This window comes from Hoylesella nanceiensis DSM 19126 = JCM 15639 (assembly GCF_000379965.1).
In the GTDB taxonomy this organism is placed as follows: domain Bacteria; phylum Bacteroidota; class Bacteroidia; order Bacteroidales; family Bacteroidaceae; genus Prevotella; species Prevotella nanceiensis.
The window spans coordinates 346,029-391,522 of sequence record NZ_KB904331.1 but is presented as its reverse complement, the minus strand read 5'-3'; the positions used below and the strand labels follow the sequence as shown (position 1 = coordinate 391,522).

Below are 45,494 nucleotides of genomic sequence, written 5' to 3'. Positions count from 1 at the left end.
ATAGGGTGTAGGTGTAAAGACAGTGATGTCAAAGCCGAGCACTACTAATTGCCCAAAGCTTTCAGACACAGATTATTTTCATCCGTTGTGATTTATTTAATCATACATTTTGCTTGTAGATATGTTATTGATATTATAAAGGTATATCAGGCGGTTATAGCGGTGGTGTTCCACCTCTTCCCATTCCGAACAGAGAAGTTAAGCCCACTTGCGCCGATGGTACTGCAATGCAATGCGGGAGAGTAGGTAGCTGCCTTTTTTATTAGAGAGAGTTTAATTGAGTAATCAGTTAAGCTCTTTTTTTTGTTTATGGGGGGTTATTGAACACTAAATATCTACGTTCCCATATTTTACTTGTATCAAAAGAAGACCTTGAAAGTATTAAGGAAGGACATAAAAGGTACTTTCAAAACAAAGGAAAGGCGATCTTAGTAAAATATGTAAAAGTTCTTTAGAAGAACAAAAGAAGGCCTTTCTGTGCATTTTATAGAAATCACTTGAGACCAAAGAACCAATAGATGACTTATACAGAGAACCTGCTATGATCCCCAATGACTACTTATAAGGCTATAAGGCGCTTATCTAAAAACAGTGTAGGAAATACTCATTCTAAAGAAAAGAATGCCTTAGAAGCTAAATAAATAGCTAAAGAAAGAAACAAATGACTATTAAAACAAATATAAAGGAGCACCAGTTCATTTATACTAATGACTTCAAGGTTGCAAATAAATGAAGAACGCAACCTAAATCATTTGCAGAAACCCAACAAACAGCTATTTAGAAAGCCACAAGACATTTACTAAATAGAAGAAGGGAAACATGCATTAAAGCAATATAAGTTGTTTACAGCGTAAATAAATGTCTTTTGAAAGGAATTAAAGTGCACAGAGTAAAATATAAAAGCCTGTCAGACGTAAATTGCTTTATACCCAATGCCTACAAAAAAACTAAGAGTTTGTCCTAAGGTGTATGTTTATACAGCTTCTAATATGGTAATATTGACTTTCAAGTGATGCAATATTTATTTACAATATATCTCCAAACCGTAAACAGACTAAATGCTGATTATCAAAAAACTCTCTATCAAGAATCCCAAAAACAAAGTACTAAGCAATATCTTCATGATTTCTTTGATAGAATAAGTTCAATCAACATCTTTTTATTAGCAGTCTAAAAATAGGCTTAAGGCTTATAAAAGCTTACTTGCAAGTTTGTAAGTGAATAGAATTCGAGGATTAGATAAGTCCCATTTTAGCACTTCTTGTCCTACCAAATCAGCATGTTTCTTACTAATATCCTTCAAAGCATTTCCTACAGATTTACGAAGATACTCGCTTTTGTTCCCTTTGTGTTTGCTAATTAGCGCAATTGCCATTGTAGGATGCTCTTTAAAGAAAGGGCGACTCGTCCAAATTCTCAGTCCTTCAGTTACTGCACGAGCAACATTAGGATTGTTGTCGTTTATCCATTCCTCGATAAGTGGCATCGACTTCTCATATCCTCTGCGTTTGCAAATCTCATCAAAAGCCTTTGCCAGCATCTCTTGTACACGCCAATTGCTATCCTTACTCACTTGTTCTTTGAGAAAATAGAGAGCGTTATTGTTCTCATTTGCTAATCTTCCCAACATGGTTGTTGCTAACATGCGGACTTGATAATCTTTACTTTTAAACCATTCAAAAGCAAAGTTCAAACATTGTTCTTTCGAATAAGCAGAAAATATTTGGTCAGCTCCATCAATAATGTGTTGAAAACCATGTTCTATTTGTAGAATTCTGCAAAGGATGTCGTTTATTTCCACCATGTATTCTAAGGATCTTAGTTTGTAAATGCAGTGTGTTCCATTTGCATCTTCTTTCTAGTGTCGTATTTATTCACAAACGAATGTATGTAGATGTTATAGAACAAACATAAAAGCAGCAAAATATAAGTTCTCTAAACTAATTGTGCCAGCTCATTCCTAACAAGAGTATAAAAGTGAAGAACGCAACAAGTGCCTCGATAATCATACATAATATGAAGATAGACACACCTTTGCCCTTTCCTTTTTCTAAGCTAAACTCATAAGAAAAAATGGCAATTACCACAACTGATATGCAAAAGAGGAATGTAATAAATTCCTCATCTAAGTGTGTCATGCGGAAATAGACAGGAAAAAACTGAAACGCATACCAGCCTATTATGTAAGCAATCCATCTATAAGGCATAAATTTCTTCATCATAAACACTCACTTTTTAAGATTTAATATAATCCTTCTTTGAGGATAATTGATAGGTAAACCAATTCCATCGAAATAGATTTTATTAGAAACTCTTCGTTCAAAAGGATGCAGAAGGGATAAAATATTGTCAATGTAAGTCTAAAGACCTAATGCATCATACTTGCTCCCAATGCCACTGCATATATAAAAAATGCAATGAGTATGCAAATCACTAAGCCTATGATAAAAATAAGCACGCCAGCAATCTTCCCTTTTTCTTTTCCAAACCTGTAGGAGCAAATAGAATTGACCAATAATGATATTAAAACAAAGACTGTAAAGGACTCCTGAGTTAGGTCGTATCTCTTGGAATAACCAATAAACGACTCAAAAATAAACCAGCCTACCAGGTAAGCTAACCATTTATATGGCGTGTTTTTAAGCATCATAAACATTCGTATTTTAAGATAACACAACTCCAATTGTGGATAAACTCCCCAAGAAAGAGTTCTTTAAATGTAGCTAATTATAATAATACGTTGCGTTCTTATCATTGATAGTCAAAAAGATACAACAGCATTTAGATTACGATTACCACGAACAAAGTTATATAAATGTTTTATATTATCAATGATTTTGTAAGTATTTTGATGAGAAAAACATCGATAGCTTTTCTAAGTAGTAATGATGACTTTTTTTATTTCTTTAAAAAGCACTGTAATTGGGTGTTAAAAGCATTGATATTGGTAGGTAAAAACATAGCTATTGCAAGGTAAAAGCATTGAGCTTATTTTGTAGGTAGAATGAAGATGAGAAAGAAAGTCAACAGAGAAAGACTAGAAATGCAAAACAAGATAAGAATAAAAATGCCTCTTTTTTAGGCGTTTTACTCAAAACAAGACATTCGTCAAGTGTCAATTCTTTCTGTTAAAATATTAAAACAAAAATCGATTTGTATTTATTAAATTCCTACCTTTACAAATAAAGCAGATTGTTTTGCGCCTTATCGAAACAGAAAAATCTCTTTATCAAAAAGAAATGGCGCCCAATTTATTTTGAAAAGCTGACGAGCATGATGCAATGAAAGCTTTGTTAGAAATGAAAACGAACGTCTAAAAGTTTATCTACTGAGTGTTTTGAGTCCCCAAAAGAAATAAAGAAGAAAGTTGGTATTTATGAAATTAAAGTATAAATTCAAAATAGATTCCATGTTAAAGTATTGGGATATTCCTGCCAGAATATATTGTATGGCTGCAACTCTTTTTTTCTTATTACCTTTTTATGTAATAGGATTCCTCTCAGTTAGAGATGACTTGCCACGTAAAACAGGCATTGTTCATGGAATACGCATACTTGAAACGTCTCATAGTGGTTGGGAAGTAAATTTTAGTTTAGAAGGAGATACAAACCATATCTATTGGCAAGGATATGAAAATTCTTATCCTTTCTTTTTATTTCCTCCAAAATATAAACTCGACGACTATGTAATTAACAAAGGTGATACCATCACTTTCTTTATTGATAAAACCAAAAAAGGGAATTATATAAAGTTTCATAGTCTGTTTTTTGAAGGTACTTCAGCGAAATCAGATGATGTTGTTTATACAGAAGGCTTGACAGTAAATGGAAAAGAAATTGCATCTCCGCTTGTTGCAGCATTTATACGCACTCCTTTAGCATGGTTAGGAGGCTTAGGGGTTATTTGTTTTTGCATTTGGTTGTGCCTGTTTACCGTTGATTTTTGTATGTGGTATAAGCAAAAAAAGAGTATCAATAAAAAATAAAGAACATACTTTTATGATCAGAATATATTCATCTGTTCATTTAAAGATAAAGATAAAATGGCCCACTTTATAAAAGATCACAGTTCTAAACGAACCAGTTTATAGGGTTATCTTCGATTTCGAACATGATGGCAAGATTATAAACCAGCCATAAAGAAGAAATAGAATATGAATGAAAGAAGTAAAGATATATGAAAACAAAAAGCACTTTATTATTCTTTGGCCTGTTGTTAGGCTCCGTAAATAGTTATGCCCAAACCTCAACAATAAAAGGAATGGTGGTAGATTCGCTTACAAGTCAAGGCGAACCTTATGTAACTATTAGGGTTTATAAAGAACGTAAGAGCGATAAACCCCTTGCCATGTGGGTTACAAATATGGACGGAACATTTGCTCATACAGTGAATGGACAGGGCCATTTCTTGATTTCTTTTAGCTCAATGGGTCGCAAAGAAATTATACGCAACGTGCAGTTGGGTACCAGAGGGGGCGAGATAGACTTAGGTAAGTTGCTTATTCAAGATAATACCAAACAGCTTAAAGGTGTTGAAGTGGTGGCGCAAAAGCCACTTGTGAAGATGGAAACCGACAAAATGGCCTATGATGTGCAAGCCGACAACGACTCAAAAGCCAGTACTGTGCTCGATATGTTGCGCAAAGTTCCTATGGTTACCGTCGATGGACAAGACAATATCATGGTGAATGGTCAAAGCTCTTTCAAAGTGTATGTTGACGGAAAGCCAAGCGTAATGTTCTCTTCTAATCCTTCGCAGGTATTTAAAGCCATGCCAGCGTCAATGGTAAAGAGCATCGAGGTGATAACCAATCCAGGTGCAAAGTATGATGCCGAGGGTGTAGGAGGCGTGCTCAACATCGTTATGAATGCGTCTTCCAACTCTAAAATGAAGCAAAATGGCTATAATGGAAATGTCAGTTTAACTGCAGCTGCAATAGGTTTGCGACTTTCGAGCTTTATCGGTGGACAGCAAGGCAAGCTTAGTTATAGTGCTAACATAATGAACAACAGAGGTAGGGTGAAAGGTGTTGAAACCGAGATGGAACGTATTGCGAGTGATGGTTCACGTATGATTTATAATCAAACGGGTTCAACAAGAATGCCTTTCACTATGGCTAATGTTAGTTTGGGGTATGAAATAGACTCTGTTAGTAATGTGAATGCAACGTTAGGAATAACTCAATTCGAGATGAATAACGATGGACATCCAACAACAACCTTCACGGGTGGTAGCTATGGAACAGGCTTTTCGTATAGCAATGATATGACAATGAAAAATGTCAACAACTCATATAATGGTAGTTTAGATTATCAGCGTTTCTTAAATAGAAGCAGAACAAGTAGCATTACGTTGAGTTATCTTTTTACAACCAGTCCTGCTCGTAGCGAAAATCGTCGAAACTACGATCCACTTTCTGCATTGGTCACTATTCCACTCGCTGATCTTTATTCAGAAGCAAAGACACGTGGAACCGAACATACATTGCAAGTGGATTATATCACACCATTAAGTAAGACCCAACAGTTGAATGCTGGTGCTAAATATATCAGTAGGAGAAACTCTTCCGACTCTCGTTTTTACGATATAGTGGGTAGCGTTGAGCAGTATGATCCAGCCAAAAGCGTTAATTATAAGAATCTTCAAAGCATTTTAGCAGAGTATGCAGAGTATAAGGTTACATTGAAAAATGTGAGTGCTAAGGCAGGACTTAGATACGAGCATACATGGGAAAGTGTAGATTTTGTTTTGGGTGCAGGTTCTAATTTTAAAAAGAATTATGGTAATCTTGTGCCTTCTGCCAGTGTCACCTACAATCTTTCTCGAACAAAGAATATAGGTATTAACTATGGTATGCGCATCACTCGTCCTGGTATTACCTATTTAAATCCTTATGTAGATCGCTCTAATCCAACGATAATAAGCTATGGAAATAGCGATTTAGAGGTGGAAAAGACTCACAACATTAATTTGGTTTATAACACCTTCTCACGCAAGTTTATGGCCAATTTCACGCTTGGTACAACTTTTGCTAATAATAAAATAGAAGAATACTCATTCATGCAAAGTGGCATTTTAAATAGAACTTATGGCAATATTGTGCAAAGTAAGTCATTTAATTTCAACACTTTTATGAACTATTCTCTATCTAAAAAGACCCGAATAATGCTCAATCTCACTCTTGAGTATGCCGACTTAAAGTCTGCACAGCTCAACCAACACAACTCAGGTTGGATGGCAACGGCATTCTTAGGAGTGCAACAAACATTGCCATGGGATTTGAAATGGAATGTGAATGTCACTGGTTCTACCAACAAATACACTCTTCAGGGCTATCAAACAGGTCATAATATGTTGATTTCGACACTTACAAAGAGTCTATTCAACGATAAACTAAGCTTGAGTTTGCTCTATCTTGAACCACTAACAGGCAAGTTAGAGATCAAACAATATAGCAAAGGACACGATTTCGAGAATAAGATGAATATCAAAATTCCTCTTAGAAATCTTATGTTTACAGTGGCTTGGAATTTCGGAAATACAAAGAAAACATTCCAACAACGCTCAAGTAAAATTACAAACGATTTCCAAGAGCGAGAAGATAGCAATTCGCAAGTACCTGGTTTGGGTGCTGGTTCGGGTAAAGGAATGTAGTAATATGCCCCACAAAGAGCGGGATAACAATAAAGAGAACACGTTTGTAGAAACGTAAAAAATAAAGATAAAAACCCCAGAAGCGAGCAACAGGATAACAACATTGCTGTTGATGGGAGATGTATAATTTAAATAAATGAGAGTTATGGAAAGAATAATGAAATCAGCAATTGAGCTAATAGGAAATACTCCTTTAGTTGAGTTAGGACGATTAGAAAAAGACATAGATGCAAAGGCACGTGTTGTGGCTAAGATAGAAGCATTTAATCCGGGCGGAAGTGTAAAAGATCGTGTTGCACTTGCCATGATTGAGCAAGCAGAACGTGATGGACTTTTGCATGAAGGCAGCGTTATTGTAGAGCCAACAAGTGGTAATACGGGTATTGGCTTGGCTTTGGTTAGTGCTTTGAAAGGTTATAGATTGATATTAACCATGCCCGAAACGATGTCTATTGAACGTCGAAGATTGGTTGCAGTTTATGGTGCAGAGGTGGTACTTACACCTGGATCAGAAGGAATGAAGGGTGCCATTGCCAAAGCAAAGCTTATTCAAAGCGAATTGAAAGATGCCGTGATACTTGGTCAATTCGAAAATAAAGCCAACCCCAATAAGCACTATGCCACCACAGCTGAAGAGATTTGGAAAGACACCGATGGACATGTTGACGTGTTTGTTGCAGGTGTTGGAACAGGAGGAACAGTGAGTGGGGTAGGCAAAAAGCTAAAAGAGTATAATCCAAATGTAAAGGTTATTGCAGTTGAACCCGTTGCATCTCCAATGTTATCACAAGGAAAAGCAGGCCCACATAAGATTCAAGGAATTGGTGCAGGCTTTGTTCCCGACAATTATAATGCGGCAGTTGTAGACGAAGTTATTACCGTGGCAGACGATGAAGCCATTGCAACCGCTCGTTTATTGGCCTCGAAAGAAGGTCTATTGGTTGGAGTTTCATCAGGTGCAGCCGCTTTTGTTGCCTTGCAATTGGCTAAGCGTGACGACCTAAAAGGAAAGACTATAGCAGTGTTATTGCCCGATACTGGAGAGCGTTATCTTTCAACCGTTCTCTATGCACACGACGAACATCCAACAGATGTAAAGCTATGATAAATGCTATTCAACAAGTTTTATCTCAACTTGAGCAACCCGATCAACATATTCCCAAAGTAAATATTGTTGGAATAGATGCCAGCGAGTTAGAAGAAACCATCAGTTTGTTTCGTTCTATCGTGTTTTCAGGTTATTTCGATTGTCGTCCTGTGGGTGAAACGCTCACTCGTTTTGTGGCGGTTATTGCAGGACAAGCAGCCCGAACCTATCGAATGTTGCCCAGTTGTGATGCAGTTTCTGCCGAAGAATTTGGTAGTAGGGTAGCCGAAAAGGTGTTAGAACGTATTCCTGAGTTACGAAGAAAGCTTGGAACAGACGTGCAAGCGGTGTTCGATAACGACCCTGCTGCGCAAGATATCGAAGAAGTTATTTTGTGTTATCCAGCTTTGAAGGCTATGCTTCACTATCGATTGGCTCACGAACTCTTATTACTTGGAGTGCCTGTGTTGCCCAGAATGATTACAGAGGCTGTGCATTCGCAAACGGGAATAGACATTCATCCAGGCGCAGAGATAGGCGATTATTTTAGTATCGACCACGGAACGGGCGTTGTTATTGGCGAAACGTGTATCATTGGCAATAATGTTCGTCTTTATCAAGGCGTAACTCTTGGTGCACGTAGCTTTAAGTTCGATCCCGAAGGACATCTCCTTCGAGAACCACGTCACCCTATATTAGAAGATCGTGTGGTGGTTTATTCTAACTCTTCGGTGTTAGGTAGAATTCGAATTGGGCATGATAGCATCATAGGAGGAAATGTTTGTCAAACCACCGACTTGCCTCCTGGATCACGAGTAGTGCAAAGTCGTGCTACCGTTTCTACATTCGAGCATGGCGCAGGCATTTAGAATAGGAGGAAAGCCCCCTTTTATTTGAGAGTTTTCGAAAATATATTTCGATTGAAATAATAAGAAAGAGACAGAAGTAAAACAATCAACTTCTGTCTCTTTTTTGTGTTCTTATCTTCTTGTTCTTATCAAATAAACGATGTGCTCTCATTCTCTTTTATACTGTTATACTTGAAAAAGTGGTAAAAATAAATCATATATGTTAATAATGGAATTCGATTTTTTATTATATTTGTACATCGAATTAGTAACAGAATGATCGTTTATACTCGTCTAAATGAAAACACTTGTATTAGTAAAAACTACAGGCTAGAGCTGAAAAGGGTGTTGAGGAGATTGAAGCTACAATAGAAAGCTTAAGCAACATACGTTTTAATACGCAGCTTATGGCAATGAAAATGCGAAATAGAGAATGATAAAAAAGACATTATATTTCGGTAATCCTGCTTATTTGTCGCTTCGTAATGAGCAGATGGTGATAAGATTGCCCGAGATTGAGCACTCAACGCTATCCGAAGAAATGAAGAAAGAGGCGGTGAGGACAATTCCTATTGAAGACCTTGGCGTTGTGGTGCTTGACAATAAGCAGATTACGATAACGCAAGGATTGATGTCGGCACTGCTCGATAACGTTGTGGCGGTGGTTACTTGCGATGCGAAACGCATGCCAATAGGCTTGCTTTTGCCTCTTTCGGGTAACACACTTCATCAAGAGCGGTTCCGCAATCAACTCGAATCGAGTGTCCCTTTGCGTAAGCAATTATGGCAACAAACGGTGAAAGCAAAGATCGAAAATCAGGCTTTTTGTTTGCAAAAGCACACCACACGTTCGTTTGCTCCATTGCATGTGTTGGCAAGAAACGTGAAGAGTGACGACTCGGATAATAACGAAGCGCAAGCAGCTGCTTATTATTGGAAGAACATCTTTGTGTCGATTCCTGATTTTACACGTGACAAAGAGGGAACTCCGCCTAATAATCTACTGAACTATGGCTATGCCATTTTGCGTGCAATTGTGGCTCGATCCTTAGTGAGTAGCGGATTATTGCCTGTCTTTGGTATTCATCATCACAACCGATACAATGCCTATTGCTTAGCGGATGACATCATGGAGCCTTATCGTCCCTTTGTAGACGACATCGTTTTGGAGACCATAAAAACACAAGAAATTCCCGAAGACTTAACCACTGAACTGAAACAAAAGATGTTGATGCTGTCGAGTTGCGATGTGATGATCAACGGAAAGAATAGTCCTCTGATGGTTGCTGTGTCGCAAACCGCTGCCAGTCTCGCCAAATGTTTTGCTGGAGAAAGCAAGAAAATTGCCTATCCTGAGTTTGGATAAGGGGTGTTTGCAATTTTATTGGTTGTATTTCTTTGTTTTTCTTATAGCATTTCTTGTGTTAATTTATTGGTTGTTTTGCATACAATTTACTCACTTTGTATAGGTTGTATGAAGAAGTTTATATGAAAAGAACATTCATAAACTACTCTTTTCCCTCTTTTTGATAGATTTTATTTACCCATATATTGTGATAATCAGACTTGCTCAATGCTATTGAATTGAGCAAAAAAAACTTGGACAGCTTGTTAAGTTGTCCAAGGTTGCATATAGATAATTCTGTTTTTGTATAATCGAATTACTTCCCTTCCTCAAATATATCTAACACTGATTATCAGCAATTTACGTTCTCATGGTACAAAAATGTTTCCTCAATTTGAGTAGTATTGATTAGAAATCATCTTGGATGTTATCACTATAGCACCTTTATTTCATATATACAATATAGTTGTAATCGTATTTCCAACTCTAAATTTAAGCCTCTATTTATTTTTAGGCCTTGTTTTGTTACCTCTAGCTTTCTTACTACCAATTTTATCATTACCGTGTGATATTCCCGTTTCAATACCGCTACTACATCTACAATCTGTTAATAGCACCAAAGTATTATTAAGATTTCTATATTCCGCTTTTAAGTATTCAAAATCTTCAATACTCCCACCTTTATGAACATCAAATACCCAAAATACAGATAAGCAAGCATTAGTCGCATTAGTGTATTGAACAAATTTATTTTTATACTCCTGACGTTTTTTCTCGTTTTTAATCTCTGGATTATTAAGTAATTTAAGTTCGATCATAATAGGATTACATAGGCCGTATCTAATGAGAAAGTCTGTGCGTTTATTATCTTGAAGAGCCACTTCTCTATCAACTTGAATGGTTTCCAATCCCATCTGGCAACACTTATTTATAATGGTATTCTTCAATTCTCTCTGAATATAATCCTCGCTCAAACTTTGTTGACGCACTAAAGCATATATACCTTGATCTTGAATCTCTTTCTGAACTTCGTACTGAATCTTTGAAAAGTATCGCCTTAAATCACCATTATTTCGAATTTGCAAATAAAACTCGTCAATACATCTATTATACAGCTTAATAGCCTTGCTAATAGTTGTTCTTTCATTTTTTAAGAAAATACTTTCGGCATTATTCATAATGTTATAAGCAAGATAACTCATGTTTGTTGCGTTAAATGCCTCCACTCTCTTTCGTAATTCTGAAATATAAGTGATTTTATTTGTATTCACAAAGAATAAATATATCTGTTTAAGAAGATAACTTGAGTATTCCTGAGTATCTGGCTTTACGGATAAAGATAACCCAAAATCAAACAAATCAAACATTTGATTAATGAGCCCATCATTATCTTTTATATTCATAAAACATCTAAACATATATGGGTTGGAACTAATCATTTCAGATTCTTCCCTAGAGATACAACGAACATGTCCCGTTTCGTTATGAACGGATTTGGTAACATTAGCTCTAAGATATTCTATTCTCCAGTTTATAGCTTCTGATTCTTGAAATTTTTCTATCATGATAGCATTGCACTGCATTTTAACGCTTTCAATACTTTCATCTTCAAGGCTACCAAACAGCTTTTTATACTTATTTATATCCCACTTACAATAATCTTCTGAGATAAGCTCCAAGGCACGAGCAGCTGCTATTCTGTTTCCAAGACTCGCATCCTCTTTATATTTTTCGATATACTCCTCCAGCTTATAAGATAAAGCATCAATGCCATAGTCGGTAATGCAAGTAAAAATATCATCAGAGCTAATATTCAAGAAATCATCTTTCCGTGCTTTCCACCACTCCACAATCCTTGATACCTCTTCTTTATTTATATTTCCTATAACAGACTTATATATGTTTTTTATTTCACGAGAATCAAAGTCCGCTGTACGACATACTATTGGTAGGGTCTTTATTAATATATCCTTATATTCTTCCAAAAGAGCATTGCAACCTAAATGATGCATTACTCTCACATAGGAAGGTATTTTTACCAATGCCAATGATAAACGATAGGAATTTTCTCCATTTTTTTTCAATATCAGTTTATCCAAATCAATCCCGTTAAAGAAATCAGTAATAACATCCACAATAGGCTTATGATCTTGCTTGCTTAAAAAATCAATGCTTTTAGAAAGTTCAAAAGCTAATTCATATTTATCGTATTCAGATGTTTCTTGTTTTGAAAGTCTCTGATATGCTTTTGATAGCGATGGGGCATAGTCTCTCTCTTGCTTCATCTCGTTTGAGTTCTTATCCCACTGTTCAAAGGTATTTTTGTAACGTTTTATATAATCAGATATGGTACATTTCTTAGATTCGTCCTTTCGTATTTTGTTTATAAGATAAATTAGAATATTGTCTTTGTTCCACTTTTCTGCATCTATATCATTCAATAACTTTTCTAATTTAGATAATAAATCCGCATCGATCAGATCTGCGTCAAACGTCCTAAATAGAACTTCTAGTTTCCATATATCTTTCTCAAAGCAATTAAAAAATATCATCCCTGTTTCTTCTTCCAGTAAAATTTGTTTAACTACAGTATTGATTTCTTTTAGAGAAGAATAGTTCCTATTTTTTACAAAATATGCAATGACTTTTGTCATAAGGTCTCTTCTATCTTGATTGAATTTCCAAACAACATCAAACTGCTTTTTCAAATAAAAATCGTAAAGAACAAGTAAAGATCCCTTGGGATTAAAGAAATCACGAATTTTTTTCGAAAGAATCTTATTATATGCATAGATTATTGATTCAGGATCATCAATGTACAGAACTGCATTTATTGCTTCAGGATTACTTTTGTCGCAATAAGTCAACCAACAGTCAATTACTAACTTGTCTGTAATTTTTCGATATCCAGTTACTTCTATATACTTTTGTTTTACATCCTCAGTAAAGCTATTAAAAGTACTTGCTAACTCTCTAAGTTCCTCATCATCCTTAAGTGCGTAGTAAAAATTTAAAGCAATCTGTTGCATTTCACTATCCTTAGTTCCCATAAGTGCTCTTGCAGCATCTTCCCAATGTTTTATTACACTTTCATCGAGTTTGTTATTTTCAACAAGTCCTTCAAGTATAGCATAAATATTGGTTAATTGTATCTTGTTAAGCTGGTCAGAAGAAATCTTTAATATAGTATTACAACTAGAAGTATAGCATTCTTGTATTAAATTCTGAATAGGACCTCTCCATTTAATGTATGCCGGTACACGCTGATAATGTTCAAATAGATTTGAAAACAACTCTTTTCGTTGCTGAACTCCAAGAGTAGATGGATTAACATATTTTAGAAGCGATTCGAAAGTTTCGTTCTCAAGATGTGACTCATAGGATGTAATGAGCTTAAAAACATTAACGAATGAATCACTTCTGCCCTCCGAATATGAAAGATGAGGAATCACATCATACCAATTAGGATAAATATGCTTTAGTTCCTTTTGCACAGCGACATCGTAAAGCACACTTTCTATATTTTCTTGTCTACCAAGCTCCTTAGCTGCAAGATATTCTTGTATCTCTGAATTTCCAAATTGTAATATTCCATTTGTTTCTTTCAATATACGACTTTCAAAGAAAAGAAGGTCAAAATTGGCTACAAGCATATGTGCCATATTTCCCTTTAACTCGTCTATAATCGTGTACAAGTCGTCTTTTGAAATTTTGTCTTTACGACTTATTTCCATAATGAAAGCAATTTTTTCTATGACCCTTTTAATAAGAGCCTTAAAGTTGTCTTTCCTAACAGGTTTGTCATATGTTGTTAGAGCTTCATCTACTGATTTGTCAATAATAAACTCAAATAGTTCTCCAATATTTGAGATACCCTCTCTTTGATTCTCACTTTCCAGTAGAAACATCAAATACCTAGGTATTGATAGAAGCTTCCTTAATTTTGGACTTTTATTTATATTTTCTTTCGTGACATCAGCACATGTATCAATAATATTTGTTACTTCTTGATCGTCTAATCTATTTACTTCTACAAAAACTAATTTAGTACAAGAAGAGAAAAAACTTGCATAAGATACAACATAGTGTTTTCTACAGGAGAACATTACTTTCACATCCTGATGTTCCTCCTTATATTGCTTTATAAGTTGTAGTGTATAAGAGAAACCGCTTCCATCAACTTCATCCAAGGCATCCACAATGCAGTATTCAATATCTGATGGAATTACTTTCGGTTTAAACTCGGACGCATTACAAAAAGAAAATGACTTTTCTGTAAGTTTTGTCTTTACTTCAGAAATAAGCCTACTTTTACCCACACCTGGTTCGCCTACGATACAGACAAAGTTTTCGCTCAATAAATCATCAATTGACAAAAAATTGTCTCTGTCAAATAAAGACGGAGTTTTACTTTCGTTCTTTAGCAGCTCATCGATATTTGAGTATTTAGTTATTTGAGGTACGATATATTCCATCATTACATTCTTTTTAATGTCATATGGTATTTTTGCTTCTAACTAGGGAAACCGATAGGAATCCATATTGTATAATGTATTATTTCAATTCTTAAATTGTTACTTTTTCAGATGTCTATACTTAATAATACAGATAGAAAAACATTGTTAATCATTTTTTTTATAATAATAGGAATAGTTAATACCCTTCATAAACATTTCTCGGTCATCAATCTTTGTGGTGAGTGCTGGTAGCACTAAAGCCTTGATGTGTGTACTATCAGAAACACTCTCACCCATTGCCAATAAATATTTACTGAAGTTACGGACTTGACCCTCTTGACTTATATATAATGATTACGGATATAATAAAACATTGTATTATAATCAATGTTTTGGTTAGTCGTACTTTGTCCTTTCTATTCCGTAGGTTAATAATTTATTAATGCAAAGATAATAATAAGTTGTTAATTAAGAAAGTGTTTATTGTGATATTTTTAGGAATGTCTAATGTATTTTTATTTTTCTATTTTATGTAAGAATTAAATTTATATGCCTCTTTCTCTTTAAAACATTGAATTTCCAATCTCATTACAATTGCAATCCAATCTCAATGTTATTAGAATGTAATTTTAATGCTATTAGAATGCAAAAGCAGTGAGATTGTCGGAGAGAAGAATGTTTATAAGAGGAAGTAAGGTTGTGGGGCGGTTGCAGTAAGTGGGGTAAAGAGATTAATGGAGATGTGAAATTAGAAAGGTAAAGAGTTGTAAGGTCGAGGAGTGGTCGTTAGATTGGAATAAGTGAGAGGACAGATTATGTTATTTTAATTGCCATAGGAGCGTAAAACAAGCATCTCAACTTTTATCGGAATGAAATACTTTCAGTATTTTCCTATTGACTTATGATTCTAAAAGCAATGAAATTAGCATTATAAACGTTTTTATTTGTGATAAATAAATGTGACGATTCCTTCTAAAATAACGAAAGAGGGCAAAAGAAAACAGGGAACAACTTGTTAAGTTGTTCCCTGTTGCATATCAATAATTCTGTTCTTGTATAATCGAATTACTTCACTTCCTCAAAATCAGCATCTTGAATATCGTCTGCAGAGTTGCTGTTTGCTTGTTGTTGAGCGCCTGCATTAGGATCAGCTTGTGCGCCTGCACCTTGATACATTTGTGCGCTTGCAGCTTGCATAACGTTATTTAGGTTACTAATTGCAGCGTCGATAGCAGCAACATCGGCAGCTTTGTGAGCATCCTTCAATTGTTGTAGAGCTGCTTCGATTGCAGGTTTTTGATCTGCTGGCAATTTATCACCATTGTCTTTCAAGAAGTTTTCAGTGCTGAAAATCATAGAGTCAGCTTGGTTCATCTTGTCAACACGTTCACGTTCTTTCTTGTCGTTCTCTGCATTTTGTTCAGCTTCAGCCTTCATTCTCTTGATTTCTTCGTCGCTTAATCCGCTAGAAGCCTCAATACGAATAGCTTGTTCTTTACCTGTTGCCTTATCTTTTGCAGATACGTTAAGGATACCGTTAGCGTCAATGTCGAATGTAACCTCGATCTGTGGCACACCTCTTCTTGCAGGAGCGATACCTTCTAGGTTGAATTGACCAATGCTCTTGTTTTGTGAAGCCATTGGACGTTCACCTTGTAATACGTGGATTGTCACCGCAGTTTGGTTGTCTACAGCTGTAGAGAAGGTTTCACTCTTCTTCACAGGGATAGTGCTGTTAGCTTCAATTAGCTTAGTCATTACTCCACCCATAGTCTCAATTCCAAGTGTAAGAGGTGTTACGTCGAGTAAAACGATGTCGCCTACACCACCTTCTTTGTTCAAGATAGCACCTTGAATAGAAGCACCAAGAGCAACAACCTCATCAGGGTTAACACCCTTAGATGGTTCTTTACCGAAGTAGTTCTTTACAAGTGCTTGTACAGCAGGGATACGGCTAGAACCTCCAACAAGGATAACTTCGTCGATATCTGATGTAGATAGTTTTGCATCACGTATAGCATTTTGACATGGAACCAAACAAGCTTGGATCAAGTCGTGTGCCAATTGTTCGAATTGTGAGCGTGTTAAAGACTTCACAAGGTGTTTAGGTACACCACCATCTGCAGTGATATAAGGTAGATTTATTTCTGTTGTGCTAGAGCTTGACAATTCAATCTTAGCCTTTTCTGCAGCTTCTTTCAAGCGTTGCATAGCCATTGGATCCTTTGTAAGGTCGATACCTTCTTCAGACTTGAATTCGTTTACCAACCAATCAATGATCACTTGGTCGAAGTCATCACCACCAAGATGAGTGTCACCGTTTGTAGAAAGCACTTCGAAAACGCCACCACCGAACTCTAATATAGATATATCGAATGTACCACCACCAAGGTCGAACACTGCGATCTTCATGTCTTTGTTAGACTTATCCACACCGTATGCAAGAGCAGCAGCTGTTGGTTCGTTCACAATACGTTGAACATTAAGACCTGCAATCTGTCCTGCTTCCTTTGTTGCTTGACGTTGTGAGTCAGAGAAGTATGCTGGAACAGTGATAACAGCATCAGTAACTTCTTGTCCAAGATAATCTTCTGCGGTCTTTTTCATCTTTTGAAGAATCATTGCAGATATTTCTTGTGGAGTATATTTACGTCCTTCAATGTCTACTCTTGGATATCCTCCTTCGTCAATAACATTGTAAGGCATGCGTTCAGCCTCTTTACTACTTTGTGCATAGGTCTCTCCCATGAAACGTTTAATACTGTAAACTGTGTTCACTGGGTTGGTAATAGCCTGACGTTTTGCAGGGTCTCCAACTTTAATTTCACCATCTTTAGTGAAACCTACCACAGAAGGTGTAGTTCTTTTACCTTCGCTATTAGCAATAACCACTGGTTCGTTACCTTCAAAAACAGCAACACAAGAGTTAGTTGTTCCTAAGTCTATTCCAATAATTTTTCCCATATTCTTATTTATTTTATTATTATTCTTAATTTGTTTAATTCACTAATTCTCATATCTCATTGTCTACTCTTCGATTGAAAGCTATTCAATAACTTGCAGAGAGCAATTGTTATGAGGTGCATTTCAAATCGATTGAGTGTTAAGCTGTATCGTTTTTATCAACGCACACCACACTATTAACAAAGTGCGTGCCAATAATATTTTTATTTCTTGCGATAATTTTGAAATGTGACATTCTGTCATTTTTGCCCCAATTTTGGTCAGTTTTTGTGTCATTTTGGTAGTTTTGTGCCATTAAACGCACCCTATAATAATATAAATAGGTGAACACTAAAAGACCTCTAAATGCCTTTCTCTCCCCATTTAGCCCTACTTTGTTTACCGTTTAAAGTAACATTTCGTTTAAAGGCGATGCAAATAGAAAGCCTTTTAATATTTTAAAATATGTATATTTTGCCCTTTTGCACCCTCTTTTCGATAGAAAAAGGTTATATTTGCACATTATTTAATTACAAATCGATTATGTTAATTCACAGATATCTCACCTCTTTAGGTGAATATATAATGCTAATGGGACGTTCTTTTTCACGTCCTGAGCGCATGAGAATGTTCTTTAAGCGTTATATAAAAGAAATGTCATCCCTTGGAGTGGATTCTATTGGAATCGTATTACTTATTTCTTTCTTCATCGGAGCCGTTATTTGTATTCAGATGAAGTTGAATATTCAGAGTCCATGGATGCCTCGTTGGGTTTCAGGATACACCACACGAGAAATTCTTATACTTGAGTTTTCGAGCAGTATTATGTGTTTAATCCTATCGGGAAAGGTGGGTTCCAACATTGCTTCAGAGCTTGGTACGATGCGAGTAACACAACAAATAGATGCATTAGACATCATGGGAGTCAACTCAGCATCTTATCTCATCATGCCAAAGATATTGGGTTTGGTTACAATTATGCCATTCTTGGTGATCTTTAGCTCTGTAACTGGTATCTTAGGAGCCTATGCAACCGCTTATATTGGTCACATACTTTCACCCGAAGACCTTACACTTGGCTTGCAACATGCATTTAATCCTTGGTTCGTTTGGATGAGTATTATTAAGAGTTTGTTCTTTGCTTTCATCATCGCCAGCGTGTCTTCTTACTATGGTTACACCGTTCAAGGAGGCTCAGTAGAGGTTGGAAAGTCAAGTACAGATGCCGTTGTAAGTAGCAGTATCTTAATTCTTTTCTCAGACGTGTTCCTCACTCAAATCCTTTCTTAAATATGATTGAAGTTAAACATCTATATAAGTCGTTCGAAGATAAAGAAGTGTTGAAAGACATCAACATTGTTTTCGAAGACGGCAAGACAAATCTTATTATCGGACAGAGTGGTTCTGGTAAAACAGTTCTTATGAAAAACCTTGTAGGATTGTTTGCTCCTACATCAGGACAGGTGCTTTACGACGGTAGAGATTTTGTGAAAATGAGCAAAAAAGAAAAGGTTGCTATGCGTAGAGAGATGGGAATGATCTTTCAAAATGCAGCGCTTTTCGACTCGCTTTCTGTACTCGAGAACGTGATGTTTCCTTTAGATATGTTCTCAAACATGACCTATCGTGATAGAGTTAAACGTGCTCAAGAGTGCTTAGATCGTGTAAATCTAATCGAAGCACAGCAAAAGTTCCCTGGAGAAATATCGGGAGGTATGCAAAAGCGTGTGGCTATTGCCCGTGCAATTGTGCTCAATCCTAAATATCTTTTCTGCGATGAGCCTAACTCAGGACTTGATCCTCGCACCTCATTGGTGATCGATGAGCTGCTATCAAGTATCACAAAAGAGTTCGATATCACCACCATCATCAACACACACGATATGAACTCGGTGATGGGAATTGGCGATAATATTGCCTTTATCTATAAAGGTCATAAAGAATGGCAGGGAAATAAAGAAGAAGTGATGCACTCAACCAACGAGCATCTCAACGACCTTGTGTTTGCTTCCGACCTATTTAGAAAGGTGAAAGCAACCGAAGAACAGCAAACCAGCAGTAAATAAATGGTTCGATAAACGAGTAACTATCCCTAAACGATAGCCTTTTTAGATGCTCCGAACTATACAATTAAATTGCGAAACGAAAGAATGAAGAAACTATTATATATCGCATTCATTGCGCTTGCCATTGCTTGTACAAAAGAAATCAATCAAGGTGAGGTAGCAGCTCGTGTGGCAAAACACTATTACGACACCCTTGTTGCAGGACATTATGATGCTTTTTTAGAGGGAACATATCAACAAGATAGTATTCCAAAGCGTTATCGTGACTTGCTACTCGACAATGCAAAGATGTTTATTGCACAGCAACAAACCGAACATCAAGGCATAAAAGAAGTGCGAGTGATACGCCATCGTGCCGATACAGCAAAGCACACAGCCGATGTTTTCTTGTTACTTACCTTTGGAGATAGCACAAGTGAGCAAATAGTAGTGCCCATGATTCAGCACAAAGGCACATGGCTTATGCGATAAACTCATTCTTTTTTCAACAAATAAAACAATAACAATCCATCAACAATCAGCATTTTAAGTTATGAAAGCATATTTAGACCTACTCCAACACATTATTAATAACGGAGCAACAAAAGGAGATAGAACAGGAACAGGCACTAAAAGCGTGTTCGGTTATCAAATGCGTTTCAACTTAGAAGATGGATTTCCGTTATTAACAACCAAGAAGCTGCATCTCAAATCAATTATTCACGAGTTGTTGTGGTTCTTAAAAGGCGACACCAATGTGCGCTATTTGCAAGAGAATGGTGTGCGTATTTGGAACGAATGGGCAGACGAAAATGGCGAACTTGGTCCTGTTTATGGTCACCAATGGCGTTCATGGCCTAATTATAAAGGTGGAACCATCGACCAAATAACACAAGTTGTGGATATGATTAAGAATAATCCCGACTCAAGAAGAATGATTGTTACAGCGTGGAACCCAGCAGAAGTAGACGAAATGGCATTGCCACCATGTCACTGTTTGTTTCAGTTTTATGTAGCAAACAATAAACTTTCGTTGCAATTATACCAACGAAGTGCCGACACTTTCTTAGGAGTTCCTTTCAACATTGCATCTTATTCGTTGCTATTGATGATGGTTGCTCAGGTAACAGGCTACGAACCTGGAGAGTTTGTTTATACAACTGGCGACACACACCTTTATCTTAACCACCTCGAACAGGCACAATTGCAGTTACAACGCACCCCACGTGCGCTCCCAAAGATGCGCATCAATCCCGAAGTGAAAGACATCTTTGGCTTTAAATACGAAGATTTCACACTCGAAGACTATAATCCATACGACCATATTAAAGCCCAAGTTTCAGTATAATGAAAGTATATGTTATTGCGGCAGTTGCCCAAAATCGTGCCATAGGCTATCAAAACCAATTGTTATATTGGCTTCCAAACGATTTAAAAAACTTCAAATCGCTCACCTCAGGGCATACCATTATTATGGGAAGAAACACCTTCGAGTCGCTTCCTAAAGGCGCATTGCCCAACAGAAAGAACGTTGTTCTAACACAACAGAACATCACTCTCGAAGGATGCGAAGTGTATCACTCACTCGAAGAGGCTCTTTCTGCTTGTCAAAACGATGAAAAGGTATTTATTCTTGGTGGCGGAAAAGTGTATGAGCAATGCTTAGATTTTGCCGAGGAGTTGATACTTACCGAGGTAAACGATGTGCCCGAACATGCCGATACCTTCTTTCCTGATTATCAAGAGTGGAAAGAAAAGAGTAGAGAACATCACGAAAAAGACGAGAAACACGCCTTCGATTTCGACTTTGTGCATTATGTAAAAGCCTAAAAGGTTGTGCCCCTCTCACGCAACTTCTTACGCATTCTCTTTTAAAAGTCACCTTCTTTTTCTCGTATATATATAGGTAGGAAATATTATCCTTCCTTTTGGTTGAAAAAAGAAGAGCATCAAAGAAGAAAGATGCACCTTGTTTCGATGTCATGGAAAAGAGGTTGAAAACGAGTTGCAACATAAGTACTTTTCAAGCATATAGCGGTGGCCAATAAAAAGCAATGCTTTTGCCCCACAAACTCAATGCTATTGCAATGTAAATCCAATGCTTTTACATTGCAATAGCATTCCTTTTATTCGCCCACCTCATTCCACTTGTGTTTCAAAGGAAAGGTAGTAGCCATAAAAAAAAGTAACAACCTCGTTGAAACCAGATTGTTACTTTATCCATATTCCATTTAAATAGGAACGTTGTTATCTCGAATACCCTTCTTTTTAAAAGAACTATTATCCTTTTATTGTATAGAGTTCTATCCCTTCAACTTTAAAAGTACACTTCTCATTGTATGAGGATACCTTCCTGTTGTTTGGGATTTTCTTTTTAAATCAAAAGAAAATCGCCCTCTTTTATGTGGGAGTTTCTTCTTTAGTCAAAAGAAAAACCGCCCCCCATCGTATGGGGTTTCTTCTTAAACTAAAAGAAAACCGCCCCCCATCGTATGGGGTTAGGGGAGGTTCTCCAATTCCTTTTCAGGCAAAGGCAACCATTTAGTTTTGCGTTGTTGCCACTTTGTAGCCGCAGAACCTTGTTCCAAGCCACGTCTAATGTCCGCAGTTCGCTCGCCACGCAATGCCAAATAGATGCGACGAAGCGTAGCAATACGTTCCAAAGAAGGAGTAGCAGTTTCCGCATCACTCGCATTATACTTTGCAATCACCTTGTTCACCTCCACTAAAGCGTCACCACTTAGCACGCCACGAACAATCAATTCAGCCTTAATAAAATGAATGTCAGCAGCGTCAGCAATAACAAGTGCGCCCTTTCTTGATAGCGCAGAGGCATAGATGTTGTAGCGATTAGGATTCTTCTTGTCTACACTTGCGTGCTTCAAAGGCAGTGCATTTTGCTCAGCAGTAGTAGAACGAGCAGCCTCCAAGTCAGCAGTTACCTGCACATCACGAGCATTTGGACCGATAGCAGCATACAAAGGATTGTCAGAACCATCGTTATTATAAATCACCTCCACCTGTTCCGAGTCGTTAATAGCAAGTGCAACCAAAGTAGCCGCATCGCTATAACGTTGCTGGTGCATAGCCAAACGCAACTTGTAAGTGTTGATTTGGCGGACAGCTGCATTGTAGTTGAAGCCCGAAGCGTCCTTAATAGCCTGCATTTGCACAAATTCCAAAGCCTTGTTAAAATGGTTTTGCGCCATAGTGAATAGTGATTCGTGCGAAACCAAAGCATTATTAAGTCGTATAGAGCCCCCTTCAGCAGCAGGAGTAGTAGAAAAACACTCAGCCAAAAGCTGTAAAGCGTATCCCGCATGCAAGTTACCTATGTAGCCACCATAAGCCTTCGACAAGTTAGTTGCCTTCGTATTGTTGTCGGGAAGCTCGTTGGCAACATTCAATACCTCAATACTTCTTGCATAATAGTTCTGTAAACGGTTCCAAAGATCGTTTTGAGTGCCCGACGAAGGAGTGATGTTATCGCTCGAAATGTGACGATAAAGCAAAGCATTAGGAATCGTTCCCTCAGTCAATTCGTCAACCGTTGTGCCCAAAGCCAAAAACGATTGTGCTGCAGCTTCGCCCTGAAGCGTTTTAACAAACGCCACCATTGGACCGTCACTGATGTTGTTCGATTGAAGAGTTGCAATCATACTTGGACGCTTTAACTCATCATAAGTAAGCGTGTTACTTGGAGTTTCAGCCTTGTCGACCCACGAATCGCAACCAGAAAGTAGGGCAGAGATGGCAAAAGCCATTATAATTAGTTTTTTCATTGCTGTTTATTGTGTTATAAAGTGAAACTAAGAGTGGCAGTGTAAGTGCGTGGATGAGGCGCATTGGTGATGTCTCTCGACAAACTTCCGATACCTCTTTGCTTGCGATTACCGCCATTTCCCTCCACTTGAGGGTCGGCTCCAGAATAGTTAGTGATAACAAATACATTCTGAACAGAGAACGATAGTTTCATACTTGTTATCGTGTTGTTAGTGAGCTTGCGTGCTAATGAAGTGAAATCATATCCCACATTGAGGTTAGAAAGGCGCAAGAAGTCAGCCTTCTCGATATAGTTTGCTCTGAAACGAGCAGTGTATGCCAAGTCGTTAGCAATCTTTTCGTATTCAGGAGTGCCCACAGTTGCATTAGCAAGAGCCGTTAACTGGTCGTTGCGTTTCTTGAGATTGTCGCCCAATCCCGCAGTATTATAAAAGCTTTGGTTGTAAACTGAGGCTCCAAGAGCATAGTTCCACTTTGTTCCAAAGGTGATATTAGAGAACAGTTTCAAATTAAATCCGAACGAACCATTCACTGCAGGGAAAGGTTTACCTAAGTATTTATAGTCAGAACTCTCCACAGCTCCCATCTTAGCGTTATAAGTTCCGTCGGCATTAAGAGCTGTTTTTTCTACAGTGTGATAGTAGAATGAATAAACAGGATAGCCCTTTTTAATCACGTTAGGATAGTTGGTGATGTCGCTTCCGCCTGTGTCAGTCACCTTATTTGCTTGATAATTCACGTTAGCATATACGTCTAACGAGTGTTTGTTGGCATCTTTCCACACCAAACCATTATATCCGAACTCGATACCATGACCCTTTATGCGACCCACATTGCGTGGAATACTACCAATCCATCCATCACTTGACAAGAGATTTTCGTAGATAATAGCATCAGAAGTGTATTGAGCATAAAGAGTAAGAGATAGATTGTGGCGTTTAGCTAATGTCCAATCCGTACCGAATTCAATTTCCCTCATCCTCTCAGGTCTTATATTTGGGTTGCCTTTAAACTGCGGTTTGACAGTGGGTCCGTATGCAGATATGCCGTCCATAACGTAAGATGTGCGTGCATCTGTGGGATAAGGAAGACGTCCACTCTCACCATATGCAAGGCGGAACTTTTGATTTTCCAAATTATAAGCAACGCTCAAAGAAGGATAATAGATGCTTGCCACGTTGCTACCGATAAGGTTTGAGGCGTCTCTTCGTAAGCCTGCGTTGATAAATAAGCGGTTATCATAGTTTACAAAAGCCTCTCCATAGAGTCCCCAAGTGCGTTGTTCAAACGTATTCTCACTCACATTGCGCTCCGTTGCCGCTGCAATATTGTCTACATCTCCTTTAAAACGAGAAGCATTAACAGTGTTCACGGTTTCGTATTGACGTGCTATTTGCGATAAAAGTGTTGCTGTTAGGTTCCATTTGTCGGCTAATTTAAACTTACGAGAAGCCTTTATGTCCCAATTAAAGCTCGAGTTGCGTCGGTTACTCACGTTCTTTGCACCCTCATTGTTATTTCCTAGGAGATAACCATAAGGCAATCGGTAGATACCTTTAGTGCTATTAACATCTACTCCGATAACTGTTTCGAGCTTAACTGCGCCTGGAAGCAAATAACCTAAGCGTATATTACCCAAGAAACGATCGTTGTTATAGGTCCAACTTTGCGCTCTCCAGGTGCTTTCTTCAACGTAAGGCCAAGGTGTTTGGTTAATCATTAGGTTCCAAATAGCATCGTATCGGCCCATAGCAGTTTGTGGAAGACTAATGTTTCCGTGTACATACGAAGCCGTTGCGCTAACACTTAGCGGTCCACTTTTAATGTCGTAAGCCAGTTTAGTGGTGTGTCTTTGGTCTCTATTTCCAGGTACAATGCCCTCAACATCGTTCATATTATATGAAAAGAACATGTTTTGATTGCCTCGGAAGCTTTTAGATACGGTTCCATAAAGATTCTTTTGCCAACCTGTTTCGAAGAAGTTATTGAGCGAATTGTTATTTACAAACTGATCATATTTGCGTGCTAACGATGCTGCACCCAATGACATTTTAACCTGAATAGCTGCCTTATTGTTTTCCTTTGCATTGAAACTGCCACGCTTAGTGGTAATAACAATAACGCCATTAGCCGCCTCTGCACCATAACTTGCAGCGGCAGAAGGACCTTTTATCACGTCAATTGAGGCGATATCTTCTATCGGAAGGTCGTTTAAAGCACTTAAAGCGTCTTGCGAACTATTGATATCTGAAATGTGAGAGGTGTTATATTTGATTCCATCTACATAAATAATGGGATCTCTGTCCATACTTATTGTCGCTCCACTGCGCATATTAAAGCGAATAGGCATGCCCACTTTGCCGTTACTTTGGTACATTTGAACGCCACCAACACGTCCATCAAGAATGTCACTCAATGAGTTGGCGTGCTCATTAGCAGTTAATTTGCTCACATCTACGTGCTCTACGTTGCTACCAAGAGCCTTTTTGTTTCGTGCACTCGATATACTTGCGGTGACTTTCACCTCTTGTAGGTCGATACCTGGTATCAAACCGATAACCATTCCGTTGCGAAATGACTTGCTATTAACGCTTTGTGGGGTAAAACCCAAATAGCTAATGCGAATGGTTTGATTTTCATTTAAGGGTAAAGAAAAGCGACCTTGCGCATCGGTTAGCGCCTTTTCGCCATTCGAAGAACTTACAATTGCCCCGATAATGGGCTCTCCTGTCTCTTGATTTACTACACGAGCGGTGTATGTTTGTTGTGCATACACGCTCATAGAAGTACTTAATAATAGTAGAGCAAGACTTCTCTTAAAATTCAATTGCATGATAATGATAATTTATTTCTATCCCGAAAACACCCCTCTTTCAGCCCCTTTGCGAGGCAAGAAAATAGAGTTGCTATTTAATATGGTGCAAAGATACAACGAGAAAGAGAACGATGCAATACCTAAAAATAATGATTCGAATACACCAAAGCGATGTCTTCGAATCATTTATGAGTGTTTTTTCTAAACGAAAAACTTTATTCTTGTGATAAAAAATGATGCGTATTATAAAGTGATAACGCTGGGAATAACTTCGGGAAGATATCCACTTTTAATCTTCCATTCATTCGAATACAAGTTATTAGCTCTGTTTCCAAGATTGTTTACAAATCCTATTGGCTGGTTATTGTAGGTTATCAGCACAATACCTTTGGGTGTTTCGGGCGACAAAGTGATGGCTTCTTTTCGCAAGAAAGATATTGCTTGTTGATAAGACACCTCTTCATTGCAAAACGCTTGTCGATTGATTTGAGTTGAAAAGGCAAGAGAAGGGTGGGGAATAAGACTCTTTCCTTTTTGCGTTCCCATCGTTATTCCTGCATGAAGAATACGCAATTGATTGGCAACCTGTTCGTAAACAGGGGCTAAGAGCTGTGGAAGAGCCATTATCTTTTCGTTCTTTTCGATGAAAGAATAACTGCTTTGGCTTTGCAACCAGTTGTCGAACGACTTGGTGTTGATGTTGCTTTGCTTGCTTTTCTTTGTTTTGTTGGCACGAGCATGGTACTCGCTTGTTTTGCGAAGAGCGCACATAAAGAGTCCTTCGCCTTTGCTAATGCCAGGCAAAAAGCGATATCCTTTCACCTTATTAGATAGCGCAGGGGTGATGTTCCAGCTGCTATCAATCTCTATGTCGATACATTCTGCTCCCAATTCGTCGATAATCCATTCTACATTCTCTTCGTTTTCGAGAGCGTTAAACGTGCATGTTGAATAGATAAAAATGCCGTCTTCTTTCAGATTATGCCATATATCGCTCACTATTTCACGTTGAAGTTGTTGGCATTTCTCTACATATTGACTGCTCCATTGATTGATTGCGCCCTCGTCTTTGCGAAACATTCCCTCGCCAGAACAAGGCACATCGGCAACAATAAGATCGAAAGCAAGACCTGTTTTCTTATAGTCTGCAGCGTAGTTGTTGGTTACAATGACATCGGAATGACCAAATTTCTCTATATTTTCAACCAAGATATTGGCACGATTGTATATCGCTTCGTTCGCAAAAAGAATGCTTTCGTTAGGCAGAAGGGTGCGCAATAGGGTCGTTTTTCCACCAGGAGCGGCACACAAATCGAGTGCCATTAGGGGCTGATGAGGCATCACTTGTTTTAAAACATGATATAAAAACATAGATGAAGCCTCTTGAACATAATAGCAACCTGCATGAAACAGTGGATCGAAAGTGAAGTTAGGACGCTCTGAAAGATAGTAACCTTCGTTGCACCAAGGAACCTGTTGAGGGGCAAGAGCTGTTGAAACGCTTGCCGAACTCACCTTAAATGGGTTGAAACGAATACTGGTTGAAGGTGTCATCTCGAGGCCTTTTTCGAGTAATGCAAATCGTTCTTCACCTAATAATTCCCTTGTTTGGGTTATAAAGTCTTTGGGTAAAATCATCACTTTATGCTTTTTTCAATTGCAAAAGTAGAAAAAAAACACTTTCTTTGCAACTAATCGATATGTCATTGCGTCTAATTAGTAGAACAAAACAAAAGTAATTAGAATATGAAAAGATTAAGTTTAGCTTTAATGTTGCTCTTTTCAACAACATTATGTGTAGTTTCTACTGCTCAAAAACATAGAAACCATTTAGAAAAAACTGAACAAACCACCGCTACAACTGTTGCAGATACAGTGGAAAATAGTGTTGCTTCGAACGTAAATTCTGTTGATTCGGATTTTGATGACGATGGATTTGATGGCAGATTTGATAATGATGAAGCTCGGCTCAATGACTTAAAGTTTATCGAAAAAGTAGTTAATGTCTTTCAAACTCATCGTGTTTTTGGGGGTATTGTGCTCGCTTTAATGATTATTTGTTCTATTGTTGCAGTGTTGTTGCCTGTTATTTTATTGATAGTATTGTTGCGATATATCATTAAACGACGAGCTACCAAGGCACAATTAGAGCAAATGCGTATTAAACAAGCAATGGAACAGCCTGTGAATCGTCAAGAATATTGGGCGCACGAAGATGAAATTGCATGGAGAAAAGGCATTCAGCTGGTTGCACTTGGTGTAGGTTTGGCATGCTTCTTCTGTATTCTTGGAGCAGGACCTCTATCTGGAATAGGTTTACTTATTCTGTGTATGGGACTTGGAAAGTTGTATATTGGAAAGCGTGCGAAAAAGAATCGTGAGGAAAATACAGAAGAATAATATCCTGTGAAGCCGTTAGACGACATATCATTAGTTACTCAAGTTGCCGTATTTCGCAATAAACGTGCATTTGATAAGCTTGTGTTGAAGTATCAAGAGGGCGTTCGTCGGTTCTTTTTGAATCAGACATTGGGCAATGAACTCTTATCTGATGATCTGGCACAAGAAACCTTTATCAAAGTTTATACGCACATTGCGCATTTTAAAGGCTTATCTAACTTCTCTACATGGTTATACAAAATAGCGTATAATGTGTATTACGATCATGTTAGAAGTCCTAAGAATGCAGCGCACTTTGATGTAACTGAACTGAAAACACACGTCACAACAGGGAGTGATAGCACGCTGAAATTAGACTTATATGAGGCTTTTCAAACCCTGAACGATAAAGAGCGAACGTGTATAACCTTGCAATTGGTTGAAGGATATGCCATAGATAAAATTGCAACGATTATGGAATTGCCCGCAGGAACAGTGAAATCGCACCTCTCAAGAGGTAAAGAAAAACTCTCAACATATTTAAAGAACAATGGATATGATCAATAAACACGACGAAGAACAAATACTTCAATTTCTTGAAAAGAACAAACAAACCATCCAAGACGATGGCTTTTCAGACAGAGTGATGCAGCAACTTCCGCCAAATAGTTCTGTTTGGGGAAGCTTGTGGCAGTGGATTTTGGGAATAGCTTCGGTGGTGTTGTTCTTTGTGTTGGGAGGAACAACAATGATGAAGCATTTATTCTTGACCTATTTAGGTGACCTTTGGGGAGAGATGGCATCGATGAATGTTTCGCTTCCATCGCCTTTAACGCTCGTTGTTGCAATTGTAACGCTACTTTGGGTGGCTGTTTATGAGGTAGAACAAGTGCTGAAAAATTAAATAATGAGATGTATAATAGATAGTAATGAATGAAAAAGCGGGCCGTAGATGGTTCGCTTTTTTATTGAGAAAGAATCGCTCTTTCGCATTAAAATGTTGTTCTTTCAAAAGAAGATGACACCTATTTATATATAAGAGTATTTTGCAAGCTTTATAAAAGCAGTGCTTTTACATCGTAATTACATTGCTTTTAGGGTGCAATATCAATGCTTTTGCAGTGTAATATTAATGCTTTTATCTTGTAATCTCACAAAATATACCTATCTTTGCACCGAAAGATGTTATTTCAAACGACATGGTTAACGAGATGATAGACACCGAAAAACAAGGCGAGTCGTTGGTTTTAAGAACCGAGGGACTTGTTAAACGATATGGAAAAAGAACCGTTGTAAACGATGTTTCGATTAATGTTAAACAAGGAGAGATTGTTGGTTTGCTTGGACCTAATGGTGCAGGAAAGACAACTTCCTTCTATATGACAACGGGTTTGATTGTTCCTAACGAAGGACATATTTATCTAAACGACCAAGACATCACGCAACTTCCTGTGTCGAAGCGTGCTCGTTCGGGTATTGGATACCTTCCACAAGAGGCAAGTGTGTTTAGAAAAATGAGCGTAGAAGATAATATCTTGTCGGTGTTAGAAATGACGGGTAAACCCAGAAGCTATCAACTTGAAAAGCTAGAGAGCCTCATTGCCGAGTTTAGATTGGGCAAAGTGCGCAAGAATATGGGTGATCAACTGTCGGGAGGAGAGCGTCGTAGAACCGAAATCGCACGTTGTTTGGCGATAGATCCAAAGTTTATCATGCTCGATGAGCCCTTTGCTGGAGTAGACCCCATTGCTGTTGAGGACATTCAACACATTGTTTGGCAGTTGAAAGACAAAAACATTGGTATCTTAATTACCGACCACAATGTGCAAGAAACATTGACTATCACCGATAGAGCCTATCTTCTTTTTGAAGGAAAGATTCTTTTTCAAGGCTCACCTGAAGAACTTGCAGAGAACAAAATCGTAAGAGAAAAATATTTAAGTAACTCTTTTGTACTTCGAAAGAAGGATTTTCAAGAGATCGACGCACAGAAAAAAGAGCGTATGGCTCAGCAAGTTTAAAAGCTAAAGTATGGCGAACAGAGGGCGAATTGCGTGCTTTTGATTATGACAAAAGTGCATATTGCACCTCTTTCGTAATTAAACGGCATGCTTTTTGTTAATTAAAAAACAAGAAAAAAGGGTTTTATATTAGGCAAATTGATCAAATATAACTACCTTTGTTGCTAAAAATTAGAATTAATAAATAATAGAAATAAAGATAATAGATGAAAGTTTCATTTGAAAATCAAGACAAAGTAAATGGCTTAATGACCATTATTGTCGAAGAATCTGACTACAAAGAAAAAGTAGAAAAGTCGCTAAAAGACTATCGTAAGCAAGCAAATATTCCTGGATTCCGTAAAGGAATGGCACCAATGGGCTTGATTAAAAAGCAATATGGTGAATATTTGAAGTTAGATACAATCAACAAAGTGGTTGGAGAAGAACTATACAAATATATTAAAGACAACAAAATTAATATGTTAGGTGAACCTCTTCCATCTGCAAAACAAGAAGCACAAGACTTGGAAAAGGAGCCTCCTTACACATTCTATTTCGATATTGCTGTTGCACCTGAGCTTAAAGTAGAACTTACAAGCAAAGATAAACTTCCTTACTATGATATTAAGGTAGACGATGCTACAGTAGACAAGCAAGTGGATATCTTCGCTTCTCGCACAGGACAATACGTAAAAGCTGAAGAATATCAAAAGAATGATATGCTTAAGGGTGATCTTAGAGAACTTGATGAAAAAGGTAATACTAAAGAAGGTGGTATCACTTTAGAAGCAGCTGTTATGATGCCTGAATTCATTAAGGTTGAAGATCAACGCAAACTATTCGACAACGCTAAGCTAGGTGATGTGATTGTATTCAATCCTCGCAAGGCTTATCCAGATAATGACTCTGAAATTGCTGCGCTATTAAAGATTAAGCGTGAAGAAGTAGCACAACACGAAGGTGACTTTAGCTACCAAATCACTGAAATTAGTCGTTTCGAAAAGGCTGAAGTTAACCAAGCATTGTTCGACCAAATCTATGGCGAAGGTGAAGTAAAGAGCCTTGAAGAGTTCAGAACTAAGATCGCTGAAGGAATTAAAGAACAAACAGTTACAGACTGTGACTATAAGTTCTTGCTTGATGTTCGCAGCTACTTAGAAGGTAAAGTGGGTAAATTGACATTCCCAGACGAAATCCTTAAGAGAGTGATGTTGTTGAACAACAAAGAAAGAGGTGAAGAATTCGTAGAAAAGAACTATGAAGCAAGCATCCAACAACTTACATGGCATCTTATCAAAGAACAGTTAGTTGAAGCTAATAAGGTGAAGATTGAAGACAAAGACGTAAGAGAAGCAGCTAAAGAAACAGCACGCATTCAATTCGCTCAATATGGAATGATTCAAGTTCCAGAGGAATATGTCGACAATTATGTAACCGAAATGTTCAAGAAAAAAGAAAATGTTGACGCCTTTGTAGATCGTGCTATCGATTTGAAACTTATCGAAGCATTGAAGAAAGTCGTTACACTCGAAACTAAAGAGGTTACACTAGACGAGTTTAATAAAATCGTAGAAGGTAAATAATTCGCTTTTAACGAAAAAAAACTTCTAATAAAAAGAGGTTGTCAAGTTTTTTGTTTAACTTTGTATATAAGCAATGTAAACAAGAGAGTTGACAACCTCTTGCTTTATATATAATAATTAATGTTTTTAGGATAAAGGGCGTTTTCATCTTAAACGCTTATCCTTTAGGCACATATAAATGATAATATAGGTATGAACAACGATTTTAGAAAGTACGCAACACAGCATTTAGGCATGAATGGACTTGTGCTTGATGATGTGATGAAAGCGCAAGCACAATATCTTAATCCATATATTTTAGAGGAAAGACAATTGAATGTAACTCAAATGGACGTGTTCTCACGTTTGATGATGGATCGTATTATCTTCTTAGGAACACCAATTGATGATTATACAGCCAACACATTACAAGCTCAGTTGTTGTATCTTGATTCGGTAGATAGTGGAAAAGACATTTCAATCTACATCAATAGTCCTGGTGGAAGCGTAACTGCTGGATTGGGGATATACGACACTATGCAATTCATTACAAGTGATGTGGCAACCATTTGTACAGGTATGGCAGCGTCAATGGCGGCTGTTTTACTCGTATCTGGTACTGAAGGCAAACGCTCAGCATTGCCTCATGGACGTGTAATGATACACCAACCACTTGGAGGAGTGCAAGGACAAGCTTCTGATATCGAGATAGAGGCTCGTGAAATCATTAAGATGAAGAAAGAATTGTACACCATCATTTCTGAACATTCCCACACTCCATTCGATAAAGTATGGCAAGATAGTGATAGAAACTATTGGATGACTGCCGAAGAAGCAAAAGAATATGGTATGATTGATACTGTATTGAAACGCAAGAAATAATAAATTAAATTGAAGAAGGCTCTTTGTTGTAATTCATTTTATGGCAAAGAACCACCTAAAAAGAAAGAAATTATAATGGCTAACGATAAATGCTGTATATGTGGACGTAGCGAATACCAAGTAGGAACACTGCTAAAGGGATCTAATGGCGCTATATGTCCAGATTGTACAGTGCAGGCTTATAAGATAATTCTTAATCAAGCAAAGCACGATGGCACTGAGGATGAACTGAAAAAAGAAGTAGGGGACATTCCAGCTAACGACTTTTCGCTTGATTTAAACAAGGTTCCTAAACCACAAGAGATAAAAGATTATCTCGATCAATACATCATTGGACAAGACGATGCCAAGCGTTATTTGGCCGTTGCAGTGTACAATCACTATAAAAGATTGCACCAATCGACTGATGATGACGGCGTAGAAATAGAGAAAAGCAATATTATTATGGTGGGAAGTACAGGTACTGGTAAGACACTTCTTGCTCGAACCATTGCGAAACTCTTGAAAGTGCCCTTCACAATCGTTGATGCTACGGTGTTTACTGAAGCTGGTTATGTTGGAGAAGATGTGGAAAGCATTCTTAGTAGATTGCTACAAGTGGCTGATTATGACCTTGAAGCGGCTCAAAGAGGAATTGTATTTATTGACGAAATTGATAAAATTGCTCGCAAAGCCGATAACCCTTCAATCACAAGAGACGTGAGTGGAGAAGGTGTTCAACAAGGATTATTGAAGCTTTTAGAAGGAACTATGGTGAATGTTCCACCAAAAGGCGGACGAAAACACCCCGATCAAGATTATATTCACGTTGATACTCGAAACATATTGTTTATCTGTGGAGGTGCATTCGATGGCATAGAGCGCAAGATTGCGCAACGACTTAACACTCATGTTGTGGGTTATAACTCAGTACAAAACTTGAGAAACGTCGATAAAGAAGATTTAATGAAATACATTCTTCCACAAGATTTGAAATCGTTTGGATTGATTCCTGAAATCATTGGACGTCTTCCTGTATTGACACACCTTAATCCTTTGAACAGAGAAGCATTGCGTAGAATATTGGTTGAGCCTAAAAATTCAATCGTAAAGCAATACGAAAAGCTCTTTGCAATGGACGGAATAAAACTCGAATTCGACACTGCTGCCCTCGATTATGTGGTAGATAAAGCTGTAGAATACAAGCTTGGAGCACGTGGTTTGCGCTCAATTGTCGAAGCAATGATGATCGATGCCATGTTTGAAGTGCCCTCTTCAAAGAAGAAGAGCTTCAAAGTTACGTTAGATTATGCCAAAAAGCATATCGACAAAGCACACTTAGATAACTAAACTTAATAAGAGAATATTTGCTAAAAATAATAACCTCAACTAACTAAACAATAGAATTTAGGTTTTATTGTTTAGTTAGATTCCTAAAAGACAACTATGACTAAGGCACTTAATCTTACAGAAAAACTAAAGCAATACTTTGGTTTTGACACCTTTAAAGGTGACCAAGAGGCTATCATTAGAAATCTTCTTGATGGCAACGATTCGTTTGTGTTGATGCCAACAGGTGGTGGTAAGAGTCTTTGTTACCAACTTCCGTCCCTCATTATGGATGGAGTTGCAGTTGTTATATCGCCCTTAATAGCTCTAATGAAGAACCAAGTAGATGTTATTAATGGCATAAGTGAAGAAAACGGAGTTGCTCATTATATCAACTCGTCGTTAAATAAAGCTGCAATAGCGCAGGTAATGGAAGACATAAGGAGTGGTAAAACAAAGTTATTGTATGTTGCTCCCGAGTCATTAATTAAACCTGACAATGTAGAATTCCTCAAATCGGTTAAGATTTCCTTTTATGCTATAGACGAAGCGCATTGTATTTCGGAGTGGGGACACGACTTTCGACCCGAATATCGCAACATTCGACCAATGATAAATTGCATTGGTCAAGCCCCAGTTATTGCCCTTACGGCTACAGCAACAGACAAAGTGCGAACCGATATCAAGAAAAGCTTAGGCATATTAGATGCAAAAGAATTTAAAAGCTCGTTCAATCGTGCCAATCTTTATTACGAAGTGCGTCCTAAAACCAATGATGTTGATAAAGAACTCATTAAGTTTATAAAGAAAAACGAAGGAAAGAGCGGAATTGTTTATTGTCTTTCACGTAAGAAAGTAGAAGAGCTTTCGGCCATATTGCAAGCCAATAACATCAAAGCTGCAGCCTATCACGCAGGTTTAGACAATATTCCAAGATCTCAAACACAAGACGACTTCCTTATGGAACGTATTGATGTTATTGTGGCAACCATTGCTTTTGGAATGGGAATAGATAAGCCCGATGTGCGTTTTGTGGTGCATTATGATATTCCAAAGAGTCTTGAAGGATATTATCAAGAGACAGGTCGTGCAGGAAGAGATGGCGGAGAAGGATATTGTTTGGCCTTCTATTCGTATAAAGACATACAGAAACTCGAGAAATTTATGGAGGGAAAGCCAGTTGCCGAGCAAGATATTGGTAGACAACTGCTAAAAGAAACCGCCGCTTATGCAGAGTCTTCTGTTTGTAGAAGAAAGATGTTATTGCACTATTTTGGTGAAGAATATCATAAAGAAAACTGCGGAAACTGCGACAATTGCAATCGTCCTGCAGAGAAAATCGAAGCACAAAAGGCGTTAGAGATAGTCCTTCGCACCATTATTGCATTGAAAGAGAATTTCAGACAAGAGTATGTCATCGACGTAGTCACAGGAAACGCAACCGATGATGTGGTGTCTCACCGACACGATCAGTTGGAAGTGTTTGGCGAAGGCGAAGAAGAACGTCCCAAAATATGGAACCCTGTAATTCGACAAGCGTTGATATCGGGCTACATCAAGAAGAATATTGAGAACTATGGTATATTGAAAATCACCGAGAAAGGAAAGGAATTTATCGAACACCCTCATTCTTTCATGATAGTAGAAGATGCCGATTTCGACAATGTTGACTATGATGGAGCATCAGAAAGCAAAGCTTCTGCCTTAGATGAAGATCTATATCGCATCTTAAAAACATTGAGAAGTAAGGTGGCAAAGCGTCATAATCTGCCTCCATACGTCATCTTCCAAGATGTGTCTTTAGAGCAAATGGCAACCATGTATCCCGTTAATTGCCAAGACCTACTTAACATTCAAGGAGTGGGAGAGGGCAAAGCAAAACGCTATGGTAAAGAGTTTTGGGAGTGCATTAGCGAATATTGCAAAGAGAACGATATCGTTCGACCCGAAGAAATGCGTGTGAGAACCATCGCAAAGCGCTCGAATGCCAAACTAAAGATCATCAACAGCATCGACAAGCAAATTCCTTTAGACGATATAGCCAATGCAATGGGCTTAGATTTTGATGAGTTGCTCACCGAAATAGAACGTATCGTATATAGCGGAACGAAAGTGAATATCGACTATTTCCTCGAAGACGTGATGGATGATGACTGCATAGAGGCCATCTACGACTATTTTAGAGAGAGCCATACCGACTGCATCGAAACCGCATTAGATGAATTTGATGGTAGCTTTGATGAAGATGAATTGCGCTTAGTACGCATCAAATTCTTGTCAGAAATGGCCAACTAACAACCCTATACGCCACACCTTATAATATATGTAAGGTGCAGGTGAAATGTAAGAGCAATGCTTTTCAATTGAAAAAGCATTGCTCTTATCGTATAAAAACACTTCTTTTGCAGTGCAATTGCATTGCTTTTATTAGTTCAAAAAATGCTCCTTCTTTTACACTTGTTTTTCTCTTTAAAATAAAGACTTTTACCCTCGAAAAGCAAGAGCGTGCAAAGGGGAAAAAGAGAGCAGAAAACTTGCAATGTATTTTTTGTATTTATTTAATGTACGAATTATTCAAAAACTCGTTGTGATGTGAATTTTTATTATTAAATTTGCACGCAATAAATTCGTAAAAAACACTTATATGTCATCATTTGTTGCAGATAAAATCGTGATGGACGGTCTTACTTATGACGATGTCCTATTAATTCCAGCTTACTCAGAAGTACTTCCTAAGTCTGTTTCTTTGCAAACTCGCTTTTCAAGAAACATAGTTTTGAACGTTCCTTTTGTAACAGCCGCTATGGATACTGTTACAGAATCGGCTATGGCAATAGCTATTGCACGTGAAGGAGGAATAGGAGTTATCCACAAAAACATGAGCATTGAAGAGCAAGCTCGACAAGTTGCTATTGTAAAGAGAGCAGAAAACGGAATGATTTATCACCCTGTAACCATTCAAAGAGGAAGCAAGGTGAAAGATGCTTTGGCAATAATGAGCGAGTATCACATTGGTGGTATTCCCGTAGTTGATGCTCATAACTGCTTAGTTGGAATTGTAACCAATCGTGATTTGCGTTTTGAACGCAATCTTGATAAATTGATTGACGATGTGATGACAAGTGAAAATCTTGTTACTACCCATACACAAACCGACCTTGTTGCGGCTGCACAAATCCTACAAGAGAACAAAATTGAAAAACTTCCCGTTGTAGATGCAGAAAATCATCTTGTTGGTTTGATTACATATAAAGACATCACCAAGGCAAAAGATAAGCCTATGGCATGTAAAGACAGCAAAGGTCGCTTGAGAGTAGCTGCTGGTGTGGGTGTAACTCACGACACATTAGAGCGCATGCAAGCCCTTGTTAATGCTGGTGCAGATGCAATTGTTATCGATACTGCACACGGACACTCAAAGGCTGTGATTGAAAAGTTGGTAGAAGCAAAACGTTCTTTCCCCGAAATAGATATCGTTGTAGGAAACGTTGCTACTGGTGAAGCTGCTAAAATGCTTGTAGAACACGGAGCAGATGCTGTGAAAGTGGGAATTGGTCCTGGTTCTATTTGTACCACACGTGTTGTTGCTGGTGTTGGAGTTCCACAGCTAAGCGCTATCTACGACGTATATGCTGCATTGAAAGATACCGATGTTCCTTTGATTGCCGATGGTGGTTTACGCTATTCTGGCGATGTTGTTAAGGCACTTGCAGCAGGTGGAAGCAGTGTAATGATTGGTTCAATGGTAGCTGGTACAGAAGAAAGTCCAGGCGAAACAATCATCTTTAACGGCCGTAAGTTTAAGAGTTACCGAGGTATGGGTAGCTTAGAAGCAATGGAACAAAAGAACGGTTCGAAGGATAGATACTTCCAAGGAGATACTCAAGACGTTAAAAAACTCGTTCCAGAAGGTATCGCTGGTCGTGTACCTTATAAGGGAACAGTTCAAGAAGTGATATATCAATTGGTTGGAGGACTACGTTCTGGTATGGGATATTGTGGTGCTGAAACAATCAATAACTTGCATAATGCTAAGTTTACACGTATCACTAACGCTGGAGTTTTAGAGAGTCACCCACACGATATCTCAATTACAAGTGAGGCTCCAAACTATTCTCGCCCAGAATAAGAATAACTATTGAAGGGCATTATACAATGATATAGTGCTCTTCAATATCACAATAAAAAGCAATTAAAACAGCAAGTGTAACTCAAAAGAGTATAAGCAGAAAATAGAATATTGAAAAGAAACAAGTTATTACTAATATCTTTATTGTGTAGTGCTGCCCTAAGTGCGCAAGAACACAATGTTGTTATGACGATAGATGGTGAGCCAATTGCTCGTTCTATCTTCATAAATGCCTATAAACAAAATTATCCAAATGGCGTTTCTAGTAAGAAAGAGCTGTATCATTTTGCTGAGCGTTATGCCGAATATTATTTAAAACACAAGGTGGCAGCGCAACAACAGCAGGGCATTACTATAGATAATAGAAATAAAAAGACTATCTCTTCTGCTCCAATAGTAAAAAATAATGTTGCGGTTTCGGCTGATATCGAACAGCAAGCACGTAACATCTACAATAAAATAGCTTCAGAAGTGAGTTCAAAAGGCGGACTCGTGAAATTGCAAGATATCCATATTTATCTTAGTCAAAGAGCCAGTAAGGCAGACGAAAAGAATGCAAAAGACCAAATAGAAGCTATATATAATAAGGTGAAAGCAGGCGAAGACTTTGGTAAATTGGCTCAGCTCTACACCCAAAATACCCTATATCGTGCCACAAAAGGCGAATTGCCATGGTTGGCTAAAGGGCAAACTTTAAGCGAATTTGAGAACGTTGCCTTTGCGTTATCACCAGGAGAAGTGAGCAAACCCTTTATGTCTGTAGACGGATATCATCTTCTCTATCTTCAAAAGAAAGTAGATTTCTTGCCTTATAACGAGGTAAGAGCCAATATTATCGACTTCATTTTGAAGGATAAAGTGCGTCAAGGTGTCGACATGCAACATGTATTTGCGAGTGGAGAGGTGGGAAATAGCCCTTCTTTAACTGCAATATCTACCACAGATGATGTGCTCAATACATTGTCTGCAGATAGCAATTATGGTGCATGGGGGGCTTCATCTTCGTCAAACGAACAGCTTCTTGCTTACCTCAATAGCAATGTTTGGAATGGAGCAGAGGCACATTCGGGAGCTTTAGAGCGTTATTTTGAAGCGAATAAAAAGAAATATCGATTTGATGAACCACGCTTTAAAGGTTATGTGTTGTATGCTAAAAGTGCTGAATTGCTAAAGGAATTAGAGAAAAAAGCAAAGCATGCGCCACTTCTAAACTTGAATAAAGCAGCGATAGAGAATGCCGTTGGAGGTTCAAAAGAATTGTTTAAAATAGACGAAGGCATCTTCTCTTTAGGCGAAAATACTGTTGTTGATAAACTATTTTATAAACAACACAACACCAATAGCGGTGCTTCTGAGTTTCCTTTTACTAAGATTGTAGGAAAGAAAGTGAAGCAACCCGACTTGAAAAGCGAAGTGGCTTGGCAGGTTTTGGCAGACTATAAAGAACATTTAGAACAACAATGGCTTGCAAAACTAAAGAAAAGCCACTCAATAGTAATCAATAAAAAAGAATTATCAACCATCAACTAAGCAACAAAAGTCTTGGTTTTACATCGTATAGCACAAATGAATAGAAGACAAAAAATATCTATAGGACTTGCTTTCTTAATGACTTATGCAGGCATGAGTTTGCAAGCTGGCCGTTTAGGTGCCAACTCTCATAGCAATGATTCGTTGACCAAAGCTACTAAAGCTGTGACAATTAACCCACAAAGTGTAGTAGATGAGGTTATTTGGGTGGTGGGAGACGAGCCCATTTTGAAGTCGGACGTAGAGGCAATGCGCCTTCAATCTGAATTAGAAGGAGTGAAATGGAATGGCGATCCCGATTGTATCATTCCCGAACAATTGGCAGTTCAAAAGCTATTTTTGCACCAAGCAGCTATCGACTCAATAGATATTAGCGAGTCGGAGATCGCTTCTGAGATTGAACAACAAATCAATTATTGGATTCAACAAATTGGTTCTAAAGAGAAATTAGAAGAATATCGCCGTCAAAGCATCACACAAATACGTCAGCAAATGCATGATGATTTCAAGAATCGACTATTGATTCAAGAAATGAAAAAGAAGCTTGTGAAAGATATTGCGGTAACTCCTGGTGACGTTCGTCGTTACTTTGAGTCGCTTCCTGCAGACAGTGTGCCAACAGTTCCTACAACAGTAGAAGTTGAAATCATTACAATGCTACCACGAGTGAGCCAAGAAGAGATTGCAAAAGTGAAGAATGATTTGCGTGATTACACCGACAGAGTAACCAAAGGCGAAACCTCTTTTGCTACATTAGCACGTCTTTATTCTGAAGATCCAGGCTCTGCTCGCCAAGGAGGAGAGATGGATTACACCGGAAGAGGTATGTTTGACCCTGCCTTTGCCGCTGTTGCTTTCAACTTAACAGACCCTAAGAAGATTTCAAAGATTGTAGAAACCGAGTTCGGTTATCACATCATTCAGTTAATAGATAAGCGTGGTGACAAAGTGAAAGTGCGCCACATCTTGCGTAAACCTGTTGTTTCTGCAGAAGTAGTAGAGGCTACAAGAGTGAAGATGGACTCGCTTTTAACCGATATTCGTGATGGAAAATTCACCTTTGAAGATGCAGCTTTCCACGTATCAGACGATAAAGACACACGCAACAACAAAGGTTTGATGGTGAACAATGTAAACAATGAACGCACATCTCGTTTCCAAATGCGTGATCTTCCTACAGAAGTGGCTCGCCAAGTAGAAACATTAAAGCCAGGAGAGATATCTAATGTGTTTGAAATGGTGAACGATAGAGGTAAGAAAGTGTGCGCTATTGTGAAACTAAAGAACAGAGTAGATGCTCATAAAGCAGTGATAACAGAAGATTATCAGGTGCTTAAGAACGTGGTATTAGCCAAAGAACGAGAGAAATTCTTACACAACTGGGTGGTCAATAAAATAAAGAACACCTATATAAGAATGGAGAATCAGTATAAGAATTGTAACTTTGAGTATCAAGGTTGGATTAAATGAGATATATAAAAGATAAGGAATTAAAGTCAATAAGGCATAGAATCAGTACGCTATTGGTTCTATGCCTCTTTGGATTATGTGCGCTCTTTGCCTATAACACACCGCAAAAGAAACGTGTAATACGTGAAGATCAAAAGGTTTATTTGGAGCATGCAGACGAGCTAAAGCGTGACATCTATGGTCCAAATCCCGATGCACAGATATTAAAAGGCAACGTTCGTTTGAAGCACAACGGGGCAACTCTCACATGTGACAGTGCCTATCTCTATCAAGAGTCGAACTCTGTTAGAGCCTTTGGACGTGTTCTTTTCCGACAAGGCGACACCCTTTCGCTTAAAGGCGAGCGTGGTTTTTACGATGGAGTGACACAAATTCTTGAAGTAAGAAAGAATGTAGTGTTGAAGCATCGCAATCAAACTCTTTATACAGATAGTTTGAATTACGATCGAATGTATAAGAATGCCTACTTCTTTGACGGCGGAAAACTGGTAGATGGAAAAGACCAATTGATTGCAGATTGGGGCGAATACAATACCCAGTCACGCCAAGCTGTGTTCTATTTTGGGGTGAAACTCAATAGTGGAAAGAGCAATATCGAAACCGATACCTTATATTATGATGCGCCAAAGTCGCAGGCTCACTTCAAAGGTCCAACCACTATTGTAACTAATGGCGATGTGGTGAAAACCCAAGATGGCTACTTCGATACCAAGAAAGATAAGGTAGAGCTGTTCTCAAGGTCTACCATTACAAGTAAAGAGAAGGTCATTACAGGTGATACTCTATATAGAGACAAGAAGACAGGCATTGGTCAAGGCTATGGAAATGTGATATATGTCGATAAAAAGAACAAGAATGAATTGCATGCCGACGTGTTTGTTTATAACGAAAAGACAGGCAAAGGCTTTGCAACAAAGAAGGCATTGCTAAAAGATTATTCGCAAGGTGACACCTTATTTATGCATGCTGACTCGCTAAAGATAGAGACCATGCACATCAATACCGATTCGGCTTATCGAAAAGTGCATGCCTTTAGACACGTGGTTGCTTATCGAAAAGATGTGCAAGCAATATGCGATTCGCTGGTTGCAAATGGAAAAGACTCTTGTTTAACGATGTATTACGATCCCGTTTTGTGGAGCGATAACCGACAAGTGCTGGGTGAAAAGATCTATGTTTATATGAACGATAGCACTATTCGCATGGCTAAAGTAGAAGGACAGGCGCTTTCTGTTGAGCAACTCGATGATAAAAAGAACTTCAATCAGGTTTCTTCTAAACTGATGAATGCCTACTTTGACGAAGGAGCTTTACGTCGCTTGGTGTGCATCGACAATGTAAGAATTATCTTTTATCCTATCAATGACAAGGATAGTTCGATGATTGGACTCAACTATATCGAGACCGATACCATGCGAATGTATATCAATAAAGAGAAAAAACTGGAGCGAATTTGGATGCCAAAGGCACAAGGTACACTCTTCCCAATAAGTCAAATACCAACCGATAAATTACATCTGCCTTCTTTTGCGTGGTTAGATCATCTACGACCAAAATCGAAAGAGGATGTATTTAAATGGAAAGGAAAGACCGATAGCGAAAAGCTTAGAGTGATAGAGCGCCAAAAAGCACCCGTACAAAGATTCGAATCGGAGAATAAACCCAAAGAAACCACCCAACAAAATACAAATAAACCGACAGAAGAAAATACGTCTCAATAAGTATGAATTGGTTTAAACAGGCGAAACCAAGGGGATTCGAGCATCGCTATCTGTATTATAATGAGCGCAAAGAATATATCGATAAGCTCAAAGAAAAATATCAAGTGGAAAGCTCGATGAATAAAGGTGAAAACAAAGAGGCGAGCAAGAGGATTGTAAAACCTATCCTTTTACGCTCTAATTCCAATGCTTTTACACCCTTAAGTCAATCCTTTTTACTTGTAATACCAACGCTTTTACTTTTGGGCTTATTGGCTGTCGTTTATTATTGGTTGATTTAAAAAGAAATAGTTGTTATGCAAGATGTAATTCAGTTACTACCAGATACAGTGGCAAATCAAATTGCTGCGGGCGAAGTTATACAACGTCCTGCAAGCGTTATCAAAGAGTTGGTTGAGAATTCAATCGATGCAGAGGCCACAACTATTAATGTATTAGTAGTTGATGCTGGTAGAACTTCGATTCAAGTGATTGATGATGGTAAGGGAATGAGCGACACAGATGCTCGTCTTTCCTTTGAACGTCATGCCACATCTAAGATTCGTTCTGCCGACGATTTATTCAAATTGCATACCATGGGCTTTAGAGGTGAGGCGCTTGCGTCGATTGCTGCGGTGGCACAAGTGCAACTAAAAACTCGCCAAAAGCACGAAGATTTGGGAACAGTGATACATGTTGCTGGCTCGAAATACATTTCGCAAGAACCTTGTACCTGTGCAGTAGGAACTAATTTTCTTATAGAAAACCTCTTTTATAACGTTCCTGCACGTCGTAAATTCTTAAAATCAAATACCACAGAGCTAAACAATATCATTACAGCTTTTCAGCGTATTGCTCTTGTTTATCCTCATATCACCTTTACTCTACATAGTAATGGTAACGAATTGATTAATCTTCGAGCTGGAACTTTGCGTCAACGCATTGTGGATATCTTTGGAAAAAGAATCAATCAAGACTTGCTTTCTCTTGAAACGGAAACCACATTCTGTAAGATTTACGGCTTTGTGGGTAAACCTGAGTCGGCAAAGAAGAAGGGAGTACAGCAATATTTCTTTGTGAATGGCAGATATATGAAGCATGCTTATTTCCATAAAGCGGTTGCAAGTGCATTCGAACGTCTTGTGCCAACGGGTGAACAAGTACCTTATTTTATATACTTTGATGTTCCAACGGAAGAGATCGATGTGAATATTCACCCAACAAAAACGGAGATTAAGTTTGAAAATGAGAAAGCGATATGGCAGATCTTACTTGCTGTTGTGAGAGAGGCAGTGGGCTTATATAATGATGTTCCGTCGATAGATTTCGATAATGAAGGACGTCCCGACATTCCTGTTTTCGACCCAAATGCTTCGACTTCGGCTCCAAAAGTGGATTATAACCCTAATTATAATCCTTTTAAAGAGGTAGAACAAAGTAGTTCTCGTCGTGAAGTTACGAACTGGGAGTCGCTTTATAAGGGCTTGGGTAATGAGAAAGATGAGCCTCAAAGTTTGTTTACTCCTGATGAACCGATATCAGAAAGTGAGAGTCTTATTGCAGAAAAGTCGCCTTCTCATTATCAATATAAGGGTAAATATATCATGACTTCGGTGAAGTCTGGGCTCATGATTATCGACCAGCACAGAGCACATCTACGTATATTATATGAGAATTTCATGGAGCAACTGAATCAAAGAATAAACTCTTCGCAGAAAGTATTGTTCCCAGAAATGGTGCAAATACCTGCAGCAAGTGTTGAGTTGTTTAACAAAATCATTCCAGAAATAGAAAGGATAGGTTTTGAAATCAGTAATCTTGGCGGAGGAAGTTATGCTCTTCAGTCGGTTCCTGCAGATTTGCAAGGCTTGGATATGGTGGCTCTTATTCACGATATGCTCAACAATGCAAGCGAACAAGGAGTGAACTCGCCTCTTGATGATATTCATCATGCGTTGGCATTGACTATGGCTCGCAGTGCAGCTATTCCCTATGGACAAGTATTAAGTAATGTGGAAATGGACGATTTGATAACTAGTTTATTTGCAACAACAAACATTAATTATACTCCAACGGGCAAAACTATATTAAGTATTTTAAACCAAACAGACATAAGCAAACTATTCAATTAAGTGAATAAAAATGCTGTTTCGATTGGATTTTTATCAATTTTTCGATCTTTTCATGTGAAAAATAACTAAAAAGAGAATATACTTAAATATTATTATTATCTTTGCAACGTGAAATGAAAAGGGATAATACACTAAAGAAAATAATATATAATAATTTGATTGTTTAATTAATAAGTTTATGAAAAAACTATTTATTATGCTGGCTCTTGCCGGTATGTCTTTGAGTTCAATGGCTCAAGACGCTGATCCAGTTAAGAAGCACAGCGTTGCAACTAACTCATTCTGGAGCAATTGGTTCGTTCAAGTTGGTGGAAACTGGAATGTTTGGTATTCAAGTCAAGAACATGGTTTGGATTTGAAGACAAATCCTTTCTCTAAAGATCGTGGTAATTTTGGTGCAGCTGTAGCTGTAGGTAAGTGGT

The 45,494-nt window shown here is 38.0% G+C and carries 34 protein-coding genes, 1 rRNA gene and 1 pseudogene (1 of these 36 only partly in view); 26 read left to right on the top strand and 10 right to left on the bottom strand.

Features of this window, described 5'->3' with window-relative positions:
* Positions 1-146 precede the first annotated feature (146 nt).
* Positions 147-259, top strand: a 5S ribosomal RNA gene (gene rrf / locus A3GM_RS0107780).
* A 930-nt stretch (positions 260-1,189) separates the two neighbouring features.
* Here the strand turns inward: rrf and A3GM_RS0107775 are convergent.
* Together A3GM_RS0107775 and A3GM_RS0107770 are read right to left on the bottom strand one after the other, a co-directional pair.
* Complete coding sequence (locus A3GM_RS0107775; RefSeq protein WP_018362825.1) at positions 1,190-1,804, bottom strand: DNA alkylation repair protein; 615 nt, start codon at positions 1,802-1,804, stop codon at positions 1,190-1,192.
* A 136-nt stretch (positions 1,805-1,940) separates the two neighbouring features.
* The gene (locus A3GM_RS0107770; RefSeq protein WP_018362824.1) at positions 1,941-2,222 is read right to left on the bottom strand and encodes a hypothetical protein; all 282 of its coding nucleotides are present in this window, start codon (positions 2,220-2,222) and stop codon (positions 1,941-1,943) included.
* A gap of 1,154 nt (positions 2,223-3,376) precedes the next feature.
* Between A3GM_RS0107770 and A3GM_RS11140 the strand changes: the two genes are divergently transcribed.
* The 5 genes from A3GM_RS11140 to cas1 all read left to right on the top strand — a co-directional run bounded on the left by A3GM_RS11140 (position 3,377) and on the right by cas1 (position 9,955).
* Positions 3,377-3,985, top strand: coding sequence for a hypothetical protein (locus A3GM_RS11140; RefSeq protein WP_018362822.1), 609 nt, complete (start codon positions 3,377-3,379; stop codon positions 3,983-3,985).
* A 191-nt stretch (positions 3,986-4,176) separates the two neighbouring features.
* Positions 4,177-6,654: an outer membrane beta-barrel family protein gene (locus A3GM_RS0107755; RefSeq protein WP_018362821.1), complete on the top strand. Its 2,478-nt coding sequence runs from the start codon at positions 4,177-4,179 to the stop codon at positions 6,652-6,654.
* Between the two features lie 145 nt (positions 6,655-6,799).
* Positions 6,800-7,759, top strand: a complete 960-nt coding sequence (cysK, locus tag A3GM_RS0107750; RefSeq protein WP_026216155.1) for a cysteine synthase A — start codon at positions 6,800-6,802, stop codon at positions 7,757-7,759.
* On the top strand, positions 7,756-8,610 hold the full coding sequence (locus A3GM_RS0107745; RefSeq protein WP_018362819.1) for a serine O-acetyltransferase: 855 nt from the start codon (positions 7,756-7,758) through the stop codon (positions 8,608-8,610). Before cysK ends, A3GM_RS0107745 begins: the two co-directional genes overlap by 4 nt.
* A gap of 412 nt (positions 8,611-9,022) precedes the next feature.
* Positions 9,023-9,955 (top strand): type II CRISPR-associated endonuclease Cas1, encoded by a 933-nt coding sequence (cas1, locus tag A3GM_RS0107740; protein WP_018362818.1) that lies wholly within the window; start codon positions 9,023-9,025, stop codon positions 9,953-9,955.
* A gap of 479 nt (positions 9,956-10,434) precedes the next feature.
* Here cas1 and A3GM_RS0107735 read toward each other — a convergent pair whose 3' ends face one another.
* The 4 genes and pseudogenes from A3GM_RS0107735 to A3GM_RS11610 all read right to left on the bottom strand — a co-directional run bounded on the left by A3GM_RS0107735 (position 10,435) and on the right by A3GM_RS11610 (position 17,650).
* A complete protein-coding gene (locus A3GM_RS0107735) occupies positions 10,435-14,412 on the bottom strand; it encodes an NACHT domain-containing protein (RefSeq protein WP_025830026.1) in 3,978 nt (1,325 codons plus the stop codon).
* Between the two features lie 144 nt (positions 14,413-14,556).
* Positions 14,557-14,706, bottom strand: a pseudogene (locus A3GM_RS11785) (cell filamentation protein Fic); the annotation flags it as partial.
* 750 nt (positions 14,707-15,456) lie between these two features.
* Positions 15,457-17,355: a molecular chaperone DnaK gene (dnaK, locus tag A3GM_RS0107725; RefSeq protein ID WP_018362815.1), complete on the bottom strand. Its 1,899-nt coding sequence runs from the start codon at positions 17,353-17,355 to the stop codon at positions 15,457-15,459.
* A gap of 139 nt (positions 17,356-17,494) precedes the next feature.
* Positions 17,495-17,650: a hypothetical protein gene (locus A3GM_RS11610; protein WP_154648122.1), complete on the bottom strand. Its 156-nt coding sequence runs from the start codon at positions 17,648-17,650 to the stop codon at positions 17,495-17,497.
* A 227-nt stretch (positions 17,651-17,877) separates the two neighbouring features.
* Here A3GM_RS11610 and A3GM_RS0107720 point away from each other — a divergent pair, with 227 nt between their 5' ends.
* The 5 genes from A3GM_RS0107720 to A3GM_RS0107700 all read left to right on the top strand — a co-directional run bounded on the left by A3GM_RS0107720 (position 17,878) and on the right by A3GM_RS0107700 (position 21,209).
* Entirely contained in the window at positions 17,878-18,624 is a 747-nt protein-coding gene (locus A3GM_RS0107720; RefSeq protein WP_018362814.1) for an MlaE family ABC transporter permease, read from the top strand.
* Between the two features lie 2 nt (positions 18,625-18,626).
* Positions 18,627-19,400: an ABC transporter ATP-binding protein gene (locus A3GM_RS0107715; protein WP_018362813.1), complete on the top strand. Its 774-nt coding sequence runs from the start codon at positions 18,627-18,629 to the stop codon at positions 19,398-19,400.
* Positions 19,401-19,484: 84 nt separating this feature from the next.
* A complete protein-coding gene (locus A3GM_RS0107710) occupies positions 19,485-19,871 on the top strand; it encodes a hypothetical protein (RefSeq protein ID WP_018362812.1) in 387 nt (128 codons plus the stop codon).
* Between the two features lie 61 nt (positions 19,872-19,932).
* On the top strand, positions 19,933-20,727 hold the full coding sequence (locus tag A3GM_RS0107705) for a thymidylate synthase (RefSeq protein ID WP_018362811.1): 795 nt from the start codon (positions 19,933-19,935) through the stop codon (positions 20,725-20,727).
* Positions 20,727-21,209 (top strand): dihydrofolate reductase, encoded by a 483-nt coding sequence (locus A3GM_RS0107700; protein WP_018362810.1) that lies wholly within the window; start codon positions 20,727-20,729, stop codon positions 21,207-21,209. Before A3GM_RS0107705 ends, A3GM_RS0107700 begins: the two co-directional genes overlap by 1 nt.
* Before the next feature lie 668 nt (positions 21,210-21,877).
* Here the strand turns inward: A3GM_RS0107700 and A3GM_RS0107695 are convergent.
* The 4 genes from A3GM_RS0107695 to A3GM_RS0107680 are packed head-to-tail and all read right to left on the bottom strand — an operon-like array spanning position 21,878 to position 27,615.
* Positions 21,878-23,161, bottom strand: coding sequence for a RagB/SusD family nutrient uptake outer membrane protein (locus tag A3GM_RS0107695; RefSeq protein WP_025830024.1), 1,284 nt, complete (start codon positions 23,159-23,161; stop codon positions 21,878-21,880).
* 14 nt (positions 23,162-23,175) lie between these two features.
* Complete coding sequence (locus A3GM_RS0107690; protein ID WP_018362808.1) at positions 23,176-25,995, bottom strand: TonB-dependent receptor domain-containing protein; 2,820 nt, start codon at positions 25,993-25,995, stop codon at positions 23,176-23,178.
* A gap of 18 nt (positions 25,996-26,013) precedes the next feature.
* Entirely contained in the window at positions 26,014-26,163 is a 150-nt protein-coding gene (locus A3GM_RS11605; protein WP_018362807.1) for a hypothetical protein, read from the bottom strand.
* A 57-nt stretch (positions 26,164-26,220) separates the two neighbouring features.
* Positions 26,221-27,615 (bottom strand): methyltransferase RsmF C-terminal domain-like protein, encoded by a 1,395-nt coding sequence (locus A3GM_RS0107680; RefSeq protein ID WP_018362806.1) that lies wholly within the window; start codon positions 27,613-27,615, stop codon positions 26,221-26,223.
* 108 nt (positions 27,616-27,723) lie between these two features.
* Here A3GM_RS0107680 and A3GM_RS0107675 point away from each other — a divergent pair, with 108 nt between their 5' ends.
* From A3GM_RS0107675 to A3GM_RS0107600, 15 genes are all read left to right on the top strand, one after another.
* Complete coding sequence (locus A3GM_RS0107675; protein WP_018362805.1) at positions 27,724-28,377, top strand: DUF6249 domain-containing protein; 654 nt, start codon at positions 27,724-27,726, stop codon at positions 28,375-28,377.
* Positions 28,378-28,383: 6 nt separating this feature from the next.
* Positions 28,384-28,923, top strand: coding sequence for an RNA polymerase sigma factor (locus A3GM_RS0107670; RefSeq protein ID WP_018362804.1), 540 nt, complete (start codon positions 28,384-28,386; stop codon positions 28,921-28,923).
* Positions 28,907-29,260, top strand: coding sequence for a DUF5056 domain-containing protein (locus tag A3GM_RS0107665; protein WP_018362803.1), 354 nt, complete (start codon positions 28,907-28,909; stop codon positions 29,258-29,260). The genes A3GM_RS0107670 and A3GM_RS0107665 overlap by 17 nt, the downstream gene beginning before the upstream one ends.
* 295 nt (positions 29,261-29,555) lie before the next feature.
* Positions 29,556-30,377 (top strand): LPS export ABC transporter ATP-binding protein, encoded by an 822-nt coding sequence (lptB, locus tag A3GM_RS0107660; RefSeq protein ID WP_018362802.1) that lies wholly within the window; start codon positions 29,556-29,558, stop codon positions 30,375-30,377.
* Between the two features lie 206 nt (positions 30,378-30,583).
* On the top strand, positions 30,584-31,942 hold the full coding sequence (tig, locus tag A3GM_RS0107655; protein ID WP_018362801.1) for a trigger factor: 1,359 nt from the start codon (positions 30,584-30,586) through the stop codon (positions 31,940-31,942).
* Between the two features lie 192 nt (positions 31,943-32,134).
* The gene (gene clpP, locus A3GM_RS0107650; RefSeq protein WP_018362800.1) at positions 32,135-32,803 is read left to right on the top strand and encodes an ATP-dependent Clp endopeptidase proteolytic subunit ClpP; all 669 of its coding nucleotides are present in this window, start codon (positions 32,135-32,137) and stop codon (positions 32,801-32,803) included.
* 75 nt (positions 32,804-32,878) lie between these two features.
* On the top strand, positions 32,879-34,132 hold the full coding sequence (gene clpX, locus A3GM_RS0107645; RefSeq protein ID WP_018362799.1) for an ATP-dependent Clp protease ATP-binding subunit ClpX: 1,254 nt from the start codon (positions 32,879-32,881) through the stop codon (positions 34,130-34,132).
* A gap of 96 nt (positions 34,133-34,228) precedes the next feature.
* Positions 34,229-36,406: a DNA helicase RecQ gene (gene recQ, locus A3GM_RS0107640; RefSeq protein WP_018362798.1), complete on the top strand. Its 2,178-nt coding sequence runs from the start codon at positions 34,229-34,231 to the stop codon at positions 36,404-36,406.
* Positions 36,407-36,755: 349 nt separating this feature from the next.
* Positions 36,756-38,240, top strand: a complete 1,485-nt coding sequence (gene guaB / locus A3GM_RS0107630; RefSeq protein WP_018362796.1) for an IMP dehydrogenase — start codon at positions 36,756-36,758, stop codon at positions 38,238-38,240.
* A 186-nt stretch (positions 38,241-38,426) separates the two neighbouring features.
* Positions 38,427-39,770, top strand: coding sequence for a peptidylprolyl isomerase (locus A3GM_RS0107625; protein WP_240430791.1), 1,344 nt, complete (start codon positions 38,427-38,429; stop codon positions 39,768-39,770).
* Positions 39,771-39,848: 78 nt separating this feature from the next.
* Entirely contained in the window at positions 39,849-41,240 is a 1,392-nt protein-coding gene (locus tag A3GM_RS0107620) for a peptidylprolyl isomerase (RefSeq protein WP_018362794.1), read from the top strand.
* Complete coding sequence (locus A3GM_RS0107615) at positions 41,237-42,961, top strand: OstA-like protein (protein ID WP_018362793.1); 1,725 nt, start codon at positions 41,237-41,239, stop codon at positions 42,959-42,961. The genes A3GM_RS0107620 and A3GM_RS0107615 overlap by 4 nt, the downstream gene beginning before the upstream one ends.
* A gap of 2 nt (positions 42,962-42,963) precedes the next feature.
* Positions 42,964-43,242 carry a hypothetical protein gene (locus A3GM_RS0107610; protein WP_018362792.1) on the top strand — a complete coding sequence of 93 codons (279 nt, stop codon included), beginning with the start codon at positions 42,964-42,966 and terminating at the stop codon, positions 43,240-43,242.
* A 15-nt stretch (positions 43,243-43,257) separates the two neighbouring features.
* Entirely contained in the window at positions 43,258-45,072 is a 1,815-nt protein-coding gene (mutL, locus tag A3GM_RS0107605; RefSeq protein ID WP_018362791.1) for a DNA mismatch repair endonuclease MutL, read from the top strand.
* A gap of 178 nt (positions 45,073-45,250) precedes the next feature.
* A protein-coding gene (locus A3GM_RS0107600) for an OmpA family protein (RefSeq protein WP_018362790.1) crosses the window boundary here: on the top strand, positions 45,251-45,494 show its start. The gene runs 926 nt beyond the window's last position; only the first 244 of its 1,170 coding nucleotides appear in the window; its start codon is at positions 45,251-45,253; its stop codon lies beyond the right edge, outside the window.

Bases quoted from the DNA above. Each gene is read 5' to 3' on its own strand.
- A3GM_RS0107705 (WP_018362811.1), top strand. From the start codon at position 19,933: ATGAAAGCATATTTAGACCTACTCCAACACATTATTAATAACGGAGCA.
- A3GM_RS0107675 (WP_018362805.1), top strand. From the start codon at position 27,724: ATGAAAAGATTAAGTTTAGCTTTAATGTTGCTCTTTTCAACAACATTA.
- A3GM_RS11610 (WP_154648122.1), bottom strand. From the start codon at position 17,650: ATGGCACAAAACTACCAAAATGACACAAAAACTGACCAAAATTGGGGC.
- dnaK (WP_018362815.1), bottom strand. From the start codon at position 17,355: ATGGGAAAAATTATTGGAATAGACTTAGGAACAACTAACTCTTGTGTT.
- A3GM_RS0107715 (WP_018362813.1), top strand. From the start codon at position 18,627: ATGATTGAAGTTAAACATCTATATAAGTCGTTCGAAGATAAAGAAGTG.
- recQ (WP_018362798.1), top strand. From the start codon at position 34,229: ATGACTAAGGCACTTAATCTTACAGAAAAACTAAAGCAATACTTTGGT.
- A3GM_RS0107770 (WP_018362824.1), bottom strand. From the start codon at position 2,222: ATGATGAAGAAATTTATGCCTTATAGATGGATTGCTTACATAATAGGC.
- A3GM_RS0107755 (WP_018362821.1), top strand. From the start codon at position 4,177: ATGAAAACAAAAAGCACTTTATTATTCTTTGGCCTGTTGTTAGGCTCC.
- A3GM_RS0107745 (WP_018362819.1), top strand. From the start codon at position 7,756: ATGATAAATGCTATTCAACAAGTTTTATCTCAACTTGAGCAACCCGAT.
- A3GM_RS0107710 (WP_018362812.1), top strand. From the start codon at position 19,485: ATGAAGAAACTATTATATATCGCATTCATTGCGCTTGCCATTGCTTGT.
- mutL (WP_018362791.1), top strand. From the start codon at position 43,258: ATGCAAGATGTAATTCAGTTACTACCAGATACAGTGGCAAATCAAATT.
- A3GM_RS11140 (WP_018362822.1), top strand. From the start codon at position 3,377: ATGAAATTAAAGTATAAATTCAAAATAGATTCCATGTTAAAGTATTGG.
- A3GM_RS0107610 (WP_018362792.1), top strand. From the start codon at position 42,964: ATGAATTGGTTTAAACAGGCGAAACCAAGGGGATTCGAGCATCGCTAT.
- A3GM_RS0107620 (WP_018362794.1), top strand. From the start codon at position 39,849: ATGACTTATGCAGGCATGAGTTTGCAAGCTGGCCGTTTAGGTGCCAAC.
- A3GM_RS0107700 (WP_018362810.1), top strand. From the start codon at position 20,727: ATGAAAGTATATGTTATTGCGGCAGTTGCCCAAAATCGTGCCATAGGC.
- A3GM_RS0107775 (WP_018362825.1), bottom strand. From the start codon at position 1,804: ATGGTGGAAATAAACGACATCCTTTGCAGAATTCTACAAATAGAACAT.
- A3GM_RS0107695 (WP_025830024.1), bottom strand. From the start codon at position 23,161: ATGAAAAAACTAATTATAATGGCTTTTGCCATCTCTGCCCTACTTTCT.
- clpX (WP_018362799.1), top strand. From the start codon at position 32,879: ATGGCTAACGATAAATGCTGTATATGTGGACGTAGCGAATACCAAGTA.
- A3GM_RS0107625 (WP_240430791.1), top strand. From the start codon at position 38,427: ATGACGATAGATGGTGAGCCAATTGCTCGTTCTATCTTCATAAATGCC.
- tig (WP_018362801.1), top strand. From the start codon at position 30,584: ATGAAAGTTTCATTTGAAAATCAAGACAAAGTAAATGGCTTAATGACC.
- A3GM_RS0107680 (WP_018362806.1), bottom strand. From the start codon at position 27,615: ATGATTTTACCCAAAGACTTTATAACCCAAACAAGGGAATTATTAGGT.
- clpP (WP_018362800.1), top strand. From the start codon at position 32,135: ATGAACAACGATTTTAGAAAGTACGCAACACAGCATTTAGGCATGAAT.
- A3GM_RS11605 (WP_018362807.1), bottom strand. From the start codon at position 26,163: ATGATTCGAAGACATCGCTTTGGTGTATTCGAATCATTATTTTTAGGT.
- A3GM_RS0107665 (WP_018362803.1), top strand. From the start codon at position 28,907: ATGGATATGATCAATAAACACGACGAAGAACAAATACTTCAATTTCTT.
- cas1 (WP_018362818.1), top strand. From the start codon at position 9,023: ATGATAAAAAAGACATTATATTTCGGTAATCCTGCTTATTTGTCGCTT.
- A3GM_RS0107720 (WP_018362814.1), top strand. From the start codon at position 17,878: ATGTTAATTCACAGATATCTCACCTCTTTAGGTGAATATATAATGCTA.
- cysK (WP_026216155.1), top strand. From the start codon at position 6,800: ATGGAAAGAATAATGAAATCAGCAATTGAGCTAATAGGAAATACTCCT.
- lptB (WP_018362802.1), top strand. From the start codon at position 29,556: ATGGTTAACGAGATGATAGACACCGAAAAACAAGGCGAGTCGTTGGTT.
- A3GM_RS0107615 (WP_018362793.1), top strand. From the start codon at position 41,237: ATGAGATATATAAAAGATAAGGAATTAAAGTCAATAAGGCATAGAATC.
- A3GM_RS0107735 (WP_025830026.1), bottom strand. From the start codon at position 14,412: ATGATGGAATATATCGTACCTCAAATAACTAAATACTCAAATATCGAT.
- guaB (WP_018362796.1), top strand. From the start codon at position 36,756: ATGTCATCATTTGTTGCAGATAAAATCGTGATGGACGGTCTTACTTAT.
- A3GM_RS0107690 (WP_018362808.1), bottom strand. From the start codon at position 25,995: ATGCAATTGAATTTTAAGAGAAGTCTTGCTCTACTATTATTAAGTACT.